This is a genomic window from Fusobacterium sp. FSA-380-WT-3A (genome assembly GCF_012843705.1).
Lineage (GTDB): Bacteria > Fusobacteriota > Fusobacteriia > Fusobacteriales > Fusobacteriaceae > Fusobacterium_B.
In genome coordinates, this window is record NZ_JABAFQ010000001.1 from 288,356 (window position 1) to 346,026 (window position 57,671).

Below are 57,671 nucleotides of genomic sequence, written 5' to 3' on the forward strand. Positions count from 1 at the left end.
TAAGTCCATGTAACTTTTCTCCAGAATATCCATAATATTTACTTTTTTCAAGTATATGGTCAACTCTTTTATCTACAACTAAATCTTTTATAGTAGTATCTTCAGATATCTCTTTTCCATCAACTAAAATATCAGAAATTCCAAAATAATGGAAAGGGCAAAGTAAATTTTCTTTTAAAGCATCATGTAATCTGATTTCATAAACTATATTGTGGTCAAACATCTTATAAATATCAAAATTATCACTTCTTTCTGGAGTAGCTGTCATACCTAAAATAAATTTAGGTTTAAAATAATTAATTATTTTCTGATAAGTTTTAGCTCCCCCATGATGCACTTCATCTACTATTATGTAATCAAAATATTCTGGAGAAAAATTGCTAAGATGTTCATCTCTATTTAAAGTTTGTACCATAGCAAATAAATAATCTGTATCAATAGGACATTCCCCATATATCCCCATTTTTTTATCATCAATTATACTTTTAAATGTAAGAAGCGATTTATCTAAAATATTTTTTCTATGGGCTAGAAACAAAAATTTTTTAGGTTTAACTTTTTTTACATCAAAAGCTCCAAGATAAGTTTTACCTGTACCTGTAGCACTTATTAAAAGTCCCTTTTTTTCATTTTTTCTCAAAATTTCCAGATTTTCTAAAGCTTCCTTTTGCATTAAATTTGGTTTTACATCTTTTAATAATATTTTCTCATTTTCATAATTTATTTTTTTATAAAATTCTCTACTAGATAGATACAAATTTTCATATTTTTCTATATCTTCCATAGTAAGAATTGGTAAATCCAAAAAAATATTATTAAATTTTTCTAAAGAGTCTTGTATCAATTTTCCATTTTCTAAAGAAGTTACTTTTAAATTCCATTCAAAATTAGTAGTTAAGGCTGTTTGTGTAAGATTACTACTTCCTATTATCATTGTCCAAATATTCCCTTTTCTAAAAAAATATCCTTTAGCATGGAATTTTTCTTTAGATAATAATTTTATCTCTATATTTTTATATGAAAGTAATTTTTTTAATGCTTTTGGTTGAGTAAAATTAAGATAATCTCCTGTGAGTATTTTTCCATGTATATTTTTTTCCTCTAAAATTCTAAGTTGTTCTAATAATAAAGTTATTCCACTCTCTGTTATAAATGCTACAGAAATTATAAATTCATCACAATTTTCTAATTGACTTCTAATAGTAGTTATTATCTTTTCTTCATTATTAGAAAGTAATTTATGTTGATATTTTTCAAAAGAATTAAATTCACTATTAATTAAACTAGTTTTATAACTATCCATTAAAGATAATTCCATATTATCCTCCAATTTTTTTATAATTATTATATCATATCTTTATTTAGGATAAAAAATCTTTATTTATATTTATTATAAGTCTATCTCTATACTATTTCATTTATTTTTAATAATAAATTTTCTTATGTTCCAATAGTATCTTTAAACCATAAAAATTTATTCTTATAAATTTACGAAATTTAAATTTTTTATTAATTATATTTTTTTATTATTTTAAATTATTTTTTATAAAAAAATACACCTAAAAATTTTAGGTGTATTAAAAATTTTAATTATTTTGCACTTAAAGCAGCCATAGTTATGTAGTTATATGGTTGATTAAAATGAGGTAAGAAGAAAATATCTAATAATTTTAATTTATCAATAGTTACTTTTTCTTGAATAGCTAGTGAAAACATATGAATTCCCATAGATATATCTTGTTTTGAAGCCATTTGAGCTCCTAAAATTCTTCTTGTTTCTTTATCATAAACTATACGAATTTTTACTTTATCATTATTATGTTCTATGAAAGCTGGTTTTTGTAAATCTTCATAGTCAGTAGCAATAGCATTATATCCTAATCTAGTAGCTTTTTCTAAAGTTAATCCTGTTGAAACCATATTTAATCCATAAATAGATATTCCATTAGAGCCTTGAACTCCTATACTTTCTAATTTTGTTCCACAAACATTGTGAGCTGCTACTACTCCAGAACGAACAGCGTTAGTAGCTAAAGCTATATAATTTGTATTTTCAATAGAGTTATCAAATACAGTAGCACAATCTCCAATAGCATAGACATCATCTAGACTTGTTTTTTGAGTTAAATCTACTTTATAAGCTCCATTTTTAAATAATTCAAGAGTTCCTTTTCCTAAAATATTATTTGGAACAAAACCAACAGCTAAAATTACCATATCAGCTTTGTAAGTTTTTTTATCAGTTATAACTTCTTCTACTTTATCAGTTCCTTTTATTTCTAAAACTTTTTCTCCATAATTTACTTTAATTCCATTATCAGATAGATTTTTACTCATCATATTTCTGAATTCAACATCATAATATCCTGATAAACAACTATCACTTAAATCAACAAGATTTACATTTTTTCCACATCTTTGGAATGCTTCAGCTAACTCTACTCCAATATATCCAGCTCCAACTACAACAATGTCTTTTAAATCTTGATTTTTTAATTTTTCTATAACATCTGCTGCATGTTGATATAATTTAACAAATTGAACATTTTTTAAATCTTTTCCTGGAATATTTAAATCAATTGGTAATGAACCTGTTGAAAGTATTAATTTATCATATGATTCCTCATATTTTTCTCCATTTTTTCCAGTTGCAAAAACAACTTTCTTTTCAAAGTCTATATTGTTAACTTCAGTTTCCATATGAATTTTTGCACCTTTAGATTCTAAAATTTCTTTAGAAGAATAAAATAATCCTTCTGGTCCAGAAATTTGTTTTCCAATCCATAAAGCCATTCCACAACCTAAAAAGCTAATATTTGAGTTTTTATCAAAAACTACTACTTCATTGTTAGGATAATTATTTAATATTGTATTTATTGTAGCTGTCCCAGCATGATTTGCACCCACTACTACTATTTTGCTCATTGAATTACCTCCAAATTTGTTATAATTACACTTAGTTACAAGCATATTATACTATATAAAAATAAAAAAGGCAAGATATTTTATAATTGAAAAAAACTCTTTAAAAAAAAATTTTTTTTAGTATAATATAAGTATCAATAATTATGAGGTGAGTATATTAATGGAAAATATGAGAGAAAAAATAAAATTCTCTAAAAGAATAGTTATAAAAGTTGGAACTTCAACTTTAACATATTCAAATGGAAATTTGAATTTCCATCTTATGAATAGACTTGCTTGGGTTTTAGCTGATTTAAAAAATCAAGGAAAAGATGTCATTTTAGTTACTTCTGGAGCTATTGGAGTAGGGTCTAAAAAATTAAATTTTAAAACTAGACCTACTGAAATTAGAGAAAAACAAGCTGCAGCAGCTGTTGGACAAGCTGAACTTATGCATATTTATCAAAATTTTTTAGGAGAATATAATCAAGGAGTTGCTCAAGTTCTTTTAACAAAAGATGATTTTAAAGAAGGTGAAAGAAAAACAAATACAACAAATACTTTAGAAACTCTTTTATCTTTTGGAGTAATTCCAATAGTAAATGCCAATGATACAATTTCTACTTTTGAAATAGAATTTAGTGATAATGATAGATTGTCAGCTAGTGTTGCTTCATTATTAAAATCTGACCTTTTAATAATTTTAACAGATATAGATGCTCTTTATGATTCAAATCCTAAGACTCATCCTGAAGCTAAAAGAATATCTTATGTCGAAAAGGTTACTGATAATATTTTAAAGATGGGTGGAGAAAAAGGAAGTGAATTTAGTGTAGGTGGAATGGAAACTAAGCTTCTAGCTGCTAGAGAATGTTATGATGGTGGAGTTATGATGGCTATAATAGATGGGTCAAATCCTTTATATATTGAAGATTTAATTCAAGGAAAAGATATAGGAACAATTTTTGGTTGTTGTAAATAATTTAGGAGGTTATATGTATATTGAAAATTTAGGATTATTAGCAAGAGAAGCTGAAATTCAGATTGCTCAACTTTCAACTGAAATTAAAAATGAAGTCTTATTAAAATCTGCTGAAGCTCTTTTAAAAAATTCTACTAAAATTATAGAAATTAATAAAAAAGATGTAGAAAAGGCTAAAGAATCTGGAGTAAAAGATGCTTTTATAGATAGACTTACTTTAACAGAAAAAAGAATTAAAGATATGGCTGAAGGATTAAAACAAATTGTTTCTTTAAATGACCCTGTAGGAGAATTTATATATGGAAAAACTTTGCCTAATGGACTTATTATTCAACAAAAAAGAGTTCCTTTAGGGGTAGTAGCTATAATCTTTGAATCTCGTCCAAATGTTACAGCTGATGCCTTTGGATTATGTTTAAAAAGTGGGAATGCTGTTATTTTAAGAGGTGGAAAAGAAGCTATAAATACTAATATTGCTATTGTAAAAGTTTTTAAAGAAGTTTTAAAAGAATGTAACTTGAATGAAAATGCAATTCAAATTGTAGAAAATACAAGTCATGAAATTGCAAATGAACTTATGAAAGCTCATGAATATATTGATGTTTTAATCCCTCGAGGAAGTTCAAGACTTATAAATACAGTTATTAATAATAGTACAATTCCTTGTATTCAAACAGGTGTTGGAAATTGTCACATTTTTGTTGATGAAAGTGGAAAATTAAATAATGCCATAAATATAATTATAAATGCAAAAACTCAAAGACCTGGTGTTTGTAATGCAGTTGAAACTCTTTTAATTCATAAAAATATTGCTAAAGATTTACTTCCTGATTTAGGAAAAGAATTAATTTCTAGAAATGTAGAAATTAGAGGAGATGAAACTGTAAAAAAATATATAGAAAATTCTATTGAATCTACTGAAGAAGATTGGGCAACAGAATATGAAGATTATATTGTAGCAATAAAAGTTGTAGAGGGATTAGATGAAGCTATAAAACATATAGCAAAATATGGAACTAAACATTCAGAATGTATAGTTACAGAAAATTATTCTAATGCTCAAAGATTTTTAAATGAGATTGATGCTGCTGCTGTATATGTTAATGCTTCTACAAGATTTACAGATGGTGGTCAATTTGGTTTTGGAGCTGAAATAGGAATTAGTACTCAAAAACTTCATGCTAGAGGTCCTATGGGATTAAAAGAACTTACTACAACTAAATATGTAATATTAGGAAATGGGCAAGTAAGAAAATAAGTTAAAAGGAGGTATTGTATAGATAAATATTTTTATTTATCATACAAAATATAATTTATGAAAATAATAGTAACAGGTGGAGCTGGGTTTATTGGTGGAAATTTTGTACACTATATGTTAAAAAAATATAATGACTATAAAATTATCTGTCTTGATAAATTAACTTATGCTGGAAATCTTGAAACTTTGGCTCCTGTAATGGAAAATAAAAACTTTAAATTTGTAAAAGGAGATATTGCTGATAGAGAGTTTGTATATAATCTTTTTGAAGAAGAAAAACCAGATATAATAGTAAACTTTGCTGCTGAAAGTCATGTGGATAGATCAATAGAGGATCCTGGAATATTTTTGCAAACAAATGTAATAGGAACAGGTGTTTTATTAGATGCTTGTAAAAAATATGGAATAAAGAGATATCATCAAGTTTCAACTGATGAAGTTTATGGTGATTTACCTTTAGATAGACCAGATTTATTTTTTACAGAAAATACTCCATTACATACATCAAGTCCATATTCGGCTTCAAAAGCTTCTGCTGATTTATTAGTACAAGCTTATCAAAGAACATTTAAATTACCTATTACAATATCAAGATGTTCTAACAACTATGGACCATATCATTTTCCAGAAAAATTAATTCCTTTAATGATAGCTAATGCATTAAATAACAAACAATTACCTGTTTATGGAAAAGGTGAAAATGTAAGAGATTGGTTATATGTAGAAGACCATTGTAGAGCAATAGATATGATAATTCATAACGGAAAAGTTGGAGAAGTCTATAACATTGGTGGACATAATGAAAGAACTAATCTAGAAGTAGTAAAAACTATAATAAAGGAGCTTGGAAAATCAGAAGATTTAATAAAATATGTGACAGATAGGCCAGGACATGATATGCGTTATGCAATAGACCCAACAAAAATAAAAGAAGAATTAGGCTGGGAACCAGAAACTTTATTTGATGAAGGAATAAAGAAAACAATAAAATGGTATTTAGATAATAAAGAATGGTGGACAAATATAATAAATGGAGAATACCAAAATTATTATAAAAAAATGTATGAAAATAAATAGGTGATATTATGATATTAATTACAGGAGCTAATGGACAACTTGGTTTCGATTTTCAAAGATTATTTAAAGAAAAAAATATAGAATACATAGCTACTGATGTAAATGATTTGGATATAACAGATATAGAAAAAGTAAGGGCTTTTGTAAAAAACAAAAATATTTCTTTGATTATAAATTGTGCTGCTTATAATAATGTTGATAAAGCAGAGGACGAGATAGAACTTTGCACAAAATTAAATACCTATGCCCCTAGAGATTTAGCAATAGTATCTAAAGAAATAGGTGCTGAATATATAACATACTCTACTGACTTTGTATTTGATGGCAAAAAAAATTCTCCATATACTGAAGAAGATATTCCTAATCCTTTATCTGTCTATGGAAAAACAAAATATTTAGGAGAGCAAGAAGTTTTAAAAAATTATGAGAAATCTTTTGTAGTAAGAAGTTCTTGGGTTTTCGGTATTGCCAACAATAATTTTAATAAACAAGTTATCAACTGGAGCAATGGAAAAACACAACTATCTTTAGTAGATGACCAAATATCAAGTCCTACATATTCTAAAGATTTAGCTTATTTTACTTGGAAACTTATTCAAACAAAAAAATATGGACTTTATCATTTCTCTAATAATGGTGAAGCTTCAAAATATGATCAAGGAAAATATCTATTAAATAAAATTGGTTGGAATGGGGAAGTAAAAAAAGCTAAAACTAGTGATTTTAATTTAAAAGCTCAAAGGGCCCCTTATACAAAATTAAATAGTGAAAAAATTGAAAAAATTTTAAATGAAAAAATTCCCACTTGGCAAAATGGAATTGATAGATTTTTAGAAGAAAATAAATAAAAAATAAAAGGGTTATTCTTAGTTAGTAAACTAAATATTGAATAACCCTTTATTTTATATTTTAAATTTATCTCTATTATCTAAGAGTAATTTTATCATTTTCTAAACTATCAATAATTGCTAGAGAATATAAGTTTATTCCTGCTTCTTTTAAAATTTTTGCTCCATCTTGGAATCCTTTTTCTACTGCAATTCCTACTCCTACCACTTCTGCTCCTGCTTCTTCAACTATTGTTTTTAATCCTAAAATTGCATTGCCCATAGCAAGAAAATCATCAACTATAAGAATTTTATCTCCTTTATTTAAAAATTCTTTAGAGACTGTAATATTATATTCCTTTCCTTTAGTGAAAGAACGAACAACTGTATTATAACTATCTCCCATTGTAGAAGGTTTATTTTTTTTAGCAAAAACTAAAGGTACTTGAAAAGCATGTGCTGTTGTAACTCCTATAGCTATTCCAGAAGCCTCAATAGTCAATATTTTATTTACTCCTAAATCTCCAAAAATTTTTTTAAATTCTTCTCCCATAGCATACATTAAATTAGGGTCAATTTGGTGATTTAAAAAGCTATCTACTTTTAATAAAGCAGAATTTGAAACATGACCTTTTTCAATTATCATTTTTTTTAGCATTTCCATAAACTTGTATCTTCTCCTTATCTATTCATTAATTTCTTTTGATATACTTTCTATTAATTTAACTTTTAATTCTCTTAAATCTTTTGATAAATTTACTTTATATTTATGAGGAAACTCCAATCTTTTTCTCTCTTCAGATACTTTTTCAAGACTTTCTAAATAATAATTTCTAGAACCAACTACATCTTCTAAAATTTTATGTTCGTCTGTTATGATTCCATTTTTTACATAAACTCTAGTAAGTTTTTTATAAGTATATTCTCCTTTTACTAATGTACTATTTTTTAGTGGATCTTGTTCATCTCTAGTATTAAAAGTTTCTCCATTAATTATATTTTCTCTATCTTCATCTTTTTCTCTTGCTAGAGTTATAACATCAACATATGCAAATCCATTTTTATCATATATTCTATACACTTCTTTGAAACCTGGATTTGAAACTTTTATTAAATCTTCAGATAATTTTATAACAGGTTGATTATCTATTTCTACAATTTTATATACTCCACCAAAACAAGGATTTGATTTACTAACTGCTATTGAATCCCCAACACCAAAAATATCAACTGAAGCTTTTTGCTCTTTTAAAGACTTTATTAAATCTTCATTTAATCCATTAGTTAAAAATATTTTTGCCTTTTTTAAACCTGCTTCATCTAAAGCTTTTCTACATTTTTTAGATAAATAAGCTAAGTCTCCAGAATCTATTCTCACTCCATAAATTCCATCATAAGAATCATCAATTCCATTTTCTTTAAAAGCTTCTATAGCATTTTTTATTCCCATTTTTAAAGTGTTGTAAGTATCAATAAGTAAAATTAAAGCATTTGATTTTCTATTTTTTCTATATTTTATAAAAGTTGAAAAAGCTTCTTTTTCTGCTTTACTTCCAACCCCAAACGTTTGAATATAAGAATGTGCCATTGTTCCAACACTAGGTACCCCATATCTATATTCTGTTACAAGATTAGAATGAGACATACACCCACCTACTATTGAAGCTTTTGTTCCTGATACAGCACTATCAAAACCATGAGCACGTCTACTTCCAAAAGAAGATACAGCTATTGGATGAGCCGCTCTTGTAACTCTAGAAGCTTTTGTGGCAATAGCCATTTGCATATTCATAATATTTAATATGGGAGTTTCTAGAATTTTAGCCTGAATAAGAGGAGCTTTTATTGTAATTACAGGTTCATTTCCATAAGCTATCTCTCCTTCCCTCATAGCAAAAATATCTCCTGTAAATTTTAATTTTGATAGATAATCCACTAGATGCTGCTCTTTAATTATTTCAGAAAAATATTTTCTTTTTTCTTCTTCAGAAGTTTCATTTAAAATTTTTACAAGTTCTACTACCTCATATATTCCAGATACTACGGCAAGACCATTATCCTCTGTTTTTCTGAAATACATATCAAAAATAGCTTCTCTTTCATGAGTATTTTCCATTACAAAGATATCACTTTCTGTATATTGATATCTATCTGAGTTTATAACTCTTGCAAAATCTGTTAATGCTTTTACTCTCTCCATTTTCTACCTCATCACTTTTATTTATATATACTTTTTATTTTTTATATGATATTAGAGATATTATAGCACTAAATCAAAAAAAAATGAACTTAATTTTAATTTTTTAGAGATAATATTTATATTTATTTAATTGAATAAAATTTTTTTGTATAGTATAATATCTATAATTAAAATAAAAATTATTGTATTTAAGGAGAAAATTATGAGAGCATTAATACAAAGAGTTCTTGAATCTGAAGTTAAAATCGAAGATAAATCTGTAGGAAAAATAGAAAAAGGATTTTTAGTTCTTTTAGGGATTACTCACACAGATACTGAAAAAGAAGTTGAATGGTTAGCTAATAAAATAAAGGGGCTTAGAATTTTTGAAGATGAAAATGGAAAAATGAATTTAGGACTTGATGAAATTTCTGGAGATATACTCATAGTTTCTCAATTTACTCTCTATGGAAATTGTATTAAGGGAAAAAGACCTGGTTTTACTGAAGCTGCTAGACCTGATATTGCTATTCCACTTTATGAAAGTTTTATAGAAAAATTTAAAAAATTTAATATTGGTAAAGTTGAAACTGGTAAATTTGGTGCTGATATGAAAATTTCTCTTATTAATGATGGCCCTGTAACTTTGATGATTGATACAAGAAATATAAATAGTATATAAAAAATAGGAGAAAAATCTCCTATCTTTTATATTAAACCACTATAAACAATTACACCAACTATCCCAGAAATAAATATTATTGTTACAGGACTTAATTTAAACTTTCTTAAAATTCCAATTCCTAATAAAAATAAAATTACTGCTATTTTATTAATATCTCCTAAATTTCCTATAACTTTTTCTCCCCAAAATGCTGATGCAATTATAGAAAGTCCAGCTGATCCGATTAAAGCTACTACAACAGGACGTAAAACATCTAAGACTTTTTTTACTACAGCTAGATTATTATATTTATAATAAAAATATGCCAAAGTCATAACTATTATACAAGATGGAGTAACACATCCTATAGTAGCTATAATAGCTCCTAATAGTCCTGCAACTTTAGTACCAACAAAAGTTGAAGCATTCAAAGCTATAGGTCCTGGAGTCATTTGGGAAATAGTTAAAAGATCTGTAAATTCTGCTATTGTAAGCCATTGATGAATTTCTATAACTTGATGTTCTATAAGAGGAAGAGCAGCATATCCTCCACCTATACTAAAAAGTCCAATTTGTACAAAACTCCAATATAAAGTTAAATAAATCATTTTTTTATCACCCCAATTAGAGCAGCTATAATTATTATTAAGGCTACATTTATATTAAATACATAAGCTACTATAAAAGCTACTATCATTATTATAAGTTGACTTAATCTTTTTTGTTTAACAATATCTAAAACCATTTTATAGACAGCATCAAAAATGACAGCAGCAACTCCAGCTTGCATTCCTTTTAGTGCAGAATTTATTATTATATTACTTTTAAAAGCTTCATAAAAAAATGAAATTATAGTTATTATTATAAGTGGTGGTAAAATTGTTCCTGTTATTGAACAAAGAGCTCCAGAAATTCCAGCACTTTGATATCCTACAAGAATAGATGTATTAACAGCTATAGGTCCAGGAGAAGATTGCCCAATAGCAACTAAGTCCAACATTTCTTTTTCTTCTATCCATTTTAAATCTTCAACAAATTTTTTTTTCATAAGAGGAACTATAACATAACCTCCTCCAAAAGTAAAAGCACTTAAATAAAATGTTGAAAGAAATAATTTCCAGTATGATCTTTTTTCTTTTTCCATATTAATCCCCTTAAACTTAGTAAATTCTACATAAATATTATATAATCTTTTTATTTTTAAGTAAATAATTTTTTATATTTACCAAGCTGCTACTATTCCATCTGTTCTTGGTTCTGTAGCTCCAACTAAAACTCCCTCTTCATTTCTCCAAATTATTTGTCCTCTTCCCATTGCAATAGAATCAGGAACAACTTTTATATCATGCCCCATTCTAATTAATTCCTCTGTTAGAGCATATGGAAAATTTCTTTCTACTTCAATTTTTTTTCCTCCTACCCATTGCCAACGAGGGGCATCCAAAGCTTCTTGAGGATTCATTCCAAAATCAATAGTATTTGTTAAAACTTGTAAATGACCTTGTGGTTGCATAAAACCTCCCATTACTCCAAATGGTCCTATAGGTTTTCTATCTTTAGATAAGAATCCCGGAATTATTGTATGATATGGTTTTTTACCTGGAATAGCACAATTTTCACTTTCAATATCTAAATTAAAATTATTTCCCCTATTATGGAGAGCAATTCCTGTATCAGGTATAACTATTCCTGAACCAAATCCCATATAATTACTTTGAATATATGAAACCATATTTCCATCTTTATCAGCTGTACAAAGATACACGGTTCCACCACAAGAGGGGTCTCCATATTTAGGGTCAATAGCTTTTTCTCCAATTAATTTTCTTCTTTTTTCCGCATATTCTTTAGAAAGTAATTTTTCTGGTGTAACTTTCATATATCTACTGTCTGTTACATAATGTTGTCCATCTACGAAAGCTAATTTCATGGCCTCAATTTGTCTATGAATAGTTTTTGCTGATTCTCTAACAGATTCAAATCTAAATCCTTCTAAAATATTTAAAGCCATCAGAGTAACTATTCCATGTCCATTAGGTGGAATCTCAGAAACAGTATAACCTCTATAATTAGTACTTATAGGCTCTACAAATTCAGCTTTGAAATTCATTAAATCTTCTTTTCTTAAATATCCTCCTGTTTTTTTAGAAAATTCATCTATTTTTTCAGCAATTTTTCCTCTATAAAAAGATTCACAATTTGTATTAGCTAATTCTCTCAAAGTTTTTCCATGATTTGGAAGTTTTATAAATTCTCCTGGCTGAGGTGCTTTCCCATTAAAAATAAAAGTTTCAAACCAAGGTTTAAATTCTTCTTTTATCTGATTATTTTCTTCAAAAGAATTTTTATAATTTTCAAAAGCTGTATTCCATAATTTAGAAATTATAGGAGAAACAGGAAATCCTTCCTCAGCATATTCTATGGCTGGTTTCAAGATTTCTTTTAAGGATAATTTTCCAAATTTTTTAGATAATTCAGCCCAAGCTGATGGAATTCCTGGAACAGTTACAGGAATCCAACCATATTTAGGCATAGTATTTCCATAATTTTCTATAACTTCTTTTGTATTAAATTTCATAGGAGCTGGTCCTGAAGAATTCATTCCATATAATTTATCTTTTATCCAGACAAGAGCAAAAGCATCTCCTCCTATTCCATTACTTGTAGGTTCTAAAACTGTTAAAGCAGCAGCCACTCCTATAGCTGCATCAACAGCATTCCCACCTTTTTTTAAAATATCCAATCCTACCTGAGCAGCAAGAGGTTGAGAAGTACAAACCATTCCTTTTTTTCCATAAACTACTCTTCTAGTTGAAGGATAACTATATTTTAAAGCATCAAAAATAAAATCCATAACCCCTCCTAAACTAATATTTTCATAAAATTATAAACTAGAAAAGAAAATCTTTTAAACAATTAAATTCTAATAAAAAATTTTCTTTATGCCTTTATTATTATTAAATTTATTAAATTTTCCTTTTTAAATAAAATATTTTTTATAAATTTTATAACTTTTTTATATGATAAAATTTTTGAATAATATATTAAATATTATAATTAATAAATTTTAAATAATCAATAAAAGTTATCTAGGATAATTAAGTATCATAAAAATTAAATAATTTTTTATAAATAAAAAAAATTATTGACTTTTAAAAAAAATTGTATTATAATGCTAAAAAATTCATACTAAGAAATTTGGAGGAGATTATGTTAAGATATTTAAGGAGGAGCAATCTACAATTGAATAGTTATTTTTGTTCCAAAAAAATGTCTTTTTGAAATCTTTTTAATATATTTTTATGCCTTTTAATGAGGGGAATTATTATTTGTTTTCAAAATACCAGTTTTTTGGCTGGTATTTTTTTATTTTTAATTATAAAATTTAGGAGGAATCTATGAAAAAATTATTATTTGTGTTGTCTTTAGTTTTTATGTTTATTGCTTGTGGTGGTTCATCTGAAAAAAAGTTGAGGAAAAAGTTTTTATTGTTGGAACTAATGCCGAATATCCTCCATTTGAATATATAGAAAATGGAGAAGTTTGTGGGTTAGATGCTGATATAATCGAAGAAGCAGCTAAAAGAATGGGGATAAAGTATCAATGGTCTAATATAAATTTTGATGGTTTAATCCCAGCTCTTCAAACAAAAAAATTGGATATAGTTATTGCTGGTATGAGTATTACTCCAGAAAGAGCAAAATCTGTTAATTTTTCTACACCTTATTTAGTATCTAAAGTGGCTTTTTTAGGAAATAAATCTAATCCAATAAATGGAGTTGAAAATTTAGTTGGAAAAACTTTTGGAGCAGAATTAGGAACAACCAAAGAAGCTTCAGCTAGAAAAATAAAAGATTCAAAAGTAGTTCCTTTTGCTGGAAATACTGCTGCTCTTATAGCTCTAAAATCTCAAAAAGTTGATGCTATTGTTGTTGATGAAAGTGTTGCCAATAGTTATCTTAATGGAAATTCTGAATTAATGTTAATAGGATTCCAAGAAGGAGAACCTAAAGCTGTTGCATTTAATAAAGATGATGCTGAACTTTTAGAAAAATTTGACAAAGTATTAAAAGAGATGTTAGAAGATGGTACTATAGATAATTTAAGAAAGAAATATGGTGTTTAATATGTTTGAAAATTTCTCATTTACAAGTTATTATGTGGATAAAGTTATATGGAAAACTTTAGAAAATGAATTAGAAAATTTCCACAATATTTTAATAATTACAGGAAATAAGTCTTTTGAATCTGTAAAAGAAAACATTTTACCTATATTAAAGGATAAAAATATTATAATTGAAAATTATTTAGGAGAATGTTGTTATGAGCATTCTTCTACTATAATTAAAAATATAATTGGAAAACAAATAGATTTAATTTTAGGAATTGGTGGAGGAAAGGTCATAGATACAGCTAAATTAGTGGCTAATCAAATAAATAAGACTATTTTTATAATCCCAACCATTGCTTCTACTTGTGCTGGAACATCAGCTTTATCTGTTGTCTATAATCAGGATAAAACTTTTAAAGAAATATCTTTCTTTAAAGCACCACCTGAAAAAATATTTATAGATTTAGAAACTATAAAAAAGTCTCCTTCTAGATACACATGGGCTGGAATAGGAGATACTTTAGCAAAATATTATGAAGTTAAAATAAAACATGAATATTGCTTAGCTAATAATAAAAAAATAAATTTTCCAACTCAGATGGCTATAGAATTATCACATAACTGTAAAAATATTATAATAAAAAATAGTGAAGATGGATATTATTCTCAAGAAATCAATGAAGCTTTTAAAAATATAGTTTTAACTATAATTGTAACAACTGGAATGGTATCTAATTTTATAGATGACTTTTTAAATGGTGCTATTGCACACTCTGTATTTTATGGATTAACTGTTCTTCCTAGAATTGAAAAAGAACATTTACATGGAGAAGTTGTTGCATATGGAATTTTAGTTCAACTTTTATTGGAAAATAATTTAGAAGAATATAAAAAATTAACAGAATTTTATAAAAAATTAAAATTTCCAATAAATTTAACAAATATTGTTAGATTAGAAGAATTTTTAGAAAAAGAAAATGATATATTAGAAGAAATTTTAAAAGGACCAGACCTTATAGATTTTGATTTTAATATTAATAAAAACAATTTAAAAAAAGCATTATTTTATAAAAATAATTAGTTAGAGGAGAAATTAAAATGAGAAAGTTTATTGCTAATAAATATCAAACCATGTCTTCTCCTATGGGAGAAAGTAAAGTAATTAATAAAAGTTCTTTTCCTACAATTAATTTAGGAATAGGTGATTTAGATATTACAACAGATAAAATTATTATAGAAAAAGCCTATAAAGACGCTTTAAATGGTCATACTCACTACACAGATCCTGCTGGATATTTAGAACTTAGAGAAGAAATTTGTAAATATCATAAAGAAAATTTTAGAAATTATAATTTTTCTACTGATGAGGTTTTAGTTACTTCAGGAGCATGTCATGGACTTTATCTTCTGTTTAAAACAATATTAAATCCAAGTGATGAAATTATATTACTTTCACCTTTCTTTGCTGTTTATAGTGATGCAATAAAACTTTCTGATGGGATTCCAATTGTAGTTGAAACTAAATTTGAAAATAAGTTTCAATTAATAAAAGAGGATATTGAAAAGAAAATTACTGATAAAACGAAAGCAATTGTACTAAATTCTCCTTGTAATCCAACAGGAGTTTGTTATAATTTAGAAAGTCTAAAAATTATTAAAGAACTTGCTGTAAAATATGATTTATTAGTCATAGCTGATGATGTATATGATTTTTATTCTTTTGAAAACTCTTTTACTCCTATTTATACTTTACCTAATATGAAAGAAAGAACAATTAGTGTCTGTAGTTTTTCTAAAGATTTTGCTATGACAGGTTGGAGAATAGGATATATTATTGGACAAAAAGATATTCTTGAATGTATGAATCTTATAAATCAATCAATTGTTTACAGCCCTGTGGCAATTTCTCAAAGAGCTGCTTTATATGCTCTTAAAGAATTTAAAAGAATTAAAGAAACTCAAGTTCCTATATTTAGAGAAAGAGTTATGTATGCATATGAAAGAATCAAAAAAATTCCTTTTTTAGATTGTATCAAACCTCAAGGTGGAATTTATCTTTTTATAAATATTGAAAAAACTAAAATGACTTCTATTGAGTTTACAAATTTTTTAATTGAGAATTATGGAATTGTAACTATTCCTGGTGATGGATTTGGAACTTCAGGTTTTATAAGAATTGCATGTACAGTTAATATTGAAAAATTAAAAGAAGCTTTTGATAGAATTGAAAAATTAAAATTTTAAATTTAAAAGGAACTATTATAAAATTTATAATAGTTCCTTTTATTTTAGATTTTTTATTCTAAAATCTCATTACATCTTTTTACTGGACATAAATCTCCACACATAGTACAAACTTTTTCTTCTACAGGAGTTGAAGACTTTCTATATTCTTTAGCTTTTTCTGGGTCTATACATTCTTCAAACATTCCTTCCCAATTAAGAGTTCCTCTATATTTACTCATTCTATTATCCCAATCTCTAGCTCCTTTCAATCCTTTAGCTATATCAGCTGCATGTCCTGCAATTCTTGAAGCCATAATTCCCTCTTTCATATCCTCTAAAGTAGGTAATCTTAAATGTTCAGCAGGTGTTACATAACATAAAAAATCGGCTCCAGAAGCAGCAGCAATGGCTCCACCAATAGCTGCAGTAATATGGTCATAACCAGGAGCTATATCTGTTACTAATGGTCCTAAAACATAAAATGGTGCATTATGACATAATTTCTTTTCAATTTGCATATTAGTTGTTATTTCATGCATTGGAATATGACCTGGTCCCTCTATCATAACTTGGACATCTTTTTCCCAAGCTCTTTTTGTTAATTCTCCTAAAATAATTAATTCTTGAATTTGTGGAGCATCTGTAGAATCAGAAATACTTCCAGGTCTTAAACCATCCCCTAAACTTAAAGTTACATCATATTTTCTACAAATTTCAAGAAGTCTATCAAAATATTCATAAAATGGATTTTCTCTTTCATTAGCTATCATCCATTGGAAAAGTATAGAACCTCCTCTACTTACTATTTTTGTTAATCTTTTATTATTTTTTAATCTATCTACACAAGTTTTATTTAATCCTGCATGAATAGTCAAAAAATCTATTCCATCTTCACAGTGCATTTCGACTACTCTAAATAAATCATCAACAGTCATATCTTTTATATTTTTACCAAGTTTTACAACTGCATCATACATAGGAACTGTTCCTAACATAACTTCTGATTTCTCAACTAAATTTTTTCTAAATTTTTGAGTATCTCCAAAAGTACTAAGGTCCATAATAGCATCTGCCCCATATTCAATAGCCTTTTGAACTTTTATCATCTCTTGAGAATAATCACAACAATCTTCAGATACACCTAAATTGACATTAACTTTAACTCTTGTTTTTTCTCCAATTGCTCTAGGATATAAATTTTTATGATTTTTATTAGCTGGAATGACTATAACTCCTTGAGCTATTTTTTCCATCAATTCTTCTCTAGAAAGATTTTCATCTCTTGCTACAATTTCCATCTCTTTAGTAAAAATTCCTTTTTTTGCTGCTTCCATTTGTGTTGAATACATCTTTATTCCTCCTAATATTTAAAAAATAATAAAAAAAGCTCTGTACCAAAGTACAGAGCAATAAAACTAAATTAAACTACAAAAAAATATAAAAATAGTTTAAGTCCTATGCTTCCCTACGCTGGTATTATCCATATCAGGTTCTAAGAGTCAGGAATTTTCCTTCTCAGCTAAATTAGCTCCCCTAGCATAAATCTGTTATTTATTTTTTACTCGACCATTATACTATTATTTTTTTTATATGTCAATATATGTAAAATGAATAAATTTTAACTTTTTTTTGATTAATTTTAATATTTTTCTTGCATTTTTTTGTAAAATAGTGTATGATAATTTTATGAGAAATCTCAAAGGTTTTTCTAGAAATAATTGATTAAAATCAATTTTTCGTTATACTCATCCTATTTATTTTGTGTTATATAGAAAAGAGCACCTTTTCCCAGGGGTGCTCTTTTCTCGTCCTATAACATTTTATTTTATAATAACAAATTTTGTTTTTAATCTACTTGCTACTAAACTTACAAATCTAACTTGTTTTGTCATCATCAATGGTATAATAATTTTTCTTCTATCAAAAGTAATAATATCTAAAACAGGTTGAACTTTACCTCTTTTTCCTACTACTTCTTCTCTTAGTTCACAACTTTCAACATCTTTAAATTTTAATTCCACATCTTTACTTTTTAATATATCTTTATCAAAATCAAGTACAATTCCATAACTTAAAAACAATTTTATATGTTTAAAAGAAAGAAAAAGAAAAATAACTCCTACTACAATATCTTTTATATCTTTACTTGATAAATATATATATATTTGTAAAAGTCCAGCAATTAGAAAAGGAATCCCTGTTCCTAACCACATTGCTGTTCTTTTTAATTCAAGAGAAAATTTTTCTTTCCCTTGAACTTTTAAATCAGTTTTTATATTTTTTATAAATTCTTCATAAAATAGCATAATTAAACACCTATATTACTAAATCATTAAGATGAGAATCTTTAAAGTCTAAGTTATGTACAGAATTTATATATCTTATTGTCTTACTCATTCCTCTAACCAAAAGAGTTTGAGTTTTAGCAATATTGCCTTTTCTTTTTACTCCTTCTAAAAGGTCTCCTGTAGTTATACCTGTAGCTGAAAAAATAATTTCATCTGATTTTGCCATGTCTTCAAGAAGCAATTTTTTTCCAACTTCAACCCCTGCTTCTTTACATCTTCTTTCCTCATCAAGAGATATTTTATCATTCTTATCATCAGAACCTTTTACATCACTTCTTAAGATAAGTCTTCCTTGCATATCTCCTCCTAAAACTCTAATAACAGCAGCTGATACAACACCCTCTGGAGCTCCACCTATTCCATACATCATATCAACTTCAGAATCAACTAGGCAAGTCAAAATAGAAGTGGCTACATCCCCATCAGGAAAAACATACATTTTTACTCCTAAATCTCTCATTCTTTGGATAACTTTTTTATGTCTAGGTTTATCTAATACAGCCACCATAACATCTTTTACTTCTTTGTTTAATGCTTTTGCTACTGCTCTTATATTATCTTCTAAAGATTTATCTAAATCTATAACTCCTTTGGCTTCTGGACCAACTACCATTTTTTCCATATACATATCTGGTGCTTTTAAAAAAGCTCCTTTTTCTGCTGCTGCTAGTACAGCAATAGCATTAGGTTGTCCTTGAGCTGTCATTCTTGTTCCTTCTATTGGGTCTACTGCTATATCTACAAGGGATAATTCATCCTCTGTATAGGGTTCAATATCTTTTGGATTATATTTAAGTCCTAATTTTTCTCCTATGTATAACATAGGTGCTTCATCAATTTCTCCTTCTCCAATAACAATTTCACCATCAATTTTCATTCTATTTAGAACATTTCTCATAGCTTCAACTGCTGCATTATCAGCTAAATTTTTATCCCCTCTTCCTACCCATTTTTGAGCAGCAAGTGCTGCAGCTTCAGTAACTCTAGCAAAATCTAAAGCTATTTCTTTTTTCATTTTTCCTCCTTAAGAATTATAAATTTATTTGATTAAAACTTTATATATTTCTTCTCCTGGTTTAACCATTTTTAATTTTTCTCTTACAAGTTTTTCTCTATAAAATTCATTATCTAAATTTTTTATATCTCTCTCATATTCTTTAATATTTTCATTTAAAATGTCTTTTTTTTCTTTCAAGGATGTTAACTCTGCATTTAATCTAGTTATTTTTTCATAACTTCTATAAATTCTCGGAATAAATGCAAATACTACTATACTACTAAAAAAAATCACAATAAATCTCTTATATTTCAAAGTTGTCACCTATTTTTTTAATTTTTTTTCAGTTTCTTTTTTTATAAGATGCAATTTTTTAGAAATAATTTTTCTTGAAACAGGAGATATTCTTTCTATAAAAAGTTTTCCTTCTAAATGATCATATTCATGTTGAAAAGCTTTTGCTAAAAATCCTGTCATCTCTTCCTCAATCACTTCTCCATCTATATTTTGATATTTTACTTTTATTCTAGCAGCTCTTTTGACTTTTTTATATATTCCAGGAACACTTAAACATCCTTCATCTGTTTCAGTATATTCTTCAGACATTTCTAAAATTTTTGGATTAATTATTTTTCTAATAATTTTATCTCCTACATCTAATACAAAAAATCTTTTATTTATTCCTACTTGTGGAGCAGCAAGACCTACACCTGTTGCTTCATGCATAGTTTCTACCATATCTTCTAAAATACTTTTTATCTCATCAGTTATATTTTCTACTTTTTCACTTTTTTCATTTAAGCAAGAATCACCATAAGTCCTTATTTCGTATAACATTTCTACCTTCTTTCTTTCATAATTATATTAAATTTATTGGGTCAACATCAATTACAATTCTACAATTTTTTTTATCAAAATTTTGTAAAATTGTTGATATTTCTTTTTTAAAATAATTTATTTTTTCTTTTTTTCCTTTAATAAAGATATTTTTTCTATATCTATCTTTAACTTTATAAACTAAACTTCTATTTGGAGGAAAAATTTCTACATAATCTCTTTTTATAAGTTTATAGAAAGAATTAATCACCTCTTCAAGAACTCTTTCATCAGTAGATGAAAAACCTATATTAATTGTTTTTGAAAACGGTGGGTACTCTAAAATTTCCCTCATCTCTATTTCTTTTTTATAAAAAGAATCATAATCACTATTTTTTATATTTTCCATAATATAATTTTCAGGTTGATAAGTTTGAATTATAACTTTACCTTTTTTATTCTCTCTTCCAGCTCTCCCAGCAACCTGTGTTATAAGTTGAAAAGTTTTTTCTGAAGCTCTAAAGTCTGGAAAATTTAATATTAAATCAGCATTTATAACTCCCACTAAAGTTACATCTGGAAAATGTAACCCTTTTGCTATCATCTGTGTCCCTATCATTATATCATATTTTTTATTTAAAAAATCAAAATATACTTTTTCATAAAAATTTTTTTCTTTTGTTGTTTCAGAATCCACTCTTATTATAGGCACATCAAAATATTCTTTTAATTTTTCTTCTATCTGTTCAGTTCCCTTGCCTCCATAATATAAATTATGACTACCACATTTACTACATTTTCCTGTAAATCTAATTTCTTTTCCACAATAATTACATTTTAATTTTTGATTACTTTCATAGTAACTTAATTTTATTGAACAATGATCACACTCTTCTATATGTCCACAATCTTTACATTGAATCATTGTAGAATATCCTTTTCTATTTAGGAGAATAATAACTTGTTCTTTTCTTAATAAAGTTTCTCTTATATTTTGTAGAAGTTTTTTACTAAAAAAATTATTTTCTTCTGTTTTCATATCCACTATTTCTACTTCTGGAAGATTTGAATCATTAAATCTCTTATTTAAAATTTCTAATTGAAATTTTTTATTTTTTCCTAAAAAATAACTTTCTATATCTGGAGTTGCAGAGCCAAATATGACTTTTGAATTTTCTAACATAGCTTTTTTTATTGCCACATATTTAGCATTATATCTAGGATTAGTATCTTGTTTGTAGGTATTTTCATGTTCTTCATCAATAATTATATATTCTAGATTCTTAACAGGAGCAAATATAGCTGACCTTGCACCTAAAACTATTTTTTTGTATCCATTTTCTATATATATCCATTCTTTTTTCTTTTCAGAATCAGATATATTACTATGTAAAACTGCTACCTCATCTCCAAATTCTCTTCTAAATCTATTTTTCATTTGAGGAGTAAGAGAAATTTCTGGTACTAAAAATATACTTCCTTTATTTTTTATTAAAGCATTTTTTATAAGCCTTATATAAATCTCAGTTTTTCCACTTCCTGTAATTCCTTTTATTAAAAAATATTTATTAGAAGAAGTTTCTATATTTTTTACAATAGTTTGTTGTTCTTTGTTAAGCACAACATCAGTTGAGATTTTTTTGTTTAAATCTTCATCTATTTTGTGATTATCCTTTTCATAAATATTTTTTTCCAAAAATAATATTTTTTTATTTAAAAGTCTATTTATAATTTTTTTATCAAATTTTTCTTCTAAAGTTTTTTTAGGAATTTTTTTCTTACTCAAAAAATATTTATAAATATTTTCTAAGACTTTTTTTTCTTCTATAGAAAAATATTTTTCAAAATTAAAAGATACTTTTTTATTTTTATCTACTATTAAAAATCCTTCTTTTACATATTTCTTTAAAGTCTCTAAATCTATTTTCTTTCTCAAAGTTTCTCTATTAACCAATTCTTTTGAATAAAAGTAATCTAGTATTTCTTTCTCTTCAGTTGATAAATCTAAATTTTTATAACTGCTCACTAAAAGATTATAAGTTTCATTATAATGAATTTTTAACTCTTTAGGAATGGCAGTAGAAATAACTTGTGAAAAATTACACATATAATAATTTGAAATCCATATTAATAACTCTATATAACTTTTAGAAAAAGATAATTCATTTTCCAATTTTCTTTTAATCTCAAGGACTTTAAAATCAAATTCTTTTTCATTTTCTTCTTGGATAATAAATGCTCCTCTTTCTCTATTACGAAAGTTAACTACTACTCTATCTCCTATATTAAATTTATCATCTTTATCAAGGTATGTGAAAAAAGAGTTTGTTCCATCAACAAACAATTTATAATATCTCATTTTCACTACCTCCTATTTTAATATCACTTTTATCTCTGCATTTTCTGATAATTCTGTATCTATTGGGGGATAAAATTCTTTTACTATTCCTGTTCCTTGAATTTTTAAATTAACTTTATTTCCACTAAATATATCTACAACTTCCCTTAAAGTTTTTCCTTTTAAATCTGGCATTCTATAAATCTCACTATTTTTTTCTTCTGTTCTTGTATCTTGTATTTCATCTTGAGTAATTGTTATTTTAGAAATATTGTTAGAAACTATTTCTCTTGTCATAGTTAATCTTTTTATAACATTTCCAAAAACAGGAGCTGCTACTAATCCACCAAATTTTTTATCTACATTAGGTTTATAAAACATTATTAGTCCAGCATATTTTGGTTTTTCAACAGGAAAAAATCCTATAAAAGAAGTTAAATAATCTTCTTTTAAATATCCTACTCTTCCTGCACTTATTTGGGCTGTTCCTGTTTTTCCTCCTATTGTATATCCTTCGACTTTAGCTCTTTCTCCTCCTCCACTTTCAACAACATCTTCTAGCATTTTTTTCATTTTTTCAGAAGTTTCTTCTGTAATTGGAGTATTTATAATTTCAGGTATATTTCTTCTAATAATTGTTCCATCACTACTGTCAACTATTTTTTCTATCAAATATGGTTTATATAATTTTCCTCCATTTATTAATGAAGAAAATGCCATTATCATTTGAATAGGTGTAACAACCATTCCTTGTCCAAAAGATATTGTACTCTTTTTAAGTTTATCCCATCTTTTACTAGGAAGATTATATGGTTTTCTTTCATATGGAAAATCTATATTTGTTTTATCATAAAATCCAAAATCATTTAGATATTCTTCTATTTTAGAATCTTCTATATTATCTGTCAACATTACCATTCCAACATTACTTGATTTTTCAAGAATTTGTTTTACTGTTAACTCTCCTTTTAAAGACCTTGTAGCCTCTTTTATAGTATGTCCATATTTTTTTATTCTTCCATCTCCTATATCAAAAATGGAATTTTCAGTAATATATCCATCATTTAAGGCACCAGCAACTATAATAGGTTTAAATATAGAACCTGGTTCAACTTGATTTTGAAATAAAGGATTTCTTACAATACGAGGATTTTTATGAAAACTTGATAAAGCTAAAACAGCTCCTGTATTAGGGTCTACAATAATTCCATAAGCTTCTTCTGAATCAGTTTTTTCAAATTGTTTTTTTATTTCATCATTCAATATGTATTGTAAATCATCCTCAATAGTCAAATATAAATCTTTTCCATCTGAAGAAATATCTAAAGTTTTTCTTGCAGTTGGAATAGTAAATTTTCTATTTTTTATAAAACTTCTTTTTATTTTCATGTTTTTAGGTTTTAAATATGATTCATATTCTTTTTCTATTCCACTAACTCCAATTAAATTTTCTCCGTCTAAATCAAATCCTAAAACTCCTACTATATTTTCATAAATCTCTTTTCTATAATATGTTCTTTCATTTTCCTCTTTTAAAATAATTTCATTATTTCTTAATCCATATTTTTTTATTATCTCTTCTATTTTTTTCTTTTCTTCTAAATTAAGGTTTACATCTAAAAGATTATATCTTTTTTTTCTTTGGCTTTCTTTTGTTAAATGATTTATAAATTCTTTTTTATTTCTCTTTAGTGAAAGAGTATTTAGAATTTCAGTTGTAATTTCAGGCAATTGATTTGTTAAAGATAACATATATGGGTCAATTATAATGTCATATACACTAATATCATAAACTATTTCTCTTCCATTTTTATTATAAATAGTTCCTCTCTTTCCTTTAAGAAGTGAGAACCCTTCAACTTGTTTTCTTATTAATCTTTGATATTTTCCATTATCAATAATTTGAACCTTATAAATTCTTAAGAAAAAAATCATAATAAAGAAAAATATAATATCACAACTTGCTAAAGCTCTAGCTGTAAATCTCTTTTTCTTTCCTAATTTTTTCCATTTTCTAAATATCCATAAAATATATATGAGAAAAAATATCGAAGTTACAATATAAAGATGATTTTTTAAAATAATAGAACAAATTAAAAATAATATGTTTAATATTATAAGTAAAATTTTTAATAATTTAATATTCATTAATCTATATCCTTTTATACTTATTTAATTTTCAATATATATTATAACAAAAGATATGAGTAATGTAAAAAATTTTTTTAACTTGAAGAAAAAAATTTTTTTTGTTAAAATACTTCTGTAATGCTATATATTTTAGGAGGATTATTTATGGCTAAAACACTTTCTTTTGAAAAAATAATTGAAAATATAGATGAAATTATAGAAAAATTAGAAACAGGAGATTTATCTCTTGAAGATTCTATAAAAGAATATGAAAAAGCAATGAAACACATTGATAATGCAAAAAAAATATTAAATTCTGTTGAAGGAAAATTATTAAAAGTTATAGATAAAGATGGAGAAATAGAGATAGAAAATTTTGATAAGGAGAATAGGGAAAATGCTTAAAGATTATTTAACTCAAAAAAAAGAAATATTAGAAAATAAAGTAGATGAATATTTAAGTGATTTGAAATATCCTTGGCAAATTGCTGATGGAATGAAATATGCTATATTAAATGGTGGAAAAAGAATAAGACCTATTCTTCTTTTTATGATTTTAGACTTATTTGATAAAGATGAAAAACTTGGTTATCCTACAGCTGTAGGTTTAGAGATGATTCACTCTTATTCATTAGTTCATGATGATTTGCCTGCTTTAGATAATGATGATTATAGAAGAGGAAAACTTACTACTCATAAAAAATTTGGAGAAGCAGAAGGAATATTAATTGGAGATGCTTTATTAACTCATGCATTTAATATTTTTACTGAAAAAAATATTAATTTACTTTCTCCTGAAAAAATTGTTGAAATTATCAAGCTTACTTCTAGTTATGCTGGCATCAATGGAATGATTGGTGGACAAATGATAGATATTGAGAGTGAAGGTAAAAAAATAGATATGGAAACTTTAAAATATATTCATAAAAATAAAACAGGAAAACTTCTAAGACTTCCTATTGAATTTGGTTGTATCATAGCTGATGCTCCTTTAGAAATTAGAAAAAAATTAGAAGAGTTTGCTGATTTAATTGGTCTAGCTTTCCAAATAAAAGATGATATTTTAGATATAGAAGGAGATTTTGAAACTTTAGGAAAACCTATCGGAAGTGATTTAGAACTTGAAAAATCTACTTATCCTTCTCTAATTGGATTGGATGAAAGTAAAAAACTTTTAATTGAAATAACTGAAAATGCAAAAAATATTATAAAAAATAATTTTTCTGATGAAAAAGGAAGATTATTAATTGAACTTGCTGATTACATAGCTTTTAGAAAAAAATAATTTTTTTAATAAATGTATTTAATATTAAATGAAAATATGGTATTATAATAAATGATACATATTTTGTGATTATTAGGAGGAGAGAATGAAAGTTAAAAGTATACTAGTTGCACATAGAGCACAAATTAATCCACAATTAGGTGCTGTTGACGCCTTAGGAATTTTTGATAACATGATTCAACCTATGTTTCCTATTCCTATGCAACACATGTCAATAGTTATAACAATAGAGGAGATTTTAAAACCAACTTTATTTGAAGTTAGATTAAATGGTCCTGAAGGAGATTTAATTACAAAAGGAGAATTTCAACCAATGGTAGACCCATTTGGAGTAGGTAAAAAAATATTAGACCTTGAAAAATTCTTAATTCCTACAAGAGGAAGATATACAATAGAATTATTTGAAAAAACTCCAGATAATAAATATAAATTTATTGCTGAAAATACTTTATTTATTGCTGATTATCCACCTCAAAGACCTTTTACTCAAGAGGAAATTAATCATATTTTAGCAGATGATACTGTTATTAAAGTAATAAGAACAGAATTCCAACCTGTAGGATATGATAAAAAAATAAAAATTCAACATAGTCTTGATAGAAATGTTCCTGTGCAAGAAGGATATATCACAATTCCTGAAGATAATAAATTAGTTCTAGATGGAAAAGAATTCGATTTATTAGGATTAAGAAGACATTTAGAATGGATGTTTGGAAGACCTCTTCCAAAACCAGAAGAAATGAAACAACCTGAGGAAGCAAAAGAACCTGAAGATAATAAAATTAACTAATTAAAAAATAGACAGTAGAAATTTCTACTGTCTATTTATTTTTCATAACTTCTTCTAGTATTTCCAAAGCTTTTTTTGTATTTTCATTAGGGTACTTTTCATTTGCAGTTTCATAAAAAAATTTAGATTTTTCAAAATTTCCTATCTTAGCAAAATTCCAACCTATTTCTTCATAGAGCCATGTTTCATTACCACAATTTTTTGAAAGAGAATTTTCTAAAAATTTAATAGCTTCTTTATGTTTTCCAATTCTACCTAAATTCCAACCTATTTCTCCTTCTAACCAGCCATCTGTATTATCTATACAATAGGCTTTTTCTAAGAAAAATAATGCTTTGTCATATTTTTGAATTTTTCCATAATTCCATCCAAGTTCACAATTCAACCAAAAGTCATCTCTTCCACATTCTCTAGCTTTTATTAAATATGTAATGGCCTCTCTATATTTAGATTTTTTTCCTAAACACCAACTAATTTGAGAATATAACCAAGTATCTTTTCTTCCTAATTTTTCAGCTTCTTTAAATTTTTCTATAGCTTTATCAATTTTATCTAATTTCTCATAGCAAAAACCCAAATGAGATGTAAGCCACGTATCTTCTTTTTTAAAAGAAAGTGCTACCTTATAATATCCTAAAGCTTCCTCATAATTATCTAATTTTTCATAAACATATCCAATTTCTGAATTTAACCAATAATCACATCTACCCATATCTTCTGATTTTTTTAAATAATAAAGAGCTTCTTGAGCTTTTTCTAATCTTGATAAATTCCATCCAATTTCTGAATTTAGCCAAGAATCATCTCTTCCATATTCTTTGGCTTTTTTTAAATAATATTCAGCTAATTTATATTTTCCTAATCCCCCATAATTCCATCCAAGTTCACAACACAACCAACCATTTTCATCATATTCTTCAAAGCTTTCTGCTTTTTTTAAATATGTTATAGCTCTCTCTCTTTCATTAGTTCTCCCTAATAACCAACCAATATTACAATAAAGCCAATAACTATTTTCTCCTTTCTCTTCATATTCTAATAATATTTTTAAAGCTGCTTTATATTCTTTTATTCTTATCAATTCTTCTATCATTTTTTTATTATCCATAAATTATAGCCTCTTTTATAAAAGTTTTAATTTCATTATATCATTTTTTAATTTATCTTCAAAATTTTATTGACAATTTTTTTAAAAAAAGTTATACTATTTCTTGTTAAAATTATAAAATTCCTACTTTGTTAGGGAGATGTTCTGCACAGATAAACCATCTATAAAAAACTAGGTCTTTTTTTATTGCTTAAAAATAAAAATGATTTTATAGTGGTTAGAGTAGAGCGATTCTACTCTTTTTATTTTATAAAATTTTAGGAGGTTATTTTGGGTATTAGATACAACAAAATCAATGGTAAACATCAAAGAGAAATAGTACTTTTAAAAAGTTTTCCATGTAGATATGGAAAATGTAGTTTCTGCAATTATATTGAAGATAATTCTACAGATGAAACTCTAATCAATGAAACTAATAAAAAAGTTTTAGAAAATATTACAGGTGAATATGGAGTTTTAGAAGTTATAAATTCTGGTTCAGTCTTTGAATTGCCAGATATTACTTTAGCTGAAATTAAAAAAATTATACAAGAGAAAAATATTCATACTCTTTATTTTGAAATCTATTTTGGGTATATAAATCACCTTAATAAAATAAGAAAATATTTTTCTGGAATAGAAGTAAGATTTAGAATGGGGTTAGAAACTTTTGATGATAATTTTAGAAAAAATATTTATAATAAAAATTTTTCTTTAAATGAAGAAACTTTAAAAAAATTAAGTACTGAACTTTATTCTGTCTGCCTTTTAGTTTGTACTAAAGGACAAACACAAGAGATGATTGATAAGGACATTGAATTAGGTTTAAAATATTTTAAAAATATAACCATAAATATATTTATTGACAATGGAACTATAGTAAAAAGAGATAATGAACTTGTTAAATGGTTTATAAAAAAATATTCTCATTTAACTAAAGATAATAAAGTAGAACTTTTAATTGATAATAAAGATTTAGGGGTTTTTGAACAATAAAAATTACTAGGAGGACATATGAGAAACGAACTACTTTGGGCATTAATGTTAATTGTAAATTTTTTAAGTATAATATTTATTTATAAAAAATTTGGAAAAATTGGACTTTATTCTTGGATTCCAGTTTCTACAATTCTAGCTAATATTCAAGTTGTTTTATTAGTTAAATTATTTGGATTTAGTACTACTTTAGGAAATATTTTATATGCTGGAGGTTTCTTAGTTACAGACATTTTGGCTGAAAATTATGGAAAAAAATCTGCTCAAAAAGCTGTTCATATTGGATTTTTTTCTTTAATAGTCACAAGTATAATAATGAAAATAGCTGTTTTATTTATTCCTCTTGAAGAAGGAGTAATTATGTTTGAAAGTGTAAAACAGATATTTGATTTTATGCCAAGACTTATGGTTGCCTCTCTTCTTGCTTATTTTATCTCTCAAAGTCATGATATTTGGGCCTATGAATTCTGGAGAAAAAAATACTCTTCCACAAAACATATTTGGATAAGAAATAATGCTAGTACTTTAGTTAGTCAGTTTATTGATAATTTAGTTTTTACCACTGTAGCCTTTTATGGAGTCTATCCTTTTGAAGTATTAAAAGAGATATTTATAGCTACATATGTTATCAAATTTATTGTTGCTATATCCGATACCCCATTTGTATATATAGCACATTATTTAAAAAGAAATAATTTAGTAGAAGAAGAAAATTAATTTTTTACTTTTAACTAAAAAATAAAAAAATGAGGTTGTTTCAAAAATTTTATGATAACCTCATTTTATTATTATTATTATTATGCAATTTTTCTATTTAAATATCGTTGACATTGTTTTTCTGTATTATATCCCAATAAAACTCCAAGTATAAAATCTTCTTCAGGAGATAAATATGATAAAGAAGATTTATTAAAACTTTTTACTACTTTTATTGAGTCTTTATTTCCAAAATATACATTAATCATTTTTTCATTTAAGTATTCAATCATATAGTCATAACCACACTCTTCTAACTTTTCTCTAATAACTTCTTCGTTATCATAAGAAGTGGTAAGAAGAGATAATATTCTAACACCTTTATCTAGTTCATAAATCATGTGTATAAAAACATCCAACTCTCTTCTTTTTTCTATACTCATAATTATTTCACACTCTCAACCCATTTATTAATTCTTTCTTCTGTTAAATCACTTTGATTATTTTCATCTATTACAAGACCAACAAATTCATCATCTACTACTGCTCTTGAATTAGAGAATTCATACCCATCTGTAGAAGTTTTTCCTACAACATTTCCACCTATTTCAGTCACAACACTATATATTTCACCTATTCCATCTACAAATGTATCACCAAATCCAAATTGGTCACCAACACCTATTAATCCTACTTTTTTTCCTGAAAGATTTTTAGTTTTCAAAGTTTCAATAGCATCCATCCAACTGTCTTGTAAATCTCCCATTCCCCAAGTAGAAGTAGCAAATATTACAAATTCATACTCATCAACTTTATTTATTTCAGAAGCTTCATACACATCAGCTCCTAATAATTCTCCTACTCTTTTTGCTATATCTTCTGTAACTCCTGTAGTACTTCCATAAAAAATTCCTGTTTTCATTAATAAGCCTCCTTTTGAAAAATAATTTTAAATATTTTTTAGCTAAAAAAATCTTACCATAAAATATTTAGTCTGTCAAATATTTTTTTGTTTTAATTTAAAAACTCTTTATTTTATCTAAAACAACAATCGATTATTATAATTTTTATAAAAATATAATAATTTAAAATACTCTTATATCTTATTACAAAAAATAATATAAAAATTATTTTTAAAATTTTAGTTTTTAATAAAAAAACTGAAGAAAAATTTCTTCAGTACTTTTATAAATCATTATAAAATTTTAGTTATTAAATTATCCTAAAGCAACATCCAATATCATCATTAAAGCAAAACCTACCATTACACTTAAAGTTCCTGTATCAGAATGTTCTCCTAAATTAGCTTCTGGTATAAGTTCTTCCACAACAACATACATCATTGCTCCAGCCGAAAATGATAATAACCATGGCATAAAATTTTCTAAAGAAGCTGATATAAAAACTGTCATAACTCCAAAAATAGGTTCAACTATTCCTGATAAACTTCCTAATATAAAAGCTTTTGTAGTACTAAATCCTTCTCTTCTTAGTGGTAGTGATACTGCTGCCCCTTCAGGAAAATTTTGAATTCCAATTCCCAAAGCTAACCCCATAGCTGACGCCAAATAGCTAGGTTCATAAGAATTTTGACTAGCCAAAGCAAAAGAAAGTCCTATAGCTATTCCTTCAGGAATATTATGGAGAGTAACAGCAGTCATAAGAAGTGATGTCCTCTTAAAATTTGTATTTACACCTTCTATTTTATTTTTTCCACTATGTAAATGGGGAATTAATTTATCTAAAAGTAAAATAAAAAAAACTCCTCCTAAAAAACCTGTAGCTGCTGGTACCCATCCTATCATCCCAAGTACTTCAGCCTGTTCAATAGCCGGAGTAAGTAATCCAAACATTGAGGCAGAAATCATTATTCCTGCTGCAAATCCTAAAAATATTCTTTGGACATTATCTTTTATCTCTTTTTTAAAGAAAAAAACCATAGAAGAACCTAATGTAGTCATTAAAAATATAAATGTGGTTCCTAGAAATGTCCAATAAATTTCCTTAAACATAAAGTCCCTCCTAAAAATTTATTAACACACAATTATATATTATAAACTAATAAAATTCAAGAAAAACTTTAAAATAAAAATATATAGTTTTTAATTATAATCTTTTTCTAAAAACACAAAATATTGTAAAAAAAAGTTGAAAAAACACAATATACATGATATCATTAGTTATTAAATAATTTTATTGAATTTTAATTTTCTTAAAATTTGTAAACAAAATATTTGACAACTTCAAAGTAATATGATATAAAATATACATGAACATTGTTAATGTACATTTAAATTTTTTAAGGAGGAAATAAATAATGGAAGCATGGAATGGTTTTAAAGGAGATCTTTGGAAAAGAGAAATCAATGTCAGAAATTTTATACAAAATAACTACACACCTTATGAAGGAGACGATAGTTTCTTAGAAAGTAGCTCTGAAAAAACTAAAAAAGTTTGGGACAAATTAACTGAACTTCTTGCAGAAGAAAGAAAAAGAGGAGTTTATGATGCTGAAACTAAAAAGCCTCAAGCTATAGATGCTTATGGACCAGGATATATAGATAAAGAATCTGAGGTAATTGTTGGAGTTCAAACAGATGTTCCTTTAAAAAGAGGAATTTATCCAAAAGGTGGATTAAGAGTAGTTGAGAAAGCTCTTAAAGCTTATGGATTTGAAATAGACCCAATGACAGAAGAAATTTTTACAAGATATAGAAAATGCCATAATGAAGGAGTTTTCCAAGTATATACTGATGAAATGAAAGCATGCAGAAGTGCTGGAATAATTACAGGACTACCTGATGCTTATGGAAGAGGAAGAATCATAGGAGATTACAGAAGAGTAGCTCTTTATGGAATAGATAGACTTATAGAAGATAAACAACAACAAATGAAACTTCTTGAAATAGCTGAATTAGATGATGAAACTATCAGAAGAAGAGAAGAAATTGCTGACCAAATTTCTGAAATGAAAAAATTTGTAAAAATGTGTGCTTCATATGGTTTTGATGTTACTAAACCAGCAACTAATGCAAAAGAGGCTGTTCAATTTGTATATTTTGCTTATTTAGCTGTTACAAAAGACCAAGATGGAGCTGCTACTTCTTTAGGAAGAACTTCTACTTTTTTAGATATATATATTGAAAGAGATTTACAAAATGGAGTAATTACAGAAGAAGAAGCTCAAGAATTAATTGACCAATTTATTATTAAATTAAGAATAATCAGATTCTTAAGAGCTCCTGAATATAATGAGTTATTCTCTGGAGACCCTACTTGGGTAACAGAATCTGTTGGAGGACAAGGAGTAGATGGAAGAACTTTAGTTACTAAAAACTCATTCAGATACTTAAATACTTTATATAATTTAGGACCAGCACCAGAACCAAACTTAACAGTTTTATGGTCTGTAAATTCTCCAGAAAATTGGAAAAAATTCTGTTCAAAAGTTTCTATAAACACTTCAGCTATCCAATATGAAAATGATGATTTAATGAGACCTGATTTAGGTGACGATTATGGTATAGCTTGTTGTGTTTCTCCAATGCAAATTGGAAAAGGAATGGAATTCTTTGGAGCTAGAGCAAACTTAGCAAAATGTTTATTGTATGCTATTAATGGTGGAAGAGATGAAAAATCAGGAAAACAAGTTGGACCAAAATATCAAGGAGCAGTTGGTGAATATTTAGATTTTGATGATGTAATGGAAAAATTTGATAGAATGATGAAATGGCTTTCTGGAGTATATGTAAATGCTTTAAAAATAATTCACTATATGCATGATAAATATGCTTATGAAGCTTTTGCTATGGCTTTACATGATTTAAATATAAGAAGAACTCAAGCTACAGGAATAGCTGGACTTTCAATTGTTGCTGACTCACTAGCTGCTATTAAAAATGCAAAAGTAAAAGTTGTAAGGGATGAAACTGGACTTGTAGTTGATTTCATCAGAGAAGGAGAATATGTTCCTTACGGAAATAATAATAAAGAAACAGATGATTTAGCTGTAATGGTAGTAGAAAAATTTATGAATCATTTGAGAGCCCATGAAACTTATAGAAATTCTGTTCCTACTCAATCTGTTTTAACTATTACTTCAAATGTAGTTTATGGTAAAAAAACAGGAAATACTCCAGATGGAAGACTAGGTGGAACACCATTTGCTCCAGGAGCTAACCCTATGAATGGAAGAGATACTAATGGAGCTTTAGCTTCTTTATTATCAGTAGCAAAATTACCATTCCACCATGCTGAAGACGGAATATCTTATACTTTTGCTATAACTCCAGCAGCTCTTGGAAAATCTGATGAAGAAAGAGTAAATAACTTAATAGGATTATTAGATGGTTACTTTACTCCTGAAGGTGGACAACATCTAAATGTCAATGTATTCAATAGAGAATTATTAGAAGATGCTATGGAACATCCTGAAAAATATCCACAACTTACAATCAGGGTTTCTGGTTATGCTGTAAACTTCATAAAACTTACTAGAGAACAACAACTTGATGTATTATCAAGAACTATTAATCAAAGAATGTAATAATTTTGTTATAAAAAATTAAGGGATTGATTCACATTGTGGAGCAATCCCTTATTTAAAATTAATTAGGAGAAATTAAAAATGGAAAATATAAAAGGAAAAATTCACTCATTTGAAAGTTTTGGAACCGTTGATGGACCTGGAATAAGATTTGTAATTTTTTTACAAGGTTGTCCTTTAAGATGTAAATTTTGCCATAACCCTGATACTTGGGATATGAAAACTTCTAAAAAAGAAATGACTGCTCAAGAAGTTTTTGATGAAATGATAAAATATAAAAGTTTTTTTGGTACTAAAGGTGGTGTTACTGTAACAGGTGGTGAACCTCTTGTGCAAAAAGATTTTTTACTTGAGTTTTTTAGAATCTGTAAAAAAAATGGAATTCACACAACTTTAGATACATCAGGATATATATTTGATGAAAAAGTAAAAGAAATCTTAAAATACACTGATTTAGTTTTATTAGATATAAAATGTATTGATAAAAATGTATATAAAGATTTAACAAAAGTTGAACTTGAAAATACTTTAAAATTTTTAGATTATCTAAAAGAAAAAAATAAAAAAGTTTGGATAAGACATGTAATTGTTCCTACAATAACTGATAATGATAATTTATTAGAAACTCTTGCTAAATATTTGAAAGATTATAAAAATATTATTGAAAAAATAGAATTATTACCTTACCATACTTTAGGAGTTTTTAAATATCAAGAACTTAACATGGAATATCCATTAAAAGATATAGATGCACTTTCCAATGAAAGACTTTTAAATGCAAAAGAAATATTTAAGAAATATGGATTTTAATAATATATCTAAATATTAATAAAAGGTTGCTACTCATATTCATAACTTAAATAAAAATTTTTATGATTATGCTAATATAGACAACCTTTTTTATTTTATAAATATAACTTTATAAAATCTTCAATTTCAGATAGTTCTATAATCAATCTCTCAGAAGTTTTTCCAATATTTTTTCTTTTAACTTTCATTTTTCCTAAATATTTTGTATTTTCGCAATGAGTCCCTCCACACGGAATACAATAATCTAAACATTGCCAATATAATGCTTCCTTTTCTTCTCTATGTGGAAATGTAACTATTTTTAATCCCTCTTTAATAAGATTATTTGATTTTTCTTCAATTAATAATAATTCATCTTTTGAAAATTTATTTTCTGTTGCAAAGTCTAATCTCCCATAAGTTGAAGTTATTTTGGCTCCAACTATGGATTTTCTAATATCAGGACGAATAGTTTCTAAAACCATAAGTGCTAGATGTAATCCTGAATGATGTAAAGTTGTTTTAGCTCTTTTTTCTGTATCTATTTTTATTATAAAAGACTCTCCTATTTCTAAAGTTTTTAATATCTCTTTATCAATATGATGTACTATTAAATTTTCAACTTTTATACTAGGAAAATCCTCTAAAAAAATATTTCTTCCTTTTATTTTTGTAGTATTAAAAAATTCTATTTTTTCATTAGTTTTTTCTCTTATTAAATAACCAATATCCCCAATTTGTCCTCCCCCTTCAGGATAAGCAACAGTTTTATCAAATATAACCCCATCTTCATTTATTTCAGTTAATATCCCTTTACAAGAACTTAAAAATTGATTTTTATAAAATAATTTTTCTGTTTTCATTTTCTCTCCTTAAATTTCTATTTACAAAATTAATAAAAAAATATATTATATAACAGTATATAAACTGATATATAAAAATTTTAATAATTTATTATATAGAAGTCAATAAAATAACAAGAAAGTGTTATATCACAGTTAAGAGGTAATTTATGGAAAAAGATTTTAAATATATTGAATTGTATAAAAAATTAAAAGAAAAAATTGAGAAAAATGAATTAACAGAAAATAGTAAATTACCATCTATAAGATTTTTAGCTAAAAAATACAATCTTAATAATATTACTGTATTAAAAGCCTATAATTTATTAGAAAAAGATGGATACATAATTAAAAAACAAGGAGCTGGTATTTTTGTAAAACCAAAAGAATACATTTTTTATAATTCTCCTATTAAAAATTCAACAAACACTTTTAATCAAGGATTTAAAAAATTAGATAGTGATAATATTATTAATTTTATTAGTGGAAACCAAAATTTTAATATAGAAATCTACAATAAATTAAAAGAAATTCTTTTAAAACTTTCTAATTCTTTAGAGTATGATGTCTTTAATTATCAATTAACCGAAGGAAATGAAAAATTAAGAAAAATTATAAAAGATAAACTTTTAAAAAAAGATATTTATATTTCTATAAAAAATATTCAAATAATAAATGGAACACAGCAAGGTTTAGATTTAATTTTAAAATCCATAATCACTAAAAATCGAAATAAAATAATAGTTGGAGAACCTACTTATCATGGTGCATTGAATATTTTTAGAAATAATTGTAAAATTTTTACTGTTAAAATGGAAAAAGATGGATTTAATTTGGAGGAGTTAGAAAATATACTTATAAATGAAAAAATTTCTTTTATTTATACAATGACTGATTTAAGTTGTCCTATGGGAATTTCTTGGAGTGACGAAAAGAAAATTAAATTGTTAGAATTAGCTAAAAAATATAAAACTTATATTTTGGAGGATGATTTTTCATCAGAACTTTATTATAATAATTCTAAAAAAATATCTCTAAAAAGTTTAGATACAGAAAATAAATATGTTATTTATTTGAAATCTTATTCAAAAATTTTAAGCTCTGGTTTAAGATTAGCTTTTATGATTTTTCCAAATGAATTATCAGAAAAAATAAAAGGAGCTAAATTTATATCAGATATTTCTAGTTCTGGTTTAGAGCAATATATTTTATTAGAATTTTTAAAAGATAAATTTTTAGAACAACATATAAAAAACTTAAATAAAATTTATAAAGAGAGATATGAATATATAAAAAGCGAAATTAAGAAGATAGAAGAATTAGAAATAGAGTATGATATTGAAGGTGGTTTTTATATTTGGCTTAAACTAGATTCTAAAATTGACTACAATAAATTTTATTCTGAAACTAAAAAATTAGGTATATTATTATTACCTGCTTTTTATTTTTACTTAGACAATAAAAATCGTCCATATTTTAGATTGAGTTTTGCTTCTACTGATAAAGAAAAAATTTCTTTAGGATTTAAAGGAATAAAAGAAATTATAGAAAATTTAAATACAAAAAGAAAAAATACTCAATAAAGTATTTCTTCTTTCCGTAAAATTTATCAATAAGAATAAAATTAAATTTATATAGGCACATTAGTTTTTAAAAATTCATAAAAAAATAAACCTATTCCTATAAAAAATATTAATCCTAAAATTTCTATTAATTTTTTCATTATAATTTTTTGATAGATACTATAAAAATTTCTCTATCTAACCTCCTTAGAATATATTTAACTTTAATTATCATATCATTTACTTTTATTCTTTTCAATATTAAAAAATTTTTAAATAATAAAAGTAACTTTTTTTAATTAAACCATTCTAAAATTTTATATTTTAATTAAATTTTATACTAATTTACAAATATTTTTTTCATTTTGAAAAAAATATATAACTTTTTTAAAACTTTTCTCGTCATAATGTCAGATTGAAAGTTAAAAATAAAATAATTCTTTTTTGAAAGTTAAGAATTATTAAAAATGTATTTGCCTGTCTATGGAGGAGGTAAAATATGAACCCAAATATGTTTACAGAAAATTCTATACTAGCTTTAAATGAAGCTAGAAGTTTGGCTATAAAATATAGTCAACAAACAATTAAACCTGAAATTTTAGCCTTAGCACTTCTTACAAATAAAGAGGGACTAATTCCTAGAATTATTGAAAAAATGGGACTAAATACAGGTAATATTGTTAGAGAATTAGAAGGAGAAATTGATAGATTTCCAAAAGTTTCTGGTAATTCAGATGTAGGACTTGATATGGCAACAAATAAAGTTCTAATTGAAGCTGAAAATGAAATGAAAAAAATGGAAGACTCTTATATAAGTGTTGAACATATTTTCATTGCACTTTTAGAAGAAAGTAGAATTTTAAAAAGATTGATTGATTTAAAACAATTTAGAGAAACTGTAAAAGCTGTTAGAGGAAATCAAAAAGTAGATTCTCAAAATCCAGAAGCAAAATATGAAGTTCTTGAAAAATATGCTAGAGATTTAGTAGAGCTTGCCCGTGAAGGTAAAATTGACCCAATAATTGGTAGGGATACAGAAATAAGAAGAACTATTCAAATTATTTCAAGAAGAACAAAAAACAATCCTATCCTTATAGGAGAACCTGGTGTAGGTAAAACTGCTATTGCTGAAGGAATAGCTCAAAGAATTTTAAATGGTGATGTTCCTGAAAATCTAAAAAATAAAAAAATATTCTCACTTGATATGGGAGCTTTAATTGCTGGAGCTAAATATAGAGGAGAATTTGAAGAAAGATTAAAAGCAGTTCTTAAAGAAGTTGAGGAATCTCATGGAAACATAATTCTATTCATTGATGAAATTCATACTATTGTTGGAGCTGGTAAAACAGATGGAGCCATGGATGCTGGTAACTTATTAAAACCTATGCTTGCTAGAGGAGAGGTAAAAGTTATTGGAGCTACTACTATAGATGAATATAGAAAATATATTGAAAAAGACCCAGCTCTTGAAAGAAGATTCCAAATTGTTATGGTTGATGAACCAAGTGTTGAAGATACAATTTCAGTTCTTAGAGGACTTAAAGAAAAATATGAAGTTTATCATGGAATTAGAATAAGTGATGGGGCTATTGTATCAGCTGCTGTCCTAAGTGATAGATATATTTCTGATAGATTTTTACCAGATAAAGCTATTGACTTAATAGACGAAGCTGCTGCTATGATAAGAACAGAAATTGATTCTATGCCTAGTGAATTAGATGAACTTACAAGAAAATCTATGCAACTTGAAATTGAGAGAGAAGCTCTAAAAAAAGAAGATGATGATGCTTCTAAAGAAAGACTAATAGCTCTTGAAAAAGAATTAGCTGAAATTAATTCTAAAAAATCTGTTTTAAAATCTCAATGGGATGTAGAAAAACAAGGTGTAGAAAAAGTTAAAAAGCTTAAAGCTGATATTGATAAAACTAAACTAGAAATTGAAAAAGCTGAAAGAGATTATGATTTAAATAAATTAGCAGAATTAAAATATGGTAAACTTGCCACTCTTGAAAAACAATTAAAGACAGAACAAGAAGCTATCGAAAGTAAATTTAGTCATTCTTTATTAAAGTTGGAAGTAACTGATGAAGAAATTGCTGATATTGTTTCTAAATGGACAGGTATTCCTGTAAATAAATTAGTTGAAAGTGAAAAAGAAAAAATATTAAATCTTGAGAAATCTTTAAATGAAAGAGTTATGGGTCAAGAGGAAGCTGTAAAACTTGTAGCTGATACAATTTTAAGAGCTAGAGCTGGTTTAAAAGATAGTAGAAGACCTATTGGTTCATTTATCTTTTTAGGCCCTACTGGTGTAGGTAAAACTTATTTAGCTAAATCTCTTGCTTATAATTTATTTGATGATGAAGATAATATTGTAAGAATAGATATGAGTGAATATATGGATAAGTTTTCAGTAACTAGACTTATAGGAGCACCTCCAGGATATGTAGGATATGAAGAAGGTGGACAATTAACAGAAGCTGTAAGAAGAAAACCTTATTCTGTAATTCTATTTGATGAAATTGAAAAAGCTCATCCTGATGTATTTAATACGTTCTTGCAAATATTAGATGATGGTAGACTAACTGATGGACAAGGTAGATTAGTTGATTTTAAAAATACTTTAATTATTATGACATCTAATATAGGAAGTAATTTAATTTTGGAAGACCCTAATCTTTCTGAAGAAACAAAAGAAGCCGTTATGAAAATTATGAAGCAATCATTTAAACCTGAATTTTTAAATAGAATTGATGATATTATAATTTTCAAAAGCTTAGGTATTGAGTCTATAAGAAATATTGTAAAAGCTCTTTTAAATGATACTAAAAATAAATTAAAAGATAGATATATCACACTTAACTTTTCAGATGCTGTAATTGATTATTTAGCTAAAAATTCTTTTGACCCACAATATGGAGCAAGACCACTTAAAAGATTTATTCAAAAAGAGGTTGAAACTGAATTAGCTAAAAAAGTATTGGCTAATGAAATTAAAGATAAAAGTGAAGTTCTTGTAGATATTGAAAATGATAAAATAATTTTTAAAGTAAAATAAATAAAAAATTAAATCATTTATAGAAAATGGATGTTGGAATAGGCATCCATTTTTTATTAGATTATGTTATAATTTAATAAATAACAATCTTATTATTTTATTAATTTTAATGATTTAATATATCATTTATAAGATTTATATTTTATAAAAATGTATACTAAAATCAGGAGGTAGAAATTATGTTAAAAATACAAACTCTTTTGGAAAATGAGAATTCAAGAAATCATTCTCTCCTATCAGAACATGGACTTTCTTTTTTTATAACTATTGATGATAAAAAGCTTTTATTTGACTGTAGTGGGGGAGATAAATTTATAAAAAATGCTGAAAAATTAGGTATTAATTTAAATGAAGTAGATACAGTTATATTAAGCCATTCGCATTATGACCATTGTTGTGGATTTCTTGATTTGATAAAACATTTTAAAATTTTAAAACTTATAACAGGACATAATTTTTTCAATACTAAATATTCTTTTGATGGGGTAAAATACACATATTTAGGTTGTGGTTTTGATAAAAAATTGTTAGAAAAAAATACTATTGAACATATAGAGTGTGGGGATATTTTAAAGCTTCATAATAATATATTTTTAATTGGAAATTTTAACAGAAAATTTGATTTTGAAAAAAGTCCTGACAGATTTGTTATAGAGACAAATGAAAAATTTAGAAAAGATGATTTTGGAGATGAAATTTGCTTAGTAATAAATACAGAAAAAGGTCTAATTGTAATTACAGGTTGTTCACATCCTGGTATTTTAAACATACTTACTACTATACAACAAAGATTAAATAAAAATATATATGCTGTTTTTGGAGGTACTCATTTAGTTGAAGCTGATGAAATCCGTTGTTTAAAAACTATAGAAGAAATGGAAAAATTAAAAATAAATATTGTTGGATTTTCTCACTGTTCTGGAGAATTAATTTTAAATTTAATAAAAGAAAATAAAAATTTTGTAAGTTGTAGGTTAAATACTGGTGATATGATAAAAATTTAATATCAGTATATTTGTATACATATCGACAATATATAAAAATTATATATTGTCGATATTTTTTTTATATTTGAAAAAGGGTTTAAAATATTATAGTATTTATATAATTTTAAAATTTTACAATTGAAAGGGGAAGAAAAATATGACAGAAATAGTTAAAATTTCAAATGAATATTTTGAAGAAATAAATACTCTAAGAAAATATTTTCATGAAAATCCAGAATTAAGTAATAAAGAATTTAATACAACTAAAATTATTACTGAAAAATTATTAGAATACGGATTAGAAATAGAAAATATTGGTTTAAAAACAGGAGTAAGTGCTATTTTAAAAGGAAAGTATCCTGGTAAAACTGTAATTATCAGAGAAGATATAGATGCTCTTCCTATGCAGGAAAATACAGGATTAGATTATTCATCAAAAATAAATGGAGTATGTCATTCATGTGGACATGATTTACATATAGCCACTTCACTTCTTTGTGCTAAAGTATTAAAGAATTTTAAAGATGAATTACATGGAAATATAAGATTTTTATTTCAACCAGCTGAAGAAACAGCTGAAGGAGCAAGAGAGATGATTAAGTGTGGAGTTATGAATCTATCTCCAAAAGCAGATTGTATTATAGGAGTGCATACTTCACCTGATATTCCTGTTGGAATGGTAGGTATAAAAAAAGGACCTGCCAATGCTTCTTGTGATACTTTTAAAATAAAAGTTTTTGGAACTGGAGGACATGGAGCACATCCTTACAGATGTGTTGACCCTATAGTTATTGCTTCATATTTAGTAACTCAATTACAAACTATAGTTTCTAGAGAAACTCAAGCTGTATATCCTGCAGTAATAACAATTGGAATGATTCATGGAGGTACTGCTCCTAATATAATTCCATCAGAAGTTGAACTTCAAGGAAATATTCGTACTTTTAATGAAAAAGAAAGAGAAAAAATCTTAAATTCTGTTGAAAGAATTTCAAAAGGAGTTGCTGAAAGTATGAGAGGACATGCTGAAGTAGAAATAATGAGAGGAATTCCAGTTTTATTAAATGATAATGAAATTGCAGATATTTTAATAAAAGCCGTTTCTAAATCTCTTGGAAAAGATAAAATATTTAATATTGAACTTCCTTCTCCTGGGTCTGATGATTTTGCTTGTTTCCTAGAATTTTGTCCAGGAATGCAATTTAGAATAGGAACTGCTAATGATGACCCAAATTCAAGATGTGGATTACATAGTCCAAAAAATATTTTTGATAGTAGAGGATTTTTAGCTGGTGCTATAGCTATGTCACAATATGTAATAGAATATTTAAACAACAAATAATTTTTAGGAGGTAACTTATGAAAGAACAAAAAAAATTTCATTTTCCAGGTACATGTGCCTTATTATTTATGATAATTATTGTAGCCACAATTTTAACTTGGGTTATTCCTGCTGGAAAATTTGATACAGAAAAAGTTGGAAATATCACAAGAGTTATTCCAGGAACATTTCATTTTATAGAAAGAACTCCTCAAGGAATTTGGGCAGTTTTTAATGCTGTTGTTATTGGATTTTTTAAAGCTTCTAAATTAATGACTATGATAATGTTTGTAGGGGCTGCTATATATCTATTAGAAAAAACAAAAACAATAGAATTAGCTTTTACTAAATTGACTAAGAATAGAAGTATTAATGACTCATTTATTGTATTTTCTATTATGTTATTTATGACAATTGGTGGAGCAGCTGGAGTTTTTGCAAATCCAACAGTTGCTCTTATTCCTATTGGAATTTTATTGACAACTGCTATGGGATTAGATAAAGCTTCTGGATTTTTAATGGTTTATTTAGGAGCATATTCTGGATTTAATGTTGGTTGGGCAAATTCTTCAACATTAGCTGTAGCTCATCCTATTGCTGAATTACCTATTTTCTCTGGATTTAATGTAAGAGTTATCATACATATTATAAACTTTATATTTAATTTCATATTTGTTATGTGGTACATAAAATCTATTAGAAAAAATCCTAAAAATAGTTTAAATTATGAAGAAGGAATGAAAACAGAAGATTATATGGGAATACATATTGACGATAATCAAGAAAAAGAAGAATTTACATGGAAACACGCAATTTCTTTAGTAGCTACTTTAGTAGCAATTGCTATTATATTAATTGGAGCAACTAAATATGGGTGGAGTAATGACCATTTTTCTACTGTATTCTTTATGTTATCTCTATTTATAGGTTTAGTACATGGATTAGGGTTAAATGGTACTATTCAAATGTTCTTAAAAGGTTGTGCTAGTATGATTAATGCTGCTTTTATAGTTGGATTTGCAAATGGAATTTCTATTATATTAGCAGACGGAAATATACTAAATACTATTGTTTATGGATTATCAATTCCTATGGAAAAAATGGGAACTGTAATAGGAGCTAATTTTATGTTTATAGCAAATCTTATTATTAACTTATTTATTCCTTCTGGTTCTGGACAAGCAGCAGCAGTTATGCCTATAATGGTTCCAGTAGCTGACTTAGCTGGGATAACAAGACAAGTAGCCGTTCAAGCATTCCAATTTGGTGATGGTTTCTCTAACTGTATTTATCCAACTGCTGGAACATTAATGGGTTCTCTAGGAATAGCTGGAGTCGCTTGGAATAGATATGCAAAAAAATTCTTACCTCTTATAATAGTTCAAATCATATTCTCTTTTGTATGTTTGACAATTCTTCAATCAATTGGTTGGACTGGTTTATAAAATATCATTATAAGAAATGATTCCTAAAAATAAAGGAAGTATTGCTTCCTTTATTTTTGTATAAATCAGTATTTTAATTTAATTAAAAAATTTTGTTTAATACTTTTAAATTGTTAAAATATTTTTATAAAATAAAAAAATTATGGAGGATTAATTTATGAAAGATTTAAAAGAAAAATGTAAAATTGCTGTTGTTCAAGGGACTCCAGTATTATTTAACAAAGAAAAATGTATAGAAAAAATTATTAATTTCATTAAAGAAAGTTCTAAAAAAAATACTGAACTTATTGTTTTTCCTGAACTTTTTGTACCAGGGTATCCTTACGGGATGACTTTTGGTTTTACTGTTGGTAGTAGAAAAGAATTTGGAAGAAAAGATTGGAAGAAATATTATGATAATTCTATAGTTATTCCTGGTCCTGAAACTGATAAAATTGCTAAAACAGCAAAAAAATTTAATATGTATGTAAGTGTTGGGGTATCAGAAAGAGATTTAGAAACAGCAACACTTTATAATAGTAATATTATTTTTTCTCCAAATGGAGAAATTTTATCTGTACATAGAAAATTAAAACCAACAGGTAGTGAGAGAGTAGTTTGGGGAGATGCAAATAAAAATTATTTCCCTGTATGTAATACTCCTTGGGGGAATATAGGAAATTTAATTTGTTGGGAAAGTTATATGCCTTTAGCAAGGGTAGCTTTATATGAAAAAGGTGTGACTATATATATTTCTCCTAATACAAATGATAATGAAGAGTGGCAACATACTATAAAACATATTGCTATTGAAGGACATTGTTATTTTATAAATTCAAATATGTTTTTTAAAAAAGAAGATTATCCTAAAGATTTACTTTCAAAAGAAGAAATTGATAAATTAGATGATATAGTTTGTAGAGGAGGAAGTTGTATTGTAGACCCCTATGGACATTATGAAACAGAACCTATTTGGGACAAAGAAGAAATAATCTATGCTGAATTAGATATGGAAAAAGTTCCTATGAGTAGAATGGAGTTTGATGCTTGTGGACATTATTCAAGACCAGATGTTTTACAATTAAAAATTGATGATAAATAATATTCTTTTTAATTTTTGAATGTGGTATAATGTATACATAAATAATAAAAACTCTTGGAGGTGAGTTTTATGTATTTTATAATCACATTGTTAATTGGACTAATAGGAGCTAAAATAGCATTAAAATATAATATTCCTGCTGGGGCTATGATTGGTTCTCTTTTTGCTGTAGCTTTTTTTAATGTTCTAACTAATAAAGCAGACCTCCCTCAATCATATAAAATAATAACTCAAATTTCCACAGGAACTTTTATTGGAGCTAAAATAACAGCTCAAGATGTAAAAGGATTGAAGAAAATTTTTATTCCAAGTTTAATAATGGTTATTTTAATGGCATTTTTTAATTTTGGAATGGGATATTTTATATATAAAACAACAAATATAGATATTGTAACAGCTCTTTTTGCTACTTCTCCTGGTGGAATAGCTGATATAACAATAATTGCTTATGACTTTGGAGCTGAATCATCAAAAGTTGCTTTACTTCAAATGATTCGTTTGATATCTGTAGTAGGAATAATTCCAACACTTATAAAGATTTTATCAAAAAAATTTAAAAGAAGAGCTAATAGAAATTTAAATGAAAAAATTTTAGAAAAAGATTCTACAGAAAATAAAAAAATTTTTTCTAAAAAAGAAAATTTACAAAGAATTTTTTTAACTTTAAGTATAGGAACTCTTGGAGGAATATTAGGATATATTTTAAAAATTCCATCTGGAGCAATGACTTTATCTATGATTGTAATTGCTATTTACAATATAATTTTTGATAAAGCTTATATGCCTATAAAATTAAGACAACTTATACAAGTTTTAGCTGGAGCTTTAATAGGGGCTAAAATGACTATGAAAGATTTAGTAAGTTTAAAAGAGATATTTATTCCTGTTTTTATAGTTATAATAGGATTTTGTATAATGAATTTAGTTTTAGGAATTTTAATTTATAAAATTACTGATTTTGATGTTGAAACTTCTCTTTTTGCTGCTTCTCCTGGTGGAATGTCTGATATGTCTATAATTGCCAGTGAAATGGGAGCAGATACACCAAAAGTTGCTACAATGCAATTTTTTAGGCTTGTTACTGTTGTTGCTATATATCCAATATTAATAAGTTTTATAAAAAATTTATTTGTATAGTTTAAAAAAGAAATTGTAAAAAAATTTTAGTTAATTACTTAAAATTTTAATAACAATTTCTTTTTTTATATTTATTTTATAATCTTATTTTCTATAGATAAAATTTCTTAAGAATTATCTTTGAAAATATTATTAAATATTATATAATATATTTGTTGATGATAATTTAAAAATTAGGAAGTGAAATAATATGGATAAAGAGCAAATCTGTATAATAAAAAAAATTATAGCTGAACAATTAGATATAGATGAAATTGAAATAAAAAATACTTCTAATTTATTCGATGAATTAGGCGCTGATTCTTTTGATATAGCTAATATTATAAGTGAAATTGAAATAAAATTTGAAATATCTATTCCATATACAGAAGCTAAACATATTAGAAAAATGGATGAACTTTTAAATCATATCAATGATAAATTAAAAAAATTGGAGAAATAATGTTATTTAAAAGAGAAGAATTGCTTATAGGAAAAGAAAATTTAGATAAACTAAAAAATTCTCATGTACTAGTTTTTGGACTTGGAGGTGTTGGAGGATTTGTAGTAGAAGGTTTAGTAAGAGGAGGTATAGGTGAGTTAACAATTGTTGATTATGATACTGTTGACATTACTAATATAAATAGGCAAATAATAGCTACTACAAAAACTATAGGAAAATTAAAAACAGAACTTATTTATGAAAGAGCAAAATCAATTAATCCTAATATTAAAATAAATTCTATCAGTGAAAAATATTTAAAAGAAAATAAAGATATGTTTTTTCAAAATAAAAAATATGATTATATTGTAGATGCAATAGATATGGTTTCTTCAAAACTTAGTATAATTGAAGAAGCTAATAAATTAAATATCCCTATTATTTCTTCTATGGGAACAGGTAATAAATTAGACCCTTTAAAATTAGAAATTGCAGATATAAGTAAAACTTCTGTTTGTCCTTTAGCAAGAGTAATTAGAAAAGAGGTAAAAAATAGAGGAATAAAAAGACTTAAAGTTCTTTATTCTAAAGAAGAACCAAAAAAACCTTTAAATGAAGACAATAGTAGAGAAAAATCTGTCAATGTTGGAAGTATATCTTTTGTACCTTCTGTAGCTGGACTTATAATTGCTGGTGAAGTGATAAAAGATATTTGTAATATAAAATAATAAAATAAGAAAGGAAATTAAATATATGGAAAAAATAGGAATTTTTTATGGAACAACTTCTGGAAAAACAGAAGCAATAGCTGATGAAATAGATTTTAACTTAAGAAAACATGACCATGAAGTTTTTAATGTAGCTGATGGTATTGATGAGATTGAAAACTTTAAAAATCTTATTTTAATTACACCTACCTACGGAGTTGGAGAATTACAAAAAGATTGGGAAAATCACTCTTCCCAATTAAAAAATATAGATTTCTCTGGTAAAAAAGTGGCTCTTGTTGGACTTGGAAATCAATTTACTTTTGGAGAATCTTTTGTTGAAGGAATGAAAAAACTTTATGATATTGTTATAGAAAATCATGGAAAAGTTATTGGATTTACTTCTAATGAAGGGTATAAATATCAAGAAACTGAAGCTGTAATAGGAGATAAATTTGTTGGTCTTGCTTTAGATGAAACTAATCAAGATAATGAAACTCCTGAAAGAGTAAGTGCTTGGATTAAAGAAATTTTAAAAGAATTTTATTAGAATTTAATTTAAAAGGACTGTTGCATTTTATTAAACTGTTAAAAACAAATAAAATTTTCATAATTAAAAATATTTTGTGAAAACATATTTTATTTTTATAACAAAGAATTTGCAACAGTCACTTTTTTTATTTTAATAATTTATGATATAATTAAATATATTATTTTTAAATTTAGGGATGGAACTATGAAAAAAGAAAAAAGAATACAAGAGTTAAAAGAGTTAATAAAAAAATATAGTGATTACTACTATAATCAAAATGAAAGTCTTATTTCTGATGTTGAATTTGATAAGCTTTTAAAAGAATTAGAGGAACTTGAAGGTAAAAATCCTCAATTTAAAATGTTTGATTCTCCTACTATAAATGTTGGAGCAAGTGTAAAAAATACAAAATTTGCTAAAGTTACTCATAAAGAAAAAATGTTAAGTTTATCAAATAGCTATAACATTGGAGAAATAGAAGATTTTATAAATAGAGTAGATAAGCTTTTAGAAAATAATAAAAAACCTACTTATGTTTTAGAAGTAAAATTAGATGGTTTATCTATAAGTATAACTTATAAAAATGGAAAACTTGTACAGGGAGTTACAAGAGGAGATGGAATTATTGGAGAAGATGTTACAGAAAATATAATGGAAATCTCTAGTATTCCTAAAACTTTAAAAGAAAAAATTAATATTGAAGTAAGAGGAGAGATAGTTTTACCTATAAGTAAATTTTTAGAAATAAATGAAAAAAAATTAGCTCAAGGAGAAGAAATATTTGCAAATCCTAGAAATGCTGCAAGTGGTACTCTTCGTCAATTAGATTCAAAAATTGTAAAAGAAAGAGGTTTAGATTGTTATTTCTACTTTGTAGTTAATGGAGAACAATATGGTATTAAAACTCATAAAGAAGCTTTTGATTTTCTTGAAAAATTAGGATTAAAAACTACAAAAATTGCTGAAGTATTATCTACTTCAAAAGAAATTGATGAAAGAATAGAATACTGGAAAGATGCTAGAGAAAAATTAGATTATGAAACTGATGGAATGGTTTTAAAAGTTAATGAGATTGAATATTGGGATGTATTAGGAAATACAACTAAAAGTCCTAGATGGGCAATAGCTTATAAATTTCCTGCAAAACAAGTATCTACTAAACTTCTAGATATTACATGGCAAGTAGGAAGAACAGGAAAAATAACTCCAGTTGCTGAATTAGAAGAAGTAGAAGTTTCAGGAAGCCGTATAAAAAGAGCAAGTTTACATAATTTTGATGAAATAAAAAGAAAAGACATAAGGATTGGAGATAAGGTCTTTATAGAAAAAGCAGCTGAAATAATACCACAAGTTGTAAAATCTATAAAAAAATTAAGAGATGGTAGTGAAAAAATAATTACTGCTCCAACTAATTGCCCTGTATGTGATTCTTTATTAGAAAAAGAAGAGGGTTTAGTTGATTTAAAATGTTCTAATCATAATTGTCCTGCCAAAGTTCAAGGAAAATTTGAATATTTTGTTTCAAGAGATGGAATGAATATAGTTGGGCTTGGTCAAAAAATAGTTGAAAGATTTATTGATTTGGGATATTTAAATGATATAACAGATATTTATATGCTTTATACTCATAAAGAAGAGATAGAAAAACTTGAAAAAATGGGTAAAAAAAGTGTAGAAAATCTTTTAAATTCTATTGAAGAAAGTAAAACCAGAGATTATTCAAAAGTTTTATACTCATTAGGAATTCCAGAGGTTGGAAAATTTATGGGAAATCTTTTAGCTGAAGTGAGTAAAGATATAGATACTCTTATAAATATGACAAAAGAGGAACTTTTAAGTATAAATGGAGTTGGTGATAAAGTTGCTGATTCAATTATTAATTTCTTTAAAAATGAAAAGAATATAGAGATAATTAATAAATTAAAAGAATATGGATTAAACTTTTCTTTAGGAAATCAGTCTAAGGTAGAGAAGAAGGTTTTTGAAGGAAAAACATTTTTAGTTACAGGAAAACTTGTAAAATTTACTAGAAATGGAATAAAAGAGGAAATTGAAAAATTTGGTGGAAAAAACTTATCTGCTGTAAGTAAAAATTTAGATTATTTAATAGTTGGAGAAAATGCTGGTAGTAAATTGGCTAAAGCTACTGAGTTAGGAACTGTTAAAATCATAACTGAAGAAGAGTTTTTTGAGATTGTAAATAATAAATAATTAAGTGTTATTTGACTATTGTTTAATAGTATGATATATTAAAGTGTATAAAAAATGAAGATATGGAGAGGAATGAAATGATAAGTAGTTTACTAAAAATGATTTTTGGTACTAAAAATGACAGAGAAGTAAAAAGAATACAAAAAAAAGTAAAAGAAATCAATGCCTTAGAACCAGAAATTTCAAAATTATCTGATGAAGAATTAAAAGCTAAAACAGTTGAATTTAAAGAAAGATTATCTAAGGGAGAAACTTTAGATGATATATTAGTAGAAGCTTTTGCTGTAGTTAGAGAAGCATCTATAAGAGTTTTAGGAATGAGACATTATGATGTACAATTAATTGGAGGAATTGTACTTCATGAAGGAAAAATTACAGAGATGAAAACAGGGGAAGGAAAAACATTAGTTGCTACAGCTCCTGTATATTTAAATGCTCTTACTGGAAAAGGAGTTCATATTATCACTGTAAACGACTACCTTGCAAAAAGAGATAAGGAACAAATGGGTAGAGTTTATGAATTTTTGGGACTTACTACTGGAGTTATATTAAATGGGATGTTAAATGATGAAAGAAAAGAAGCATACTTATGTGATATTACTTATGGTACTAACTCTGAATTTGGTTTTGACTATTTAAGAGATAATATGGTTAAAAAATTAGAAGATAAAGTACAAAGACCTTTAAATTATTGTATAGTTGACGAGGTTGACTCAATTTTAATTGACGAGGCTAGAACTCCATTAATTATATCTGGGGCAGCTGAAAATACTGCAAAACTTTATAAAACTTTCTATACTGTAGCTACTTACTTAGAGAGAAGTAGAGAAACAGAAAAAATAACAGATATTAAAAAGAAAAAAGAAATGAATATTCCTGATGAAGTATGGAAAGATTATGAAGTAGATGAAAAAGCAAAAAATATTGTTCTTACAGAAAAAGGTGTTAAAAAAGTTGAAAAAATGCTTAATATAGAAAACTTATATGCACCAGAAACAATAGAGTTAACTCACTATTTAATGCAATGTTTAAAAGCAAAAGAATTATTTGAAAGAGATAAAGATTATTTAATAAGAGAAAATGAAGTTATAATTATAGATGAATTCACAGGAAGAGCTTTAGAAGGAAGAAGATATTCTGATGGATTACATCAAGCTATTGAAGCAAAAGAGGGAGTTAAAATAGCTGGTGAAAACCAAACTTTGGCTTCTATCACTTTACAAAACTACTTTAGAATGTATGAAAAATTATCTGGTATGACAGGTACAGCTGAAACTGAAGCTCCTGAATTTGTATTTATTTATGGATTAGAAGTTGTAGTTATCCCTACAAATAAACCTGTTATCAGAAAAGACAATGGTGATATAATCTATAAAACTCATGAAGAAAAAATAGAAGCTATTGTTGAAAAAATAAAAGAACTTTATACAAAAGGACAACCTGTATTAGTTGGTACTATAACTATTCAAGGTTCTGAATTATTATCAAATGAATTGAAAAAATTAAATATTCCTCACAATGTATTAAACGCTAAATTCCATGAAAAAGAAGCTGAAATAGTTGCTCAAGCTGGAAGATATAAAGCTGTTACTATTGCTACAAATATGGCTGGAAGAGGAACTGACATAATGCTTGGAGGAAATCCAGAATTTATGGCTAAAAAAGAAGCTAATTCTTCAGAAGAATATACTCAATTATTAGAAAAATATAAAGTACAATGTGAAGAGGAAAAAGAAAAAGTAAGAGAATTAGGTGGATTATTTATCCTTGGAACTGAAAGACATGAGTCTAGAAGAATTGATAATCAATTAAGAGGGCGTTCTGGAAGACAAGGAGACCCTGGAGAATCTCAATTCTATTTATCATTAGAAGATGACTTAATGAAATTATTTGGTTCTGACAGAGTTAAATCTGTTATGGAAAGATTAGGAATTCCTAAAGGTGAACCAATAACACATAGAATGATTACTAAAGCTATTGAAAATGCTCAAAAGAAAGTTGAGTCTAGAAACTTTGGAATCAGAAAATCATTACTTGAATTTGATGATGTTATGAATAAACAAAGAGAAGCAATATATGCTAGTAGAAATGAAGCTCTTTCTAAAGATGATTTAAAAGAAACTATAATTTCAATGTTAAGTGGTACTATTCATTCTGCAGTTATAGAAAGATTTGTTGGAGAATTTAAAGAAGAATGGGATGTAAAAGGACTTTCTGAATTCTTAGAAGAAAAATATGATTATATAATTGAAGATTTAGAAGATTATAAATCTTATGGAATAGAAGAATATGCTGAAAAGTTATCTAGCATTATTGCTGAAAAATATAAAGCTAAGGAAGAAGAAATTGGTTCAGATTTAATGAGACAAATTGAAAAATATGTTTTATTAGAAGTTGTTGATAACAGATGGAGAGAACATTTAAAAGCATTAGATGGATTAAGAGAAGGTATATACTTAAGGTCTTATGGTCAAAGAGACCCTATTGTAGAATATAAATTACTTTCTGGTGAATTATATGGAAAAATGTTAGAAACAATAAAAACTGAAACAACTTCATATATGTTTAAAGTAATGGTAAGAACTCCAGAAGAGGTTGAAACAGAAGAAACTAACATAATAGAAGAAAAAGATGAAGTAAATGTTGGAGGACCTGATAATCCAGATGCTCCTTGCTCTTGTGGAAGTGGAAAACCTTATAAAAAATGTTGTGGTAGATAAATAAAAAGGTATGGTGATAATTATGAAAAAAATTTTAATAGTTGCATCTCTTTTAGTTCTTGGAGCTTGTAGTTCATTAAAAAAAGAACCTAAAACTATTACTAACGAAGAGATAAAAAATTGGGATAAAACTATTGCAAAAATTGTTGTAGATAGTGCTTATATTCCAGATGAATATGGTAATGAAGACCCTATTTATTACTTAAGAAAAACTGGAAAAATGTCTGAAAAAGATTTCCAATTTTTAAGTACATTAAATACTAAAAATGAATTTAATGAAGAAGAAATTGAAAAATTTACAAAATTATTAGATAAATATCCTTCAAAAATAGATAGAAAATTCTTTTTAGAAGATACAAATATAAAAAATCCAAAAGCTTTAGTTGATAAAATGGTTAACGAATCTCGTTTAAGAATGGCAAATCCTTCAAACCATATATCATCTAGAGTTGCTACTGAAGAAGAATGGGAACAAATAGTAGCTTTTTCTAAAAAAGATGATTTAAATGAAAAAGATGTAAAAAAATTAAGAAAATTATTAAATAATTTTATAAAAAGAAAAGAATTCTTTGATGAAAGAAGTTGGTATGGAGCAGAAATTTCTAGTAGATTAGAATATATTGTAGAAAAATCTAAATCAGATGTTTTAAGCAAAAAAGAACTTAACAATATCAATGCTAAAGCTTTATATATAGCTTATCCTGATTATTTATCTCCATTGGATAGATGGAAAGATTAGAAAATTTGGCGTCTTAAATGACGCCTTTTTTTATAAAAAATCTATAAATGACTTTTAAAATTTGATAAAAAATGGTAAAATCTAGTATAAACATATAATTAATATATAAAAATATTTAGGAGGAGAATAAATGATTATAGTTACAGGAGCTGCAGGATTTATTGGTAGTGCATTTATATGGAAACTAAATGAAATGGGAATAAATGACATCATTGCTGTGGACAAAATGAGAACAGAAGATAAATGGCTAAATTTAAGAAAAAGAGATTATGCTGACTGGGTTGATAGGGATAATCTTTTTGATTGGTTATCTATTCCAGAAAATGCAAACAAAATCACAGGAGTTGTTCATTTAGGAGCTTGTTCAGCTACAACTGAAAAAGATGGAGATTATTTAATGAGTAACAACTATGGTTACACAAAAAAACTTTGGGAATTTTGCTCTAAACAAAATATTAATTTTGTAAATGCTTCTTCTGCTGCTACTTATGGAGCTGGAGAATTAGGATATAATGATGATATAACTGTAGAAGAATTTAAGAAACTAATGCCTTTAAATAAGTATGGATATTCTAAAAAAATATTTGATGATTGGTCATTTAAACAAATTAAAACTCCAAAACAATGGATAAGCTGTAAATTCTTTAATGTTTATGGTCCACAAGAATATCATAAAGGAAGAATGGCATCAATGGTTTTCCATACTTTCAATCAATATAAAGCAAATGGTGGAGTAAAACTTTTCAAATCACATAAAGAGGGATTTGAAGATGGAGGGCAATTAAGAGATTTTGTTTATATAAAAGATGTTGTTGATGTTTTATATTTCTTTTTAACTGAAAAAGTTGAATCAGGAGTATATAATTTAGGTACAGGAGAAGCTAGAAGCTTTAGAGACTTATCTATGGCTACTATGGAAGCTGCTGCTGGAAAAAAATTAAATGAAAAAGATGTGATTGAATATGTTCCTATGCCTGAAGACTTAAGAGGAAAATATCAATATTATACAAAAGCTGAGATGAATAAATTAAAAAGAGCTGGATATACAAAAAAATTCCATTCTTTAGAAGAGGGAGTTTATGATTATGTAGTAAATTATCTAGCTAAAGAAGATTCTTATCTATAGGAGGAATGATGAATCCATACTTATTAGTTGTTATACTTGGAATAGTAGAAGGAATTACAGAATTTTTACCTGTAAGTAGTACAGGACATATGATTTTAGTAGAAAATTTTATTAACAGTCCTTATGTTACAAAAGGTTTTATGGATAATTTTCTCATTATAGTTCAACTAGGAGCAATTTTATCAGTTGTTTTATATTTTTGGAAAGATATACATCCATTTGTAAAAAGTAAAGAAATCTTTGTAGAAAGACTAAATCTTTGGAGTAAAATTATTGTAGGAGTTTTACCAGCAGCAATATTGGGACTTTTATTTGATGATTATATAACAGAATTCTTTTTAGGAAATACTAAAATAGTTGCTACAACTTTAATTATCTATGGAATAATATTTTGTTTTATAGAAGATAAAATAAAAAGAGTTAAAGTAATTGACAACATAAAAAACATTCCCTATTCTTTGGCAATTATAATTGGTTTTTTTCAATGTCTTGCTATGATTCCAGGAACTTCACGTTCTGGAGCTACTATAATAGGTTCTTTATTATTAGGTTTAAGTAAAGGAGTAGCTGCTGAATTTTCATTTTTCTTAGCTATACCAACTATGATAGGAGCTACACTTTTAAAGTTAATAAAAAATGGAGTAAACTTTACTCCTCTTGAATGGCAATTATTAGGAATAGGATTTTTTATTTCTTTTATAGTTGCATTTGGAATTATAAAATGGTTTATGGGATATATAAAAACTAGAACTTTTAAATTATTTGGAATTTATAGAATAGTTTTAGGAATATTAGTTTTATTATTTTTAAACTAATATAAAAGTTTTTATGAAAGGAGATTCTATGAATAAAGCAACTTTTTTAGAAATGATTGCTAAAGGAAGGACATATAAAGTAACCGATATACATTTAATAGTAGATGACTTCCCTGTTTTTAGGGTAAATGACAGATTATACAGATTTGAAGAATATCCCCCTGTAAGAAAAGAAAATTTAGAAATTCTTGTTTCTGAAATATTAACAGATAAAGAAAAGGAAATCTTAAATAAAAAGAAAGAATTAGATTTTTCTTTCAAAGATTTAGGTGGAAATTGTAGGATAAATATATTTTATGAAAGAGAAAATTTAGCTTTTGCTATTAGAATAGTTAACAAAGAGCCTTTAGCATTAGAAGAATTAAATTTAAGTGCTAAAATAAATGATTTTTATGAAGATACAAATGGACTTATTGTAGTATGTGGAAAAAGTAGTAGTGGAAAAACTAGTACTGTAGCAGCTATGATTGAAAAATATAATAGGGAAAAAGCTTATAATATTATAACTATAGAAGATCCTATTGAATATATTTATAAAAATCAAAAAAGTATCATAAGACAAAGAGAAGTTGGTAGAGATGTAAAATCATACACTGATGGAATCAAATCAGCACTTCGCCAAAATGCTGATGTAATAATGTTAGGAGAATTAAAAGATACTGAAAGTATTGAGATGGCTTTACTTGCTGCTGAGACTGGTCACATTGTATTAGCTACTTTACATTCTAATGGTATAATTGATTCTATTGATAAAATTATTGGTATGTTCAATGAAGATAGAAAAGATTATATTCAAAGACTTGTAGCTTCTAATTTAATTGGAGTTATACATCAAGAATTTACAGAGGGTGTTGATGGAGAGGAAAAAATAAAAGTACCTATTTGTGAGATAATGTATACAAACAGTGGTATTCAAAATCTTATAAAAACTGGTAAAATTTCACAGATTTCTTCTTTCTTAGATGTTAGTGGAAGAAAAGGAATATTAAATAAGCAAGAATCTATAAAGGAATTATATAGAGGAAAAAAATTAACACCTGAGCAATTTGAAAAAGAGATAAAATCTTTAAGAAAGTTTTAATATTTTAGGAGATAAATGAAAATAGAGTTAGATTTTACAGTAAAAGAAAATACTGTACAGGATTTTAAAAAAGTTTTATTACCAGATGTAGATATAGATATATTAAAAGCTAAAACTTTAGAGGAAACTAAAGAAAAAATATCTATTGAATTATCTGCTAATGGTAGAAAAAAAATATTTACTTTAAAAAATTATACTGATAAAATGGTTGACCAAAAAACTGTTATGTTAAAAGCTGGAATGCTTTTATTATTTGATAAAGTTTATCCATGGGGAGCTTTAGTAGGTGTTAGACCTACTAAACTCATCAGAAGATATTTAGTCATGGGATATTCTTATGAAGAAATTGATGTAATTTTAGATAAACTTTATTTTGTTTTTCCTGAAAAGAGAAAATTGCTTTTAGATGTAGTAAAAAAAGAAAATGAATATTTAAACCCTAATAGTATAAATATGTATGTTGGAATTCCATATTGTCCTACTAGATGTAAATATTGTTCTTTCGCATCTTATGAAATTAATAGTAAACTAGGAAATTTTTACAATGAATTTGTAGATACACTAATAGAAGAAATAAAATTAACTGGAGAGATTCTAAAAAATAAAAATTCTAAAATAGAATCTCTTTATTTTGGTGGTGGTACTCCTAGTATTTTAACTGAAAAAGATTTAGTAAGAGTTATTGAAGCTCTTTATAAAAATATTGATTTAACTCATCTTAGAGAATTCACCTTTGAAGCTGGAAGAGAAGATACTCTTAATAAAGAAAAATTACAGATTTTAAAAAAATTGGGAGTAGATAGAATAAGTCTTAACCCTCAAACTTTTAATGAAAATATTT

At 26.1% G+C, this 57,671-nt stretch carries 52 protein-coding genes and 1 riboswitch (2 of these 53 running past the window's edge); of the genes, 33 read left to right on the forward strand and 19 right to left on the reverse strand.

Translation table 11 applies throughout. The features are described from left to right. Together HF862_RS01410 and nox are read right to left on the reverse strand one after the other, a co-directional pair. Window positions 1-1,318 carry the 5' end (the start) of a DEAD/DEAH box helicase gene (locus HF862_RS01410; RefSeq protein WP_170186128.1) on the reverse strand. Its footprint begins 1,499 nt before the window's first position, so the window shows 1,318 of its 2,817 coding nt (coding positions 1-1,318); the start codon lies at window positions 1,316-1,318; its stop codon lies beyond the left edge, outside the window. 272 nt (window positions 1,319-1,590) lie between these two features. Then, a complete protein-coding gene (nox, locus tag HF862_RS01415; RefSeq protein WP_170186129.1) occupies window positions 1,591-2,925 on the reverse strand; it encodes a H2O-forming NADH oxidase in 1,335 nt (444 codons plus the stop codon). A gap of 160 nt (window positions 2,926-3,085) precedes the next feature. Here nox and proB point away from each other — a divergent pair, with 160 nt between their 5' ends. From proB to rfbD, 4 genes are read left to right on the forward strand one after another with little or no spacing between them, the layout of a single operon-like run. Continuing rightward, window positions 3,086-3,886 (forward strand): glutamate 5-kinase, encoded by an 801-nt coding sequence (proB, locus tag HF862_RS01420; RefSeq protein WP_240934739.1) that lies wholly within the window; start codon window positions 3,086-3,088, stop codon window positions 3,884-3,886. Window positions 3,887-3,899: 13 nt separating this feature from the next. Then, window positions 3,900-5,144 carry a glutamate-5-semialdehyde dehydrogenase gene (locus tag HF862_RS01425; RefSeq protein ID WP_170186131.1) on the forward strand — a complete coding sequence of 415 codons (1,245 nt, stop codon included), beginning with the start codon at window positions 3,900-3,902 and terminating at the stop codon, window positions 5,142-5,144. A gap of 57 nt (window positions 5,145-5,201) precedes the next feature. Further along, entirely contained in the window at window positions 5,202-6,221 is a 1,020-nt protein-coding gene (gene rfbB / locus HF862_RS01430) for a dTDP-glucose 4,6-dehydratase (protein WP_170186132.1), read from the forward strand. A gap of 8 nt (window positions 6,222-6,229) precedes the next feature. Continuing rightward, window positions 6,230-7,069, forward strand: coding sequence for a dTDP-4-dehydrorhamnose reductase (gene rfbD / locus HF862_RS01435; protein WP_170186133.1), 840 nt, complete (start codon window positions 6,230-6,232; stop codon window positions 7,067-7,069). A 76-nt stretch (window positions 7,070-7,145) separates the two neighbouring features. On the opposite strand, the gene HF862_RS01440 is transcribed toward rfbD, so the two are convergent. Together HF862_RS01440 and HF862_RS01445 are read right to left on the reverse strand one after the other, a co-directional pair. After that, window positions 7,146-7,712 carry a xanthine phosphoribosyltransferase gene (locus tag HF862_RS01440; protein ID WP_170186134.1) on the reverse strand — a complete coding sequence of 189 codons (567 nt, stop codon included), beginning with the start codon at window positions 7,710-7,712 and terminating at the stop codon, window positions 7,146-7,148. Between the two features lie 21 nt (window positions 7,713-7,733). Then, window positions 7,734-9,248, reverse strand: a complete 1,515-nt coding sequence (locus HF862_RS01445; protein WP_170186135.1) for a nicotinate phosphoribosyltransferase — start codon at window positions 9,246-9,248, stop codon at window positions 7,734-7,736. Window positions 9,249-9,450: 202 nt separating this feature from the next. Between HF862_RS01445 and dtd the strand changes: the two genes are divergently transcribed. Further along, window positions 9,451-9,909 carry a D-aminoacyl-tRNA deacylase gene (gene dtd, locus HF862_RS01450; protein WP_170186136.1) on the forward strand — a complete coding sequence of 153 codons (459 nt, stop codon included), beginning with the start codon at window positions 9,451-9,453 and terminating at the stop codon, window positions 9,907-9,909. Window positions 9,910-9,935: 26 nt separating this feature from the next. Here dtd and HF862_RS01455 read toward each other — a convergent pair whose 3' ends face one another. From HF862_RS01455 to ggt, 3 genes are all read right to left on the reverse strand, one after another. Beyond that, window positions 9,936-10,499, reverse strand: a complete 564-nt coding sequence (locus HF862_RS01455; RefSeq protein WP_170186137.1) for a chromate transporter — start codon at window positions 10,497-10,499, stop codon at window positions 9,936-9,938. Then, window positions 10,496-11,035: a chromate transporter gene (locus HF862_RS01460; RefSeq protein ID WP_170186138.1), complete on the reverse strand. Its 540-nt coding sequence runs from the start codon at window positions 11,033-11,035 to the stop codon at window positions 10,496-10,498. The genes HF862_RS01455 and HF862_RS01460 overlap by 4 nt, the downstream gene beginning before the upstream one ends. Window positions 11,036-11,113: 78 nt before the next feature. Beyond that, complete coding sequence (ggt, locus tag HF862_RS01465; protein WP_170186139.1) at window positions 11,114-12,745, reverse strand: gamma-glutamyltransferase; 1,632 nt, start codon at window positions 12,743-12,745, stop codon at window positions 11,114-11,116. A 544-nt stretch (window positions 12,746-13,289) separates the two neighbouring features. On the opposite strand from ggt, the gene HF862_RS10085 reads away from it, so the two are divergent. The 4 genes from HF862_RS10085 to HF862_RS01480 are packed head-to-tail and all read left to right on the forward strand — an operon-like array spanning window position 13,290 to window position 16,246. Beyond that, window positions 13,290-13,421, forward strand: a complete 132-nt coding sequence (locus HF862_RS10085; RefSeq protein WP_255456927.1) for a hypothetical protein — start codon at window positions 13,290-13,292, stop codon at window positions 13,419-13,421. Beyond that, window positions 13,418-14,017 carry a substrate-binding periplasmic protein gene (locus HF862_RS01470; RefSeq protein WP_370456836.1) on the forward strand — a complete coding sequence of 200 codons (600 nt, stop codon included), beginning with the start codon at window positions 13,418-13,420 and terminating at the stop codon, window positions 14,015-14,017. Before HF862_RS10085 ends, HF862_RS01470 begins: the two co-directional genes overlap by 4 nt. 1 nt (window position 14,018) lies before the next feature. Then, a complete protein-coding gene (locus HF862_RS01475) occupies window positions 14,019-15,083 on the forward strand; it encodes an iron-containing alcohol dehydrogenase (RefSeq protein WP_170186140.1) in 1,065 nt (354 codons plus the stop codon). Between the two features lie 17 nt (window positions 15,084-15,100). Beyond that, window positions 15,101-16,246: an aminotransferase class I/II-fold pyridoxal phosphate-dependent enzyme gene (locus HF862_RS01480; RefSeq protein ID WP_170186141.1), complete on the forward strand. Its 1,146-nt coding sequence runs from the start codon at window positions 15,101-15,103 to the stop codon at window positions 16,244-16,246. Between the two features lie 53 nt (window positions 16,247-16,299). Here the strand turns inward: HF862_RS01480 and thiC are convergent, their stop codons facing one another. The 7 genes from thiC to HF862_RS01515 form a co-directional block, all read right to left on the reverse strand. Further along, window positions 16,300-17,577, reverse strand: a complete 1,278-nt coding sequence (gene thiC / locus HF862_RS01485) for a phosphomethylpyrimidine synthase ThiC (RefSeq protein ID WP_170186142.1) — start codon at window positions 17,575-17,577, stop codon at window positions 16,300-16,302. Window positions 17,578-17,673: 96 nt separating this feature from the next. After that, a riboswitch (TPP riboswitch) is annotated at window positions 17,674-17,773 on the reverse strand. Window positions 17,774-18,048: 275 nt separating this feature from the next. Continuing rightward, window positions 18,049-18,534 carry a hypothetical protein gene (locus HF862_RS01490; RefSeq protein WP_170186143.1) on the reverse strand — a complete coding sequence of 162 codons (486 nt, stop codon included), beginning with the start codon at window positions 18,532-18,534 and terminating at the stop codon, window positions 18,049-18,051. 10 nt (window positions 18,535-18,544) lie between these two features. Next, window positions 18,545-19,591 (reverse strand): class II fructose-bisphosphatase, encoded by a 1,047-nt coding sequence (gene glpX, locus HF862_RS01495; RefSeq protein ID WP_170186144.1) that lies wholly within the window; start codon window positions 19,589-19,591, stop codon window positions 18,545-18,547. 24 nt (window positions 19,592-19,615) lie between these two features. Further along, entirely contained in the window at window positions 19,616-19,867 is a 252-nt protein-coding gene (locus HF862_RS01500; protein ID WP_170186145.1) for a septum formation initiator family protein, read from the reverse strand. 30 nt (window positions 19,868-19,897) lie between these two features. Further along, window positions 19,898-20,410, reverse strand: coding sequence for a peptide deformylase (gene def / locus HF862_RS01505; RefSeq protein WP_170186146.1), 513 nt, complete (start codon window positions 20,408-20,410; stop codon window positions 19,898-19,900). 22 nt (window positions 20,411-20,432) lie between these two features. Beyond that, complete coding sequence (priA, locus tag HF862_RS01510; RefSeq protein WP_170186147.1) at window positions 20,433-22,748, reverse strand: primosomal protein N'; 2,316 nt, start codon at window positions 22,746-22,748, stop codon at window positions 20,433-20,435. 12 nt (window positions 22,749-22,760) lie between these two features. Then, window positions 22,761-24,875 carry a penicillin-binding transpeptidase domain-containing protein gene (locus tag HF862_RS01515; protein WP_170186148.1) on the reverse strand — a complete coding sequence of 705 codons (2,115 nt, stop codon included), beginning with the start codon at window positions 24,873-24,875 and terminating at the stop codon, window positions 22,761-22,763. Window positions 24,876-25,022: 147 nt separating this feature from the next. On the opposite strand from HF862_RS01515, the gene xseB reads away from it, so the two are divergent. From xseB to HF862_RS01530, 3 genes are all read left to right on the forward strand, one after another. After that, complete coding sequence (gene xseB, locus HF862_RS01520; RefSeq protein WP_170186149.1) at window positions 25,023-25,262, forward strand: exodeoxyribonuclease VII small subunit; 240 nt, start codon at window positions 25,023-25,025, stop codon at window positions 25,260-25,262. Continuing rightward, window positions 25,255-26,142, forward strand: coding sequence for a polyprenyl synthetase family protein (locus HF862_RS01525; RefSeq protein WP_170186150.1), 888 nt, complete (start codon window positions 25,255-25,257; stop codon window positions 26,140-26,142). The genes xseB and HF862_RS01525 overlap by 8 nt, the downstream gene beginning before the upstream one ends. A gap of 85 nt (window positions 26,143-26,227) precedes the next feature. Then, window positions 26,228-26,932, forward strand: coding sequence for a hypothetical protein (locus tag HF862_RS01530; protein WP_170186151.1), 705 nt, complete (start codon window positions 26,228-26,230; stop codon window positions 26,930-26,932). Window positions 26,933-26,963: 31 nt separating this feature from the next. On the opposite strand, the gene HF862_RS01535 is transcribed toward HF862_RS01530, so the two are convergent. Continuing rightward, the gene (locus tag HF862_RS01535; protein ID WP_170186152.1) at window positions 26,964-28,040 is read right to left on the reverse strand and encodes a tetratricopeptide repeat protein; all 1,077 of its coding nucleotides are present in this window, start codon (window positions 28,038-28,040) and stop codon (window positions 26,964-26,966) included. 270 nt (window positions 28,041-28,310) lie between these two features. On the opposite strand from HF862_RS01535, the gene HF862_RS01540 reads away from it, so the two are divergent. Continuing rightward, complete coding sequence (locus tag HF862_RS01540; RefSeq protein ID WP_170186153.1) at window positions 28,311-29,015, forward strand: radical SAM protein; 705 nt, start codon at window positions 28,311-28,313, stop codon at window positions 29,013-29,015. Window positions 29,016-29,033: 18 nt separating this feature from the next. Then, window positions 29,034-29,732 (forward strand): queuosine precursor transporter, encoded by a 699-nt coding sequence (locus tag HF862_RS01545; protein WP_170186154.1) that lies wholly within the window; start codon window positions 29,034-29,036, stop codon window positions 29,730-29,732. A gap of 80 nt (window positions 29,733-29,812) precedes the next feature. Here HF862_RS01545 and HF862_RS01550 read toward each other — a convergent pair whose 3' ends face one another. The 3 genes from HF862_RS01550 to HF862_RS01560 form a co-directional block, all read right to left on the reverse strand. After that, window positions 29,813-30,154 (reverse strand): DUF2023 family protein, encoded by a 342-nt coding sequence (locus HF862_RS01550; protein WP_240934741.1) that lies wholly within the window; start codon window positions 30,152-30,154, stop codon window positions 29,813-29,815. Between the two features lie 2 nt (window positions 30,155-30,156). Then, a complete protein-coding gene (locus tag HF862_RS01555; RefSeq protein ID WP_170186155.1) occupies window positions 30,157-30,633 on the reverse strand; it encodes a flavodoxin in 477 nt (158 codons plus the stop codon). A gap of 295 nt (window positions 30,634-30,928) precedes the next feature. Then, on the reverse strand, window positions 30,929-31,723 hold the full coding sequence (locus tag HF862_RS01560) for a ZIP family metal transporter (protein WP_170186156.1): 795 nt from the start codon (window positions 31,721-31,723) through the stop codon (window positions 30,929-30,931). 305 nt (window positions 31,724-32,028) lie between these two features. Here HF862_RS01560 and pflB point away from each other — a divergent pair, with 305 nt between their 5' ends. Continuing rightward, entirely contained in the window at window positions 32,029-34,257 is a 2,229-nt protein-coding gene (gene pflB, locus HF862_RS01565; RefSeq protein ID WP_170186157.1) for a formate C-acetyltransferase, read from the forward strand. A gap of 90 nt (window positions 34,258-34,347) precedes the next feature. Continuing rightward, the gene (gene pflA, locus HF862_RS01570) at window positions 34,348-35,067 is read left to right on the forward strand and encodes a pyruvate formate-lyase-activating protein (protein WP_370456837.1); all 720 of its coding nucleotides are present in this window, start codon (window positions 34,348-34,350) and stop codon (window positions 35,065-35,067) included. Between the two features lie 95 nt (window positions 35,068-35,162). On the opposite strand, the gene HF862_RS01575 is transcribed toward pflA, so the two are convergent. After that, window positions 35,163-35,909, reverse strand: coding sequence for an alanine--tRNA ligase-related protein (locus tag HF862_RS01575; RefSeq protein ID WP_170186159.1), 747 nt, complete (start codon window positions 35,907-35,909; stop codon window positions 35,163-35,165). Window positions 35,910-36,058: 149 nt separating this feature from the next. Here HF862_RS01575 and HF862_RS01580 point away from each other — a divergent pair, with 149 nt between their 5' ends. The 17 genes from HF862_RS01580 to HF862_RS01660 form a co-directional block, all read left to right on the forward strand. Further along, a complete protein-coding gene (locus HF862_RS01580) occupies window positions 36,059-37,471 on the forward strand; it encodes a PLP-dependent aminotransferase family protein (protein WP_170186160.1) in 1,413 nt (470 codons plus the stop codon). Between the two features lie 478 nt (window positions 37,472-37,949). Further along, a complete protein-coding gene (gene clpB / locus HF862_RS01585) occupies window positions 37,950-40,508 on the forward strand; it encodes an ATP-dependent chaperone ClpB (RefSeq protein WP_170186161.1) in 2,559 nt (852 codons plus the stop codon). 179 nt (window positions 40,509-40,687) lie between these two features. Further along, window positions 40,688-41,512 carry an MBL fold metallo-hydrolase gene (locus HF862_RS01590; protein ID WP_170186162.1) on the forward strand — a complete coding sequence of 275 codons (825 nt, stop codon included), beginning with the start codon at window positions 40,688-40,690 and terminating at the stop codon, window positions 41,510-41,512. Between the two features lie 139 nt (window positions 41,513-41,651). Then, window positions 41,652-42,836, forward strand: a complete 1,185-nt coding sequence (locus tag HF862_RS01595) for a M20 family metallopeptidase (protein WP_170186163.1) — start codon at window positions 41,652-41,654, stop codon at window positions 42,834-42,836. Between the two features lie 17 nt (window positions 42,837-42,853). Then, window positions 42,854-44,260: a YfcC family protein gene (locus HF862_RS01600; protein ID WP_170186164.1), complete on the forward strand. Its 1,407-nt coding sequence runs from the start codon at window positions 42,854-42,856 to the stop codon at window positions 44,258-44,260. Between the two features lie 157 nt (window positions 44,261-44,417). After that, window positions 44,418-45,341, forward strand: a complete 924-nt coding sequence (locus HF862_RS01605) for a carbon-nitrogen hydrolase family protein (RefSeq protein ID WP_170186165.1) — start codon at window positions 44,418-44,420, stop codon at window positions 45,339-45,341. 69 nt (window positions 45,342-45,410) lie between these two features. Further along, window positions 45,411-46,478 (forward strand): AbrB family transcriptional regulator, encoded by a 1,068-nt coding sequence (locus HF862_RS01610; RefSeq protein WP_170186166.1) that lies wholly within the window; start codon window positions 45,411-45,413, stop codon window positions 46,476-46,478. A gap of 190 nt (window positions 46,479-46,668) precedes the next feature. Then, window positions 46,669-46,920, forward strand: a complete 252-nt coding sequence (locus HF862_RS01615; RefSeq protein WP_170186167.1) for an acyl carrier protein — start codon at window positions 46,669-46,671, stop codon at window positions 46,918-46,920. Beyond that, window positions 46,920-47,627 (forward strand): ThiF family adenylyltransferase, encoded by a 708-nt coding sequence (locus HF862_RS01620; protein WP_170186168.1) that lies wholly within the window; start codon window positions 46,920-46,922, stop codon window positions 47,625-47,627. Before HF862_RS01615 ends, HF862_RS01620 begins: the two co-directional genes overlap by 1 nt. 25 nt (window positions 47,628-47,652) lie before the next feature. After that, complete coding sequence (locus HF862_RS01625) at window positions 47,653-48,156, forward strand: flavodoxin (RefSeq protein WP_170186169.1); 504 nt, start codon at window positions 47,653-47,655, stop codon at window positions 48,154-48,156. Between the two features lie 186 nt (window positions 48,157-48,342). Further along, complete coding sequence (gene ligA, locus HF862_RS01630) at window positions 48,343-50,349, forward strand: NAD-dependent DNA ligase LigA (protein ID WP_170186170.1); 2,007 nt, start codon at window positions 48,343-48,345, stop codon at window positions 50,347-50,349. Between the two features lie 77 nt (window positions 50,350-50,426). Further along, window positions 50,427-53,069, forward strand: a complete 2,643-nt coding sequence (secA, locus tag HF862_RS01635; RefSeq protein WP_170186171.1) for a preprotein translocase subunit SecA — start codon at window positions 50,427-50,429, stop codon at window positions 53,067-53,069. 22 nt (window positions 53,070-53,091) lie between these two features. Further along, a complete protein-coding gene (locus HF862_RS01640) occupies window positions 53,092-53,808 on the forward strand; it encodes a hypothetical protein (RefSeq protein WP_170186172.1) in 717 nt (238 codons plus the stop codon). Between the two features lie 130 nt (window positions 53,809-53,938). Then, window positions 53,939-54,934 (forward strand): ADP-glyceromanno-heptose 6-epimerase, encoded by a 996-nt coding sequence (rfaD, locus tag HF862_RS01645; RefSeq protein WP_170186173.1) that lies wholly within the window; start codon window positions 53,939-53,941, stop codon window positions 54,932-54,934. 8 nt (window positions 54,935-54,942) lie between these two features. Further along, window positions 54,943-55,749, forward strand: a complete 807-nt coding sequence (locus tag HF862_RS01650) for an undecaprenyl-diphosphate phosphatase (RefSeq protein ID WP_170186174.1) — start codon at window positions 54,943-54,945, stop codon at window positions 55,747-55,749. A gap of 28 nt (window positions 55,750-55,777) precedes the next feature. After that, a complete protein-coding gene (locus tag HF862_RS01655; protein WP_170186175.1) occupies window positions 55,778-56,830 on the forward strand; it encodes a type IV pilus twitching motility protein PilT in 1,053 nt (350 codons plus the stop codon). 15 nt (window positions 56,831-56,845) lie between these two features. Then, window positions 56,846-57,671: the 5' portion of a coproporphyrinogen III oxidase gene (locus tag HF862_RS01660; protein WP_170186176.1), read on the forward strand. It continues 575 nt past the right edge of the window; only the first 826 of its 1,401 coding nucleotides appear in the window; the start codon lies at window positions 56,846-56,848; its stop codon lies off the right edge, out of view.

Bases quoted from the DNA above. Each gene is read 5' to 3' on its own strand.
- HF862_RS10085 (WP_255456927.1), top strand. From the start codon at position 13,290: ATGAAAAAATTATTATTTGTGTTGTCTTTAGTTTTTATGTTTATTGCT.
- HF862_RS01515 (WP_170186148.1), bottom strand. From the start codon at position 24,875: ATGAATATTAAATTATTAAAAATTTTACTTATAATATTAAACATATTA.
- HF862_RS01600 (WP_170186164.1), top strand. From the start codon at position 42,854: ATGAAAGAACAAAAAAAATTTCATTTTCCAGGTACATGTGCCTTATTA.
- dtd (WP_170186136.1), top strand. From the start codon at position 9,451: ATGAGAGCATTAATACAAAGAGTTCTTGAATCTGAAGTTAAAATCGAA.
- HF862_RS01595 (WP_170186163.1), top strand. From the start codon at position 41,652: ATGACAGAAATAGTTAAAATTTCAAATGAATATTTTGAAGAAATAAAT.
- HF862_RS01490 (WP_170186143.1), bottom strand. From the start codon at position 18,534: ATGCTATTTTATGAAGAATTTATAAAAAATATAAAAACTGATTTAAAA.
- rfaD (WP_170186173.1), top strand. From the start codon at position 53,939: ATGATTATAGTTACAGGAGCTGCAGGATTTATTGGTAGTGCATTTATA.
- HF862_RS01560 (WP_170186156.1), bottom strand. From the start codon at position 31,723: ATGTTTAAGGAAATTTATTGGACATTTCTAGGAACCACATTTATATTT.
- HF862_RS01610 (WP_170186166.1), top strand. From the start codon at position 45,411: ATGTATTTTATAATCACATTGTTAATTGGACTAATAGGAGCTAAAATA.
- thiC (WP_170186142.1), bottom strand. From the start codon at position 17,577: ATGTATTCAACACAAATGGAAGCAGCAAAAAAAGGAATTTTTACTAAA.
- HF862_RS01445 (WP_170186135.1), bottom strand. From the start codon at position 9,248: ATGGAGAGAGTAAAAGCATTAACAGATTTTGCAAGAGTTATAAACTCA.
- ligA (WP_170186170.1), top strand. From the start codon at position 48,343: ATGAAAAAAGAAAAAAGAATACAAGAGTTAAAAGAGTTAATAAAAAAA.
- pflB (WP_170186157.1), top strand. From the start codon at position 32,029: ATGGAAGCATGGAATGGTTTTAAAGGAGATCTTTGGAAAAGAGAAATC.
- proB (WP_240934739.1), top strand. From the start codon at position 3,086: ATGGAAAATATGAGAGAAAAAATAAAATTCTCTAAAAGAATAGTTATA.
- HF862_RS01480 (WP_170186141.1), top strand. From the start codon at position 15,101: ATGAGAAAGTTTATTGCTAATAAATATCAAACCATGTCTTCTCCTATG.
- glpX (WP_170186144.1), bottom strand. From the start codon at position 19,591: ATGAAAAAAGAAATAGCTTTAGATTTTGCTAGAGTTACTGAAGCTGCA.
- HF862_RS01555 (WP_170186155.1), bottom strand. From the start codon at position 30,633: ATGAAAACAGGAATTTTTTATGGAAGTACTACAGGAGTTACAGAAGAT.
- HF862_RS01620 (WP_170186168.1), top strand. From the start codon at position 46,920: ATGTTATTTAAAAGAGAAGAATTGCTTATAGGAAAAGAAAATTTAGAT.
- HF862_RS01550 (WP_240934741.1), bottom strand. From the start codon at position 30,154: ATGAGTATAGAAAAAAGAAGAGAGTTGGATGTTTTTATACACATGATT.
- rfbD (WP_170186133.1), top strand. From the start codon at position 6,230: ATGATATTAATTACAGGAGCTAATGGACAACTTGGTTTCGATTTTCAA.
- secA (WP_170186171.1), top strand. From the start codon at position 50,427: ATGATAAGTAGTTTACTAAAAATGATTTTTGGTACTAAAAATGACAGA.
- HF862_RS01455 (WP_170186137.1), bottom strand. From the start codon at position 10,499: ATGATTTATTTAACTTTATATTGGAGTTTTGTACAAATTGGACTTTTT.
- xseB (WP_170186149.1), top strand. From the start codon at position 25,023: ATGGCTAAAACACTTTCTTTTGAAAAAATAATTGAAAATATAGATGAA.
- HF862_RS01575 (WP_170186159.1), bottom strand. From the start codon at position 35,909: ATGAAAACAGAAAAATTATTTTATAAAAATCAATTTTTAAGTTCTTGT.
- nox (WP_170186129.1), bottom strand. From the start codon at position 2,925: ATGAGCAAAATAGTAGTAGTGGGTGCAAATCATGCTGGGACAGCTACA.
- HF862_RS01615 (WP_170186167.1), top strand. From the start codon at position 46,669: ATGGATAAAGAGCAAATCTGTATAATAAAAAAAATTATAGCTGAACAA.
- rfbB (WP_170186132.1), top strand. From the start codon at position 5,202: ATGAAAATAATAGTAACAGGTGGAGCTGGGTTTATTGGTGGAAATTTT.
- HF862_RS01655 (WP_170186175.1), top strand. From the start codon at position 55,778: ATGAATAAAGCAACTTTTTTAGAAATGATTGCTAAAGGAAGGACATAT.
- HF862_RS01580 (WP_170186160.1), top strand. From the start codon at position 36,059: ATGGAAAAAGATTTTAAATATATTGAATTGTATAAAAAATTAAAAGAA.
- priA (WP_170186147.1), bottom strand. From the start codon at position 22,748: ATGAGATATTATAAATTGTTTGTTGATGGAACAAACTCTTTTTTCACA.
- HF862_RS01440 (WP_170186134.1), bottom strand. From the start codon at position 7,712: ATGGAAATGCTAAAAAAAATGATAATTGAAAAAGGTCATGTTTCAAAT.
- HF862_RS01475 (WP_170186140.1), top strand. From the start codon at position 14,019: ATGTTTGAAAATTTCTCATTTACAAGTTATTATGTGGATAAAGTTATA.
- HF862_RS01460 (WP_170186138.1), bottom strand. From the start codon at position 11,035: ATGGAAAAAGAAAAAAGATCATACTGGAAATTATTTCTTTCAACATTT.
- HF862_RS01590 (WP_170186162.1), top strand. From the start codon at position 40,688: ATGTTAAAAATACAAACTCTTTTGGAAAATGAGAATTCAAGAAATCAT.
- HF862_RS01535 (WP_170186152.1), bottom strand. From the start codon at position 28,040: ATGGATAATAAAAAAATGATAGAAGAATTGATAAGAATAAAAGAATAT.
- HF862_RS01640 (WP_170186172.1), top strand. From the start codon at position 53,092: ATGAAAAAAATTTTAATAGTTGCATCTCTTTTAGTTCTTGGAGCTTGT.
- HF862_RS01425 (WP_170186131.1), top strand. From the start codon at position 3,900: ATGTATATTGAAAATTTAGGATTATTAGCAAGAGAAGCTGAAATTCAG.
- HF862_RS01530 (WP_170186151.1), top strand. From the start codon at position 26,228: ATGAAAGTTAAAAGTATACTAGTTGCACATAGAGCACAAATTAATCCA.
- HF862_RS01525 (WP_170186150.1), top strand. From the start codon at position 25,255: ATGCTTAAAGATTATTTAACTCAAAAAAAAGAAATATTAGAAAATAAA.
- ggt (WP_170186139.1), bottom strand. From the start codon at position 12,745: ATGGATTTTATTTTTGATGCTTTAAAATATAGTTATCCTTCAACTAGA.
- HF862_RS01605 (WP_170186165.1), top strand. From the start codon at position 44,418: ATGAAAGATTTAAAAGAAAAATGTAAAATTGCTGTTGTTCAAGGGACT.
- HF862_RS01545 (WP_170186154.1), top strand. From the start codon at position 29,034: ATGAGAAACGAACTACTTTGGGCATTAATGTTAATTGTAAATTTTTTA.
- def (WP_170186146.1), bottom strand. From the start codon at position 20,410: ATGTTATACGAAATAAGGACTTATGGTGATTCTTGCTTAAATGAAAAA.
- HF862_RS01625 (WP_170186169.1), top strand. From the start codon at position 47,653: ATGGAAAAAATAGGAATTTTTTATGGAACAACTTCTGGAAAAACAGAA.
- clpB (WP_170186161.1), top strand. From the start codon at position 37,950: ATGAACCCAAATATGTTTACAGAAAATTCTATACTAGCTTTAAATGAA.
- HF862_RS01650 (WP_170186174.1), top strand. From the start codon at position 54,943: ATGAATCCATACTTATTAGTTGTTATACTTGGAATAGTAGAAGGAATT.